Annotated in this window: 54 protein-coding genes and 1 pseudogene (2 of these 55 cut by a window edge); 18 read left to right on the top strand and 37 right to left on the bottom strand. The window is 72.6% G+C overall.

From position 1 onward, the window contains the following. Together KBX46_RS22225 and KBX46_RS22220 are read right to left on the bottom strand one after the other, a co-directional pair. On the bottom strand, nt 1–193 hold the 5' portion of the coding sequence (locus tag KBX46_RS22225) for a DUF6244 family protein (protein ID WP_088949318.1). Its footprint begins 71 nt before the window's first position; only the first 193 of its 264 coding nucleotides appear in the window; its start codon is at nt 191–193; its stop codon lies beyond the left edge, outside the window. 160 nt (nt 194–353) lie between these two features. Then, the gene (locus KBX46_RS22220; protein WP_141910489.1) at nt 354–572 is read right to left on the bottom strand and encodes a winged helix-turn-helix domain-containing protein; all 219 of its coding nucleotides are present in this window, start codon (nt 570–572) and stop codon (nt 354–356) included. 336 nt (nt 573–908) lie between these two features. Between KBX46_RS22220 and KBX46_RS22215 the strand changes: the two genes are divergently transcribed. The 4 genes from KBX46_RS22215 to KBX46_RS22200 all read left to right on the top strand — a co-directional run bounded on the left by KBX46_RS22215 (nt 909) and on the right by KBX46_RS22200 (nt 2,801). Then, nucleotides 909–1,064 carry a hypothetical protein gene (locus KBX46_RS22215; protein WP_157744051.1) on the top strand — a complete coding sequence of 52 codons (156 nt, stop codon included), beginning with the start codon at nt 909–911 and terminating at the stop codon, nt 1,062–1,064. Beyond that, nucleotides 1,061–1,678 carry a hypothetical protein gene (locus KBX46_RS22210; protein ID WP_141910490.1) on the top strand — a complete coding sequence of 206 codons (618 nt, stop codon included), beginning with the start codon at nt 1,061–1,063 and terminating at the stop codon, nt 1,676–1,678. The genes KBX46_RS22215 and KBX46_RS22210 overlap by 4 nt, the downstream gene beginning before the upstream one ends. After that, nucleotides 1,672–2,136, top strand: a complete 465-nt coding sequence (locus KBX46_RS22205) for a hypothetical protein (RefSeq protein ID WP_210793911.1) — start codon at nt 1,672–1,674, stop codon at nt 2,134–2,136. The genes KBX46_RS22210 and KBX46_RS22205 overlap by 7 nt, the downstream gene beginning before the upstream one ends. Nucleotides 2,137–2,243: 107 nt before the next feature. Then, entirely contained in the window at nt 2,244–2,801 is a 558-nt protein-coding gene (locus tag KBX46_RS22200; RefSeq protein ID WP_210793910.1) for a hypothetical protein, read from the top strand. Nucleotides 2,802–2,844: 43 nt separating this feature from the next. Here the strand turns inward: KBX46_RS22200 and KBX46_RS32655 are convergent, their stop codons facing one another. The 4 genes from KBX46_RS32655 to KBX46_RS22180 form a co-directional block, all read right to left on the bottom strand. Continuing rightward, a complete protein-coding gene (locus KBX46_RS32655) occupies nt 2,845–3,771 on the bottom strand; it encodes a hypothetical protein (RefSeq protein WP_308159661.1) in 927 nt (308 codons plus the stop codon). Between the two features lie 2 nt (nt 3,772–3,773). After that, entirely contained in the window at nt 3,774–6,305 is a 2,532-nt protein-coding gene (locus KBX46_RS22190; protein ID WP_210793909.1) for an FtsK/SpoIIIE domain-containing protein, read from the bottom strand. A gap of 98 nt (nt 6,306–6,403) precedes the next feature. Beyond that, entirely contained in the window at nt 6,404–9,100 is a 2,697-nt protein-coding gene (locus KBX46_RS22185; RefSeq protein ID WP_308159660.1) for a hypothetical protein, read from the bottom strand. A gap of 127 nt (nt 9,101–9,227) precedes the next feature. Then, complete coding sequence (locus KBX46_RS22180) at nt 9,228–10,025, bottom strand: SGNH/GDSL hydrolase family protein (protein ID WP_088949327.1); 798 nt, start codon at nt 10,023–10,025, stop codon at nt 9,228–9,230. Between the two features lie 183 nt (nt 10,026–10,208). Between KBX46_RS22180 and KBX46_RS22175 the strand changes: the two genes are divergently transcribed. Further along, nucleotides 10,209–11,759 carry a M1 family metallopeptidase gene (locus KBX46_RS22175; RefSeq protein ID WP_247667951.1) on the top strand — a complete coding sequence of 517 codons (1,551 nt, stop codon included), beginning with the start codon at nt 10,209–10,211 and terminating at the stop codon, nt 11,757–11,759. 288 nt (nt 11,760–12,047) lie between these two features. Here KBX46_RS22175 and KBX46_RS22170 read toward each other — a convergent pair whose 3' ends face one another. From KBX46_RS22170 to gltB, 3 genes are all read right to left on the bottom strand, one after another. Continuing rightward, nucleotides 12,048–12,563: a hypothetical protein gene (locus KBX46_RS22170; RefSeq protein WP_210793907.1), complete on the bottom strand. Its 516-nt coding sequence runs from the start codon at nt 12,561–12,563 to the stop codon at nt 12,048–12,050. 160 nt (nt 12,564–12,723) lie between these two features. Continuing rightward, nucleotides 12,724–14,259, bottom strand: coding sequence for a glutamate synthase subunit beta (locus KBX46_RS22165; protein ID WP_210793906.1), 1,536 nt, complete (start codon nt 14,257–14,259; stop codon nt 12,724–12,726). Then, nucleotides 14,252–18,898 (bottom strand): glutamate synthase large subunit, encoded by a 4,647-nt coding sequence (gene gltB, locus KBX46_RS22160; RefSeq protein ID WP_210793951.1) that lies wholly within the window; start codon nt 18,896–18,898, stop codon nt 14,252–14,254. Before gltB ends, KBX46_RS22165 begins: the two co-directional genes overlap by 8 nt. A 203-nt stretch (nt 18,899–19,101) precedes the next feature. Here gltB and KBX46_RS22155 point away from each other — a divergent pair, with 203 nt between their 5' ends. Next, complete coding sequence (locus KBX46_RS22155; protein WP_210793905.1) at nt 19,102–19,947, top strand: GNAT family N-acetyltransferase; 846 nt, start codon at nt 19,102–19,104, stop codon at nt 19,945–19,947. 10 nt (nt 19,948–19,957) lie between these two features. On the opposite strand, the gene KBX46_RS22150 is transcribed toward KBX46_RS22155, so the two are convergent. Next, nucleotides 19,958–21,145 carry an NAD(P)/FAD-dependent oxidoreductase gene (locus KBX46_RS22150; protein ID WP_210793904.1) on the bottom strand — a complete coding sequence of 396 codons (1,188 nt, stop codon included), beginning with the start codon at nt 21,143–21,145 and terminating at the stop codon, nt 19,958–19,960. A 15-nt stretch (nt 21,146–21,160) separates the two neighbouring features. Then, nucleotides 21,161–22,363: a prolipoprotein diacylglyceryl transferase gene (gene lgt / locus KBX46_RS22145; protein WP_210793903.1), complete on the bottom strand. Its 1,203-nt coding sequence runs from the start codon at nt 22,361–22,363 to the stop codon at nt 21,161–21,163. Between the two features lie 102 nt (nt 22,364–22,465). Between lgt and KBX46_RS22140 the strand changes: the two genes are divergently transcribed. Continuing rightward, nucleotides 22,466–23,044 (top strand): NUDIX hydrolase, encoded by a 579-nt coding sequence (locus KBX46_RS22140; RefSeq protein WP_210793902.1) that lies wholly within the window; start codon nt 22,466–22,468, stop codon nt 23,042–23,044. 110 nt (nt 23,045–23,154) lie between these two features. On the opposite strand, the gene trpA is transcribed toward KBX46_RS22140, so the two are convergent. The 3 genes from trpA to trpC are packed head-to-tail and all read right to left on the bottom strand — an operon-like array spanning nt 23,155 to nt 26,037. Next, a complete protein-coding gene (gene trpA / locus KBX46_RS22135; protein ID WP_088949334.1) occupies nt 23,155–23,958 on the bottom strand; it encodes a tryptophan synthase subunit alpha in 804 nt (267 codons plus the stop codon). 1 nt (nt 23,959) lies between these two features. Beyond that, nucleotides 23,960–25,198, bottom strand: a complete 1,239-nt coding sequence (gene trpB, locus KBX46_RS22130; RefSeq protein ID WP_210793901.1) for a tryptophan synthase subunit beta — start codon at nt 25,196–25,198, stop codon at nt 23,960–23,962. A 35-nt stretch (nt 25,199–25,233) separates the two neighbouring features. Next, nucleotides 25,234–26,037, bottom strand: coding sequence for an indole-3-glycerol phosphate synthase TrpC (gene trpC, locus KBX46_RS22125; protein WP_172862221.1), 804 nt, complete (start codon nt 26,035–26,037; stop codon nt 25,234–25,236). A 484-nt stretch (nt 26,038–26,521) separates the two neighbouring features. Between trpC and KBX46_RS22120 the strand changes: the two genes are divergently transcribed. Beyond that, a complete protein-coding gene (locus tag KBX46_RS22120) occupies nt 26,522–26,791 on the top strand; it encodes a hypothetical protein (RefSeq protein WP_088951908.1) in 270 nt (89 codons plus the stop codon). Nucleotides 26,792–26,819: 28 nt separating this feature from the next. Here KBX46_RS22120 and KBX46_RS22115 read toward each other — a convergent pair whose 3' ends face one another. From KBX46_RS22115 to KBX46_RS33195, 4 genes and pseudogenes are all read right to left on the bottom strand, one after another. Then, nucleotides 26,820–27,419 carry a Trp biosynthesis-associated membrane protein gene (locus KBX46_RS22115; protein ID WP_210793900.1) on the bottom strand — a complete coding sequence of 200 codons (600 nt, stop codon included), beginning with the start codon at nt 27,417–27,419 and terminating at the stop codon, nt 26,820–26,822. 46 nt (nt 27,420–27,465) lie between these two features. Beyond that, on the bottom strand, nt 27,466–29,019 hold the full coding sequence (locus tag KBX46_RS22110; RefSeq protein ID WP_210793899.1) for an anthranilate synthase component I: 1,554 nt from the start codon (nt 29,017–29,019) through the stop codon (nt 27,466–27,468). 49 nt (nt 29,020–29,068) lie between these two features. Then, the gene (gene hisI / locus KBX46_RS32650; protein WP_141912863.1) at nt 29,069–29,500 is read right to left on the bottom strand and encodes a phosphoribosyl-AMP cyclohydrolase; all 432 of its coding nucleotides are present in this window, start codon (nt 29,498–29,500) and stop codon (nt 29,069–29,071) included. A 180-nt stretch (nt 29,501–29,680) separates the two neighbouring features. Continuing rightward, nucleotides 29,681–30,004 (bottom strand): annotated as a pseudogene (locus tag KBX46_RS33195) (phosphoribosyl-AMP cyclohydrolase); the annotation flags it as partial. 558 nt (nt 30,005–30,562) lie between these two features. On the opposite strand from KBX46_RS33195, the gene KBX46_RS22100 reads away from it, so the two are divergent. From KBX46_RS22100 to KBX46_RS22085, 4 genes are all read left to right on the top strand, one after another. After that, nucleotides 30,563–31,318: an ABC transporter ATP-binding protein gene (locus tag KBX46_RS22100; protein WP_210793897.1), complete on the top strand. Its 756-nt coding sequence runs from the start codon at nt 30,563–30,565 to the stop codon at nt 31,316–31,318. Continuing rightward, nucleotides 31,315–32,070 (top strand): ABC transporter permease, encoded by a 756-nt coding sequence (locus KBX46_RS22095; RefSeq protein WP_088949340.1) that lies wholly within the window; start codon nt 31,315–31,317, stop codon nt 32,068–32,070. Before KBX46_RS22100 ends, KBX46_RS22095 begins: the two co-directional genes overlap by 4 nt. A gap of 62 nt (nt 32,071–32,132) precedes the next feature. Continuing rightward, nucleotides 32,133–32,729 carry a TetR family transcriptional regulator gene (locus KBX46_RS22090; RefSeq protein ID WP_210793896.1) on the top strand — a complete coding sequence of 199 codons (597 nt, stop codon included), beginning with the start codon at nt 32,133–32,135 and terminating at the stop codon, nt 32,727–32,729. Nucleotides 32,730–32,831: 102 nt separating this feature from the next. Next, nucleotides 32,832–33,239 (top strand): hypothetical protein, encoded by a 408-nt coding sequence (locus KBX46_RS22085; protein ID WP_088949342.1) that lies wholly within the window; start codon nt 32,832–32,834, stop codon nt 33,237–33,239. 45 nt (nt 33,240–33,284) lie between these two features. Here the strand turns inward: KBX46_RS22085 and KBX46_RS22080 are convergent, their stop codons facing one another. The 3 genes from KBX46_RS22080 to KBX46_RS22070 form a co-directional block, all read right to left on the bottom strand. Continuing rightward, nucleotides 33,285–34,034, bottom strand: a complete 750-nt coding sequence (locus KBX46_RS22080) for a DUF2470 domain-containing protein (protein WP_088949343.1) — start codon at nt 34,032–34,034, stop codon at nt 33,285–33,287. A gap of 87 nt (nt 34,035–34,121) precedes the next feature. Beyond that, nucleotides 34,122–35,891, bottom strand: coding sequence for an ABC transporter ATP-binding protein (locus KBX46_RS22075; RefSeq protein WP_210793950.1), 1,770 nt, complete (start codon nt 35,889–35,891; stop codon nt 34,122–34,124). A gap of 5 nt (nt 35,892–35,896) precedes the next feature. Further along, nucleotides 35,897–37,780, bottom strand: a complete 1,884-nt coding sequence (locus tag KBX46_RS22070; RefSeq protein ID WP_210793895.1) for an ABC transporter ATP-binding protein — start codon at nt 37,778–37,780, stop codon at nt 35,897–35,899. A gap of 174 nt (nt 37,781–37,954) precedes the next feature. On the opposite strand from KBX46_RS22070, the gene KBX46_RS22065 reads away from it, so the two are divergent. The 3 genes from KBX46_RS22065 to KBX46_RS22055 all read left to right on the top strand — a co-directional run bounded on the left by KBX46_RS22065 (nt 37,955) and on the right by KBX46_RS22055 (nt 41,627). Continuing rightward, entirely contained in the window at nt 37,955–38,584 is a 630-nt protein-coding gene (locus KBX46_RS22065; protein WP_099857801.1) for a TIGR03085 family metal-binding protein, read from the top strand. A 127-nt stretch (nt 38,585–38,711) separates the two neighbouring features. Continuing rightward, nucleotides 38,712–39,662, top strand: a complete 951-nt coding sequence (locus tag KBX46_RS22060) for a terpene synthase (RefSeq protein ID WP_210793894.1) — start codon at nt 38,712–38,714, stop codon at nt 39,660–39,662. A gap of 138 nt (nt 39,663–39,800) precedes the next feature. Further along, nucleotides 39,801–41,627: a long-chain fatty acid--CoA ligase gene (locus tag KBX46_RS22055; RefSeq protein WP_210793893.1), complete on the top strand. Its 1,827-nt coding sequence runs from the start codon at nt 39,801–39,803 to the stop codon at nt 41,625–41,627. A gap of 45 nt (nt 41,628–41,672) precedes the next feature. Here KBX46_RS22055 and KBX46_RS22050 read toward each other — a convergent pair whose 3' ends face one another. Together KBX46_RS22050 and KBX46_RS22045 are read right to left on the bottom strand one after the other, a co-directional pair. After that, nucleotides 41,673–42,977, bottom strand: coding sequence for a low temperature requirement protein A (locus tag KBX46_RS22050; RefSeq protein WP_210793892.1), 1,305 nt, complete (start codon nt 42,975–42,977; stop codon nt 41,673–41,675). A 108-nt stretch (nt 42,978–43,085) separates the two neighbouring features. Further along, the gene (locus tag KBX46_RS22045; RefSeq protein WP_099855988.1) at nt 43,086–44,537 is read right to left on the bottom strand and encodes a PLP-dependent aminotransferase family protein; all 1,452 of its coding nucleotides are present in this window, start codon (nt 44,535–44,537) and stop codon (nt 43,086–43,088) included. A gap of 59 nt (nt 44,538–44,596) precedes the next feature. Between KBX46_RS22045 and KBX46_RS22040 the strand changes: the two genes are divergently transcribed. Next, nucleotides 44,597–45,337, top strand: a complete 741-nt coding sequence (locus KBX46_RS22040) for a YitT family protein (protein ID WP_247667948.1) — start codon at nt 44,597–44,599, stop codon at nt 45,335–45,337. 101 nt (nt 45,338–45,438) lie between these two features. After that, nucleotides 45,439–45,900: a hypothetical protein gene (locus KBX46_RS22035; RefSeq protein ID WP_210793891.1), complete on the top strand. Its 462-nt coding sequence runs from the start codon at nt 45,439–45,441 to the stop codon at nt 45,898–45,900. Nucleotides 45,901–45,905: 5 nt separating this feature from the next. Here KBX46_RS22035 and hisF read toward each other — a convergent pair whose 3' ends face one another. The 12 genes from hisF to hisD all read right to left on the bottom strand — a co-directional run bounded on the left by hisF (nt 45,906) and on the right by hisD (nt 54,143). Next, on the bottom strand, nt 45,906–46,673 hold the full coding sequence (gene hisF, locus KBX46_RS22030) for an imidazole glycerol phosphate synthase subunit HisF (RefSeq protein ID WP_210793890.1): 768 nt from the start codon (nt 46,671–46,673) through the stop codon (nt 45,906–45,908). Nucleotides 46,674–46,746: 73 nt separating this feature from the next. Continuing rightward, on the bottom strand, nt 46,747–47,745 hold the full coding sequence (locus KBX46_RS22025) for an NADP-dependent oxidoreductase (protein ID WP_210793889.1): 999 nt from the start codon (nt 47,743–47,745) through the stop codon (nt 46,747–46,749). Nucleotides 47,746–47,791: 46 nt separating this feature from the next. Next, a complete protein-coding gene (locus KBX46_RS22020) occupies nt 47,792–48,223 on the bottom strand; it encodes an organic hydroperoxide resistance protein (protein WP_088949353.1) in 432 nt (143 codons plus the stop codon). A 5-nt stretch (nt 48,224–48,228) separates the two neighbouring features. Further along, nucleotides 48,229–48,675, bottom strand: a complete 447-nt coding sequence (locus KBX46_RS22015) for a MarR family winged helix-turn-helix transcriptional regulator (RefSeq protein ID WP_088951911.1) — start codon at nt 48,673–48,675, stop codon at nt 48,229–48,231. 79 nt (nt 48,676–48,754) lie between these two features. Next, the gene (locus tag KBX46_RS22010; protein WP_088949354.1) at nt 48,755–49,144 is read right to left on the bottom strand and encodes a RidA family protein; all 390 of its coding nucleotides are present in this window, start codon (nt 49,142–49,144) and stop codon (nt 48,755–48,757) included. After that, nucleotides 49,141–49,866, bottom strand: a complete 726-nt coding sequence (gene priA / locus KBX46_RS22005; RefSeq protein ID WP_088949355.1) for a bifunctional 1-(5-phosphoribosyl)-5-((5-phosphoribosylamino)methylideneamino)imidazole-4-carboxamide isomerase/phosphoribosylanthranilate isomerase PriA — start codon at nt 49,864–49,866, stop codon at nt 49,141–49,143. Before priA ends, KBX46_RS22010 begins: the two co-directional genes overlap by 4 nt. Before the next feature lie 14 nt (nt 49,867–49,880). After that, complete coding sequence (locus tag KBX46_RS22000) at nt 49,881–50,204, bottom strand: hypothetical protein (protein WP_088949356.1); 324 nt, start codon at nt 50,202–50,204, stop codon at nt 49,881–49,883. Nucleotides 50,205–50,240: 36 nt separating this feature from the next. Next, nucleotides 50,241–50,873 (bottom strand): imidazole glycerol phosphate synthase subunit HisH, encoded by a 633-nt coding sequence (gene hisH, locus KBX46_RS21995; RefSeq protein ID WP_088949357.1) that lies wholly within the window; start codon nt 50,871–50,873, stop codon nt 50,241–50,243. 13 nt (nt 50,874–50,886) lie between these two features. Continuing rightward, nucleotides 50,887–51,057, bottom strand: coding sequence for a hypothetical protein (locus KBX46_RS21990; RefSeq protein WP_165435803.1), 171 nt, complete (start codon nt 51,055–51,057; stop codon nt 50,887–50,889). A 58-nt stretch (nt 51,058–51,115) separates the two neighbouring features. After that, nucleotides 51,116–51,727 carry an imidazoleglycerol-phosphate dehydratase HisB gene (gene hisB / locus KBX46_RS21985; protein ID WP_210793888.1) on the bottom strand — a complete coding sequence of 204 codons (612 nt, stop codon included), beginning with the start codon at nt 51,725–51,727 and terminating at the stop codon, nt 51,116–51,118. Beyond that, entirely contained in the window at nt 51,727–52,824 is a 1,098-nt protein-coding gene (locus tag KBX46_RS21980; RefSeq protein WP_210793887.1) for a histidinol-phosphate transaminase, read from the bottom strand. The genes hisB and KBX46_RS21980 overlap by 1 nt, the downstream gene beginning before the upstream one ends. Then, nucleotides 52,821–54,143, bottom strand: coding sequence for a histidinol dehydrogenase (hisD, locus tag KBX46_RS21975; protein WP_210793886.1), 1,323 nt, complete (start codon nt 54,141–54,143; stop codon nt 52,821–52,823). Before hisD ends, KBX46_RS21980 begins: the two co-directional genes overlap by 4 nt. A 106-nt stretch (nt 54,144–54,249) precedes the next feature. On the opposite strand from hisD, the gene KBX46_RS21970 reads away from it, so the two are divergent. Next, on the top strand, nt 54,250–54,957 hold the full coding sequence (locus KBX46_RS21970; protein WP_088949361.1) for an LON peptidase substrate-binding domain-containing protein: 708 nt from the start codon (nt 54,250–54,252) through the stop codon (nt 54,955–54,957). Here the strand turns inward: KBX46_RS21970 and KBX46_RS21965 are convergent. Both KBX46_RS21965 and KBX46_RS21960 read right to left on the bottom strand, forming a co-directional pair. Beyond that, nucleotides 54,869–55,699, bottom strand: coding sequence for a DUF2567 domain-containing protein (locus tag KBX46_RS21965; protein WP_210793885.1), 831 nt, complete (start codon nt 55,697–55,699; stop codon nt 54,869–54,871). The two genes, KBX46_RS21970 and KBX46_RS21965, sit on opposite strands and share 89 nt — an antisense overlap. Before the next feature lie 56 nt (nt 55,700–55,755). Further along, nucleotides 55,756–56,900, bottom strand: partial view of an AAA family ATPase gene (locus tag KBX46_RS21960; RefSeq protein WP_247667947.1) — the 3' portion only. 583 nt of this gene lie beyond the right edge of the window; only the last 1,145 of its 1,728 coding nucleotides appear in the window; its start codon lies off the right edge, out of view; the stop codon is at nt 55,756–55,758.

Raw genomic sequence — 56,900 nt, 5'->3', positions numbered from 1 at the left:
AAGCCTGGGCCAGCGCCTGACGGTACGCATCGATCATGCCGACCAGTGGGCCGGCTGCCACGCCTTCCAGCGCACCGGCTACGAGTGCCCGCGCCTCGGCTGCGTCCTGGGCTGCCGCTGCGGTCTTGGCCTTCGCCTCGTCCAGCTTCTGCGACGCCGCCGCCAGCCTCGCGATGATCTGTGCTGCGCTCACGCGCGCCTCCCCCGTGGTCGACCATCGCCTCCACCACCGCACCGGCGGAGACCACATGGGAGCGTACGAGATCCGCGCACGCAGCGCGACCACTCACTTGCCCAGCTAGGAACTCGCCCGCGGCGGCTGCCCGAAAAGCGCTAAATCTGCCGTTGAGCGCTCAGCGGTCGGCGACGAACACGCCAAGCCCGTGGACGCCCTGCACCCAGCCCTGGGTCTGGAGGACCAGGATGGCCTGCCGCACGACGGTCGTCGAAACGCCATGCTGCGTCTTGAGCTGCACCGTGGACGGCAATTGGTCCCCCGGCGCAAGCTCTCCTGACTCGATCTGGCCCCGAATGTGATCCGCGAGCCGTTCCCACTTTGGTTTGACGGGCATATGGACTCCCAGGTCTGCCCCGCCATTTGATCACGCGTTACTACTCGTGACAAGCAACGTGTTGTCGTGCTTGCTATCCGTGACTAGTTGTGTAAAGTTCGAATCGACCGGCTCCCAGGTCTGCAAACCCGGAGCTGGTTCGTTCCCACCGCGCAGAGAGCGCCCGGCCGGTCGGTCCCCCCGTTCGGCCGGGCGTGCCGGGGCGTGCCCGCACGCCGTCCCGGCACACCAGCCATGACCAGCAAGGAGACAACCCGACGGGAGCCCCCGATGCCCGATCGACCCGACGAATCCCCCACTGACCCAGCATCCCCATCCAAGCAGCGCCGTCGCCTCGTGTCCGAACAGGACGTCGAGGATGCCGACGACGTCCTGTTCGCCCATCCACCACGCGTGGTGCGGCGCTGGCTGTGCGAGTGCGGCGTGGACTACCCCTGCGCCGATGTGCGCTTCGCCCTCCTGGTCAAGTCCAGCGCTGAGGCGGGCGAATGAGCACCGACACCGTGGACGACCTGCGTACCGCATGGTTGGCCACGATCTCCGCCGCCGACCGCGCCGGTGCGCACCTGCACGGGGCCGGGCCACGCGGCCGGCGGCTGCCCTGGCAGGACGCGGTCACGGAGTGCTGGCGTGCGCTGAGTTTGGTCTACGCCGGCTTGGCCGCGGACCGGAGTTCGCCGGGAGGCTCGGCCGGGGACCTGCTCGCCGGCCTGCGTGACGCTCGCGTCGACGCCGACCGGGCCGCCACGTTGGCCGCCCGTGTCCGGTGGCGGTTGGGGGCGGCTGAGGACCGGCTGCGGCGTACCCGAATCGTGGCGGACGAGGTCGCGGCCCGGCACGTCGCGGCGGCGATCAGCCGGTTGGACCTGGTCGGCGCCCGGCTCGCGGTCGGCGGTTGCCGGATCGACCGAACGGTCGCGGCACTGACCGGTGAACCGACGGCACCGCCCCGGCCTACCAGCCACCGCAACGCCGAGAGCGACACCGCCGAGTTGATTGCCCACGGCTGTCACGCGGCGAGCGTTCTGGTGACCAGGCGGTACCGATTGAGCAGGCCACGCCGCCACAGGAGCGCACTCACGATGATCAGGGAGCGACGATGGTGACCGATCCACACGCGGCGCTACGGGGTCTGCTGACTGGTCGGCTGCGTGGCCACGAACGGCGGCTGCGCCGGTTCACCGAGCCGGACTGGCGGCGGTACGCCGATCTGCTCGCTGGGGCGCTGCTGGTGGCGGTGCGGCGACGGTTCGTGGCTGGGCAGGATCGGGCGCCGGTGATCCGGTTCGTGGCGTCCGTCCGGGAACGCTACGACGCCACCGGGCGTGACGTCGATCCGGTGCTGGCCGAGGCGCTGGTCTGGGCGGCGCTCGGTGAACGTCCGCCGGTGCCCGACGACGCGGCGGCGGTCGTCGCGCGGACGGTGTTGCTGCTCGGTCTGCTCGAAGACGAGGGTCTCACCGACAGCGAGCGCGACGACATTCTCGCCGCTGCCGCGCACGCTGCGGACGACTCGGCATTGGGCGTGGATCGGCAGCAGGCAGGCGCGACCGACCAGCGGTAGACGCGGCACGGACCGCCTTTGCGGGACAGTGCCGGGGCGGGGAGCGCCATAGACTCTGCTGCCGGCAGGCAAGTGAACGGTCCGTGCCGCTGGAGGAGTGACGCGACGTGGCATCTCAAGGGAACCCCGCCGCCGCTACCGGCCGTCGTCGCCGGACCAGGGCCATCGCGCTGTCGGGCGGGCTCGCGGCAGTTCTGGCCCTTGTGCTCGTCGCTGCCCACGCCACCGGTGACAGGTGGGACATCCTCAACAGTTCCCGGTCGTCTTCCTCGACACCGCCCGCGCCCACGGTCACCGCAGAATCTGGGGCACAGCTCGCCCGGGCCTGCATCGCGCAGACCAAGGGCGAGGAAGCCGTGGCGTACTTCCACCGGGACATCCCGGCGGACCGGTGGGGCGACCCGGTGCGCGGCACCGCCTCGGCGAGCAGCGCGCCGTTCGTGCTGTGGCTCTTCGACGACGATTGCGAGCCACACAAGGCGCTCGACGTGCCGCCGCGGACCAGTCGCACGTTCAAGGCGCAGGTGGGTCAGGTCTGGTCCTACACCGAAGCGTCCGCGGGGCAACCCGCCGACGGCCGCACCTGTCGCGTCTTTGGCCTCTCCAACAGCGGCACCGAGCAGAGATTCAGCGACAGCGGGCTCCTCACCTATCACGGGGAGTAGACCGGCGACCTCAAGGTCGAGCCGGGTGGGATCGCGGCGGGGATCAGCGCAGGCCGCGGACCAGCAGCAGGTAGGCGCAGTAGGCCATCGGCACCAGCAGAAAACAGATCAGGAACCCGAGCGGCAGATAGCGCGGCGGGGTGCCGGTGACCATCGCGGGCCGCCCCCATCTGCCCAGCACCAGGTACCCACCGAAGAACGCCACCGCCGGCAGCCCCGCGCAGATCCACGCGCCGAGCGTGAACCCGTCGACCATGCCGACGCCGGACGCCAGCACCAGGGCCAGCACGAGCACTCCGGCGGCAGCACCGCACGCGGCGTAGACCGCGACCGCCCGCGCCAGCGGCGACCACGTCGGCAGGAGCGCCGGCCGCTGGGCCAGAAGCTCCGCCTGCTGCCCGTGCCGGTCGGCCTCGTCGGCCATCCGCCGGGCCAACTCCAGCTCCACCGCCGGGTCGACCGCCGCCGCGCGTTGCGCCGGCACCCCGACGCCCGCCGGGCTCACCGCAGTCGGCAGCGCCAGCCGCGCCTCCCCCGCCGGCAGCTCGGGGTACGCCCCGACCCCCGCCCGCCCCGGCACGCCGGCTGCGCCGTCGGGTCCCCCGTCCCCCGCTCCGGGTGCGGTGGAAGGGCCGGACCCGGCAGCGGACGGAAGGCCCGACCCGGCAACGGTGACCGGACCAGCGCCGAACCCGGAGCCGGGGGCCGACCCGGAGCCCGACGGGGGGCCCGGCCAGCCGGCGGCTTCGGCCGGACTCCCCGGGGCAGAGCCTGCGGGTGGCTGGTCGACTCGGATCGATCGGCCGAGTTGGTCGAGGCGGTGCCCCTGTGCGGTCAGTCTCTGCTGGAGGTAGTCGACGGCGGCGTGCAGGTCACGGCGGCGCGCGGACTCGGTGGCGGCGTGCTGCTCACCGGCCCGGCGCTGCTCGGCGAGTTGTCGGGCCAGCGCCGCGTACTCCTCGAAGGACACTGTCACCGCTCCCCGTCCGGGTCGTGCCCGTCGCCGACGAACGGGACGATCAGCCGGGTGCGCTGGTCGTGCCGGTCGATCAGCAGCGCCCGGTCGGCGCGGGGCGTGTAGGTCAGGTCGTGCGTCCCGAGGTGCAGGGCCAGCTCGGCCCCGGGCACGTTGAGGGCGACCAGACAGGCGACGTCGTCGCGGTTCTGTGTGCCGCCGAGGTCGTCGGCGAGCCGGCGCAGCCCCCGCCACCAACCGAGCAGGTGCACGCCCTGCCCGGGGCCTTGGCGCAGCAGTGTGCGCAGGTCGTCCAGGCCGGAGCGGAACGTGCCCGGGTCGGTCGCCCCGAACACCGGCGCGGCGGCGTCCATGCCGAAGACCACCAGGTATTCGCGGCCGGTGGGCTCGGCGGCCAACGTGGTGACCCGGTCGCGCAGCCCGACGGCGTCGAGGCGGTGCACCGGGTGGCCGGCGGCGCGCAGGACCGCTTCGGTGTCGTCGGCGACCGGGTCGGCGACGGTGACCAGGGAGACCAACTGGAACCGGGCGTCGCCGGGGGTGTGCTGGCGGGCCAGGCTCAGCGTCGCGGCGCGCAGCACGTCCGCGCCGGTCGGTGCGGTGCCCACCACGGCGAGGTGCCGGCCGGGGGTGGTGTCCATCAGGAACAGGGCGGTGGTGCCGTGCACGTCGACGGTCCGGCCGACCAGGGCCATCGGGCGCCGACCACCGGGGCGCAACCCGGCGAAGGTGGGGTCGTCCTCGACCCGTGCGACCTCGTACCCCTTGAAGACCGCCGGTGCCCGCGAGCCCGGCGGGCGGGCCTGCCACAGCTCGTGGCGCAACGCGGCGAGGTCCGCGGCGGCGGCGTGCGCGTCGGGGAAGCGCAGCACGGTGTCGGCGCCGACCGCACCGGCGGCGGTGTTGACCACGGCGGAGCCGACCGGCAGGGCCGCGGCGGCGTCGTTGAGCTGATCGAGCACCCCGCCGCCGCCGGGCAGCGCCACCCGCAACGCGAACTGCCCGAAGATCGCCTCGGCCCGCCCGTAGAGGGCCTCGATGCCAGTCATGCTCTGGCTCGCCAGCACCAGGTGGATGCCGTACGAGCGGCCCTTGCGGGCCAGCTCCTCCAGCAGGTCCACGGATTCGCGGGCCAGCGCGTCGTTGCCGGCGAGCAGGACGTGGAACTCGTCGATGACCGCCACGATGCGGGGCAGCGGGCTGTCCCGTGGCAGGTCGGCGAGCTTCGTGACGCCGTGGCGCTTCAGCGCGCCGGCCCGGCGTTGCGCCTCGCGGCGCAGCTCCCGCAGGACGGCGAGGCCGTACTCACGGTCGGATTCGATGCCGACGGCACGGGCGTGCGGCAGCCAGGACGGGTCCCGACCGGTGGGCACGAACTCGGTGAAGCTCACGCCCTCCTTGAAGTCGAGCAGGTAGAGCTGCAACTCGGCCGGGGAGTAGCGGGCGGCCAGCCCGTAGAGGACGTCGAGGAGGAAGACGGTCTTGCCCGCGCCGGTGCGCCCCCCGACCAGCCAGTGCGGGGTGGCGTCGTCGAAGGCGAGCGTCAGGGGTGCGGTGCCGGCCCGGCCGATCACCGTCCGCAGACCGTTGCCGGCCGACTCGGCCCAGCGTCGCTCGGGCAGCAGGTCGGTGAAGGGCAGCGCGTCGGCGCGGCGGGTGGCAGCGCCGAGGTGCTCGGCGAGCGCGCGTACCGAGGCTGCCGGCGGGTCACCGTCGAGCACCACGGGTGCGGCGAGCCCGCTGCCGTCGGCGCTGAACGGGATGCCGGGCGGGTCGCCGACCTGCGCGTACCCCTGGTGGAGCCGGATCGCGGTGGTGCCACCCAGCGGCGGCGCGGTTTCGCCGGGCACCCGGGACGGGTGGCCGGTGAGCAGCATGCAGACGGCGGCGGCCGGGCCGGCGTGGGTGAGCGCGGCGAGCCGGGCCAGCTCACGCGGCGGTGGCGCGGCGGTGGCGACCACCACCAGGAGGTGCCGGTCGGCGGGCTGACCGTGCTGGGCGGCGCGGGCATGCTGCTCGGCGGCATCGAGCAGCGCGGCGACCTCGGCCTCGCTGGTGGCTGGCGGGTCGAGCACCCCCGCGTCGAGCAGGGGACGCAACGGGCCGAAGGTGGCGCCGAGCGCCGCGGTGTCGATGCCGGCGACCCGGACCTGACCGGGCGGTGCGGTGGCGACCAGCCGCAGCACCAGTGCCCGCAGCAGCCCGGCGACCCGGGGATCGCGGGCGTCGGTGTCCAGGGCCAGGTGGTGCCCACCGCCGAGGGGAACCAGCACCGGGAAGCCAACGTCCGAGATGGACGCCTCGCCGATCCGGACGGCCGCCGGCTCGTCGGTCAACGGCGTGGCGCCCGGAGCGGGGGTGGCCAGGGCGCCGCCGAGGCGGGCGAGGCGGGTCACCAGCGCGTCGACGCCGACCGGGGCAACGGCGGCCGGTGCGGTGCCGAGCGCGTTCCGGGCGGCGTCGAGGTGCGCTCGGGCCGCCCGGTGGGAGTTGATCGCCTGCCCGTACGCCGACGCGAGCCTGCCCACCCTCTGCCCCCAACGCCGACGGCCGCCTGGTCCCAGGAACCCTAACGGACAGCGGTGGCACCCGGACAGTCCTGCGAGGACGTGTCACGCCGGACCCGTCAGGCAGGGCCGCACGGCACGGGGTCGGGCGCGTCGGCCAGCCCACAGCGGAACACCTCCACCGGCGCCGTCGCCACCTGCGGCACCTGCTCCACCCGCAGCAGGGCAAGCCGTTTGTCGACCGGCTCGCCCGAGTCGGGCGTGAACCGGATCAGCCCGGCCACCCCCGGGTAGCCCTGGCCGGCGTTCTGCCGGAGCACCTCCGCGTGCACGGCGACCGGGTTGACCGACGTCGGCTCCCACCGTTGTAGCTGGTCGGCGTGGAGCAGCCGGGCGGCGAGGCTCTCCACCGCCCGGATCATCATCATCGCCGCGTCGTAGGCGAGGCTGACCCGCTCGCCGACCTGATGCCCGGAGTCCGGCCGGCAACGCGGCGGGTCCAGCAGGTCGTCGGCCCGGATCATGGACAGGAATCTGGCCCGGGCGTCGTCGCGGCGCTCCTCGGCGGCCCGCAGCGCCGCGCAGGTGGCCAGGGATGCCTTGGAGACGTACGTGACCGGCAGGTTGCCGGGGGCCGCGGCGCGCAGCCCGGGGTTGGCCATGTAGCGGTTGACCGAGTCGTCGGCGACGAGGTGCCGGGGTGGGTTGCCCCCGCACTCGCGCAGCGCCCGCAGGAAACCGTCGAACTCCGTCCAGCGGCCCGCGTAGAAGAGCAGGCCGGGATAGCCGCACTCGTCGGTCAGCCGCTCACCGGTGCTCCACGCGTCGAGGCGCGTCATGCGGGCGCCGAACCGCTGCCGCAGCCCGTCGACGAGGGTGCCCACGTAGAGGTCCTCGGTGAGCGAGCTGCTCTCCAACGTCGTGTAGTAGACGTGCGCCTCGCCGACCTTCAGCACCTGTTGGGCGTACGCGTCGACCATCTCCACCTGATCCGTGTTGGGCGCGGAGATCTGCAGGTAGAGGCGGGAGTTGGCGTCCATCCGGTCGGCGGAGAGCGTGGGTGCCAGCACCGGCAGCCCGACCTTGTTCAGCTCGCGCAGCGCTCGGGCGGTGCTCGTCCGGCTCTCCACCAGGCCGACCACCCCGACCACCGTGGGGTCGCCCGAGGCCAGCTCGGCCAGCATCGACACGGCCCGGTCGGCGTAGATCATCTGCTTGCCGCCGTTGGCCACCACGATCCGCAGCAGCGCGGCGCCGTCGGCGCCGGCCGACTCCTTCAGCAACGCGTACTGGGCGGTGGCCATGCCTTCGAGCTCCTCGCGCTCGGAGACGTAGGACTCCTCGTCGGCGCGGGTCGGGTTGCCGGTCAGGGTGCCCAGGTAGACCAGGGTCAGGAAGGGCCGGCGCTGGTCGCTGCGCTGCCAGACCTCCTCGGCGGCGCGGTTCTGCGCGAAGATGCGCTGCTGGATCTTTCGCAGACCCTCCTGACCGGGGTCGTTGTTGAACACCTGGGCGGCGCTGTCGCTGTAGCCGACACACTCGCCGTTGGCGACCACCTCGACCGAGACCCGACCGCCGGTCAGCGACGGGTGGCAGCCCGGCGCCCACCGGCTGCCGGCCCACACTCCGAGCGCCGCCACCAGCACCAGGCACAGCGCTGCCGGCAGGAAGCGCCGCGACCACCAGGGCGGGTCGGGCGCGGAGAACGGTCGCATGCCGCCACGCGGCGGCGGGCCGGTGTCGGAGTCGTCGGGGCGCAACGCCACCAGCCAGGCGGCCTTGCGGCGCAGCCGCCGCATCTCCGGGAGCGCCTCGGCCCACTCGTCGTACGCCTCGTCGGCCTCGGTCAGCGGGTGCGGCTCGGGCAGTTCCGGCGGTGGTTGAACGCCGGACACGACGATGAGCAGCGGGTCGTTGCGGCCCGTCTCGGTGCGGACGTCGCCGATCAGGCGGACCAGTTCGCCACCGACGTTGCCGGGGGCGACGTGATCGATCAGCAGCGCCGGGTACGCGGTGCGCCGCCAGTCCGACGGGCGCCACGGTCGACGCCGGTACGCCTGCCGCAGGTCCTCCAGGAACGCGTGCAGCAGCAGCTTGTTGACCTGGTCGGGTTGCTCGCCGTCGCGCCACCCGGCGGTGAGGCGTTCGGCGAAGCCGAGGAAGGTGACCGACTGCCGGGGCGCCAGATACTGCTGGCGCATGAACCAGTTGTAGTGCCGCCCGAGCACCGGCACCCGGCCGGAGACGGCGGCCCGGAAGACCACCCCCGGCACGGCGCGGCGGACCACCCACAGCAGCACCTGCGAGACGATGCTGACCGCGTCACCGCCGCTGGGCAACGCCTCAGGCGTACGCGGGCCCCGGCGGTCGCGCAACCGGCGGACCAGGGCCGCGCGGCCGTCGTCGGCGTCGGTGCCGAAGCTGAGGCTCTGGTGCATCAGCCAGTCGGCGAGCGGGTAGTGCCGGAAGCGCAGCCGGGCGGCGCCGAACGCCTCCAGGGAGAGCTGCCGGTGCAGTTCGCGTAGCAGCGCCGGGACGTCCCCGGCGCCCGGTGGCGCGTCGGCGTCCAACACGGCGTGCGGCACCCGCCGCCGGGCGCCCTGACCGAGGAATCGGCGCAGCGGCACCATCAGATCCGCCGTGTCGGAGCGGACCAGCCAGAGCAGCGGCAGCCGACGGTCGCCGCGACGGGGTCGCCGCAGCAGCCGTGCGAGCAGCGCGAAGAACTCGAGCCCGCCAGCCGGCAGCCGGTCGCGCCCGGTGGCCGCCTGCCGCTGGCCGATCAACTCCTGCTTGGGCACCTCGGACCGTCGCACGCGTCACCTCCGATTCCACCCAGTGTGACGCATCGGGTACAGACGCGTGGCCGGCCGACGGCCGAGTGCCCACAGGGGACGCTCGGCCGCCGGCCGATGGGTTCTGGCGGTGCGGTGCCGTTTCGCTCTAGCCGGTGACAGCGTTCAGCGCGGGCAGGTATCCGTAGCGGTAGCCGTCGGCGTCCGGGTGGTACGCCTCGATGATCCCGGAGATGTCGTTGATCCACGGGTCGCCGGCGCAGACGCCGTGCCCGGCGAAGGTGCGTCGGGTGTCGGCAAAGGTGGCGCCGGCCGCGCTGGCCCGGCCAGCCGTGACCGAGGCGAGCACGTCGGCGGCCTCGTTGAGGATGGTGCGCTTGTAGGTGCTCATCGCCAACCATCCGCAGGAGGTCGTCTCGAACAGCCGCGGATAGCCGAGGACGATCAGCCGGGCGTTGGGTGCCCGGTTGCGGATGGCGGTGTAGGTGGCGTCCAGCCGGGCGGGCAGGGTCGTGGTGGCGAAGGTCTTCGCGGTGTTGACGGCGTTGGTGCAGGACGAGGTGCTGCCGAACCGGCAACTGGTGATGACGTTGACGAAGCCGGCGTCGTTGCCGCCGATGGTGATGGTGACCAGGGTGGTGCTGGCGCTGAGCGCGCTGACCTGGTCGTTGAGCACGTCGGCGGTGACCGCACCGCCACAGGCCCGGAAGTTGAAGCTGGTCACGCCGTGGGCGGCCGCCCAGAGCGGGGCGTACGACTTCTGGCTGCGCAGGCAGCCGGACGAGTCGTACGGGCCGGCGCCGACGCCGGAGGAGTACGAGTCGCCGAGCGCGACGTAGTTGACGGCGGCGGCCTGCGCGGTGCCGGGAACGAGCACGGCGCCGAGGGCGGCGGCGCAGAGGGCGACCAGTGCGGCCAGGGCGCGGGCGAGTGGACGGTGGGGCATGACGGACCTCCACAGAACAGGGGGTGGTGGGATCCTGCGACCGCGCGCGTGGCCAGGTTGGGTCTTTTGTTACTAGCCGGTAATGCTATCGAAACATCTCCATCAATGGAATAGGTGGACGACGCCGCGCGGCGGGTCTGCGACGTTCACTTCTGTCGATTAGGTTGACGTGGCGAACACCCGATGGAGGGAGTCCACCTCGTGCGACGTGCACTCACGGCGGCCACCGCCGCCCTGACCCTCACCACCGCCGGCACCATGCTCGCCGGCACCCCCGGCCAGGCCGCCCCGACGGGCTGGGGTCGGCCGATCGTCACCGCCGCGCCGCAACCCGGTGCGGCCGGCCTGGGCGACACCTACTTCCCCGACTACGGCAACGGCGGCTACGACGTCGAGCACTACGACGTCCGGCTGCGCTACGACCCGGCCACCGACCTGCTCACCGGCACCACCACCATCCTCGCCACCGCCACCCAGGACCTGTCGGCGTTCAATCTCGACTTCCTGCTCGACGTCGAGTCGGTGCGGGTCAACGGTTGGGCGGCGACCACCAGCACCGCGGGCGCACACGAGCTGGTGGTCACCCCGGCCCGCACGGTGACCCGGGGTCAGCAGCTCACCATCGTGGTGCGCTACAACGGCATCCCGTCGGAAACCCTGGTCGGCGGCTACACCGGCTGGACGCGCACCGACGACGGCGCCCTCGCCGTCAACGAGCCCGAGTCGGCCTGGTGGTGGTTCCCGAGCAACGACCACCCCCTGGACAAGGCCACCTTCGACATCTCGGTCTCGGTGCCCACCGGCGTCGAGGTGATCAGCAACGGCGTGCAGCCGAGACCACCGGTGGCCGAGGCCGGCAACCGCACCCGGTGGATCTGGCGGACCACCTCACCCACCGCCACCTACCTGGCCTTCATGGCCATCGGCCAGTACGACATCGTCACCGACACCACGCCGGGCGGCCAGCCGGTGGTCAACGCATACAGCACCTCGCTGGGCGCGCTCGGGCCGGCCGCGAGGGCCAGCATCGAGCGGACCGCCGAGATCGTCGACTGGGAGAGCGGGATCTTCGGGCCGTACCCGTTCGAGGCGCAGGGTGGCGTGGCCGGGCCGATCGACGGCATCGGCTTCGCACTGGAGACCCAGACCCGACCGGTGTACGGGCCGGGCTTCTGGCGGCGCGGCGCCAACACGTACGTGGTGGCGCACGAGAACGCCCACCAGTGGTTCGGTGACTCGGTCTCGGTGGCCGAGTGGCGCAACATCTGGCTCAACGAGGGCTTCGCCTCGTACGCCGAGTGGCTCTGGTCGGAGGAGCAGGGTGAGGGCACCGCGCAGGAGGTGTTCGACTTCACCTACGCCAGCTACCCGGCTGACGACGAGTTCTGGCAGGTGCTGCCCGGTGACCCCGGTGCCGCCCGGGTCTTCGACAACGCCGTCTACGACCGCGGCGCGATGACGTTGCACCAGTTGCGGCTGGCCGTCGGCGACGACGCGTTCTTCGAGATCCTGCCGGCCTGGACCAGCGAGCACCGATACGGCAACGGCACCATCGAGCAGTTCCAGGCACTGGCGGAACGGATCTCCGGGCTGGACCTGGACGACCTGTTCGCCACCTGGCTGTTCACCGCCGGCCGGCCCGACGTGGCCACCGCCGCACGCAAGGCGGCCCCACCGACGGAGCCGAAGTCCTGGGCCAAGATCCGCGAGTCGCACCACCTGCTGTCGCACTAGGCATCCGGTGTGGACTGGAAGGGCCCGCCGTCCTGCGGCGGGCCCTTCCGGCGTCTCGGTGTCTCGGTATCCCGGCGTCTCGGTGTCCCGGGGTTCCGGTGTCCTCACGGTGCACGGACCGACGGCCGGCCACTTCGGTGCTTGCCTGTCGAGCTGCCCCAGGAATGGGGCGATGACCGCGGCCCATATCTGGGGCAGCTCTACAGGGACCGTCAAGGATGCTGTTGCTCTCCCGCAGGTCGTCCCCGGCCGACTTCACCACCCGGCCGAGGGTCTGGAGAAGCCCGGTCACGCAGTCGCTGGCACGCCTGTCGCCGCGGCCGTGCTCGCTTCCACGGCACGGATGTGCCGGTAGGCGAACCAGAGCGGAGGGAACGCCCCAACCGCGAAGGACAGGTCGATGAGCGTCCAGAACCAGGGGATGTCCCGGACCGGCCCGCAGATCAGCGCCAGCGGCACGATTCCCGCGCAGGCGATCATGCCGACCTGCACGACCCACACGTTGCGCACCGGGTCCCGCAGCGGCCCCCAGAACGCCACCGCCAGCACCAGATGGGCGAACGCCAGCCAGTCGGTGCCGTAGAGCAGGAACGGGTAGTCCTCACCGGCCGTCACGAGGCCGGCGTGCACCCGCTCGATCCAGGCGACCAGGGCGGGCAGTTGGTCGGAGAGCGGGTCCAGTGCGCGCAGCAGCCAGCGCACCTCGATCTCCAGCGGAAATGCGGTGGCACCGCTCAGGAAGAGCCCGATCAGCACGACCCACAGCCACCGACGGGTCCGTCGTAGCCGCTCCTCGATGTCCATGATCGCAGCGTAACGATGATCTTCGTTTCGTCCTGTCCCGTGCGCGGGCCATCGGGGGGTGACCGCTGTCTCAGCGACGCGCCGCCCGACGGTGAGGTCCGGCCGGTGGGCAGGGACTGCCGCACCGACCGGACCTCCGTGGACCGCCGGTGACGCCCGGTCAGCGAGCGGCGAGGGCCTGCGCGGCCGGGCCGACCGGGGCCGGCAACGCACCGACACCACCGAGGTGCTCGTGGATGGCGGCAGCCGCCGCACGCCCCTCGGCGATGGCCCAGACGATCAGCGAGGCACCCCGGTGCATGTCACCGGCCACGAACACCCCGTCGGCGTCGGTCTGCCAGTCGTCGCGGGCGTCGACCGCGCCCCGGGGATTACGGGTCACACCGAACTGGGCCAGCAACGGCTGCTGCTCGGTGCCCTCGAAGCCGATCGCCAACAGCACCAGATCTGCCAGCAGCTCCCGCTCGGAACCCGGCACCACGGTCACGACCCGTCGACCGTCGCGCTTCTCCACTGTCACCTCAGCGATCCGCACCGCCCGCACCTGTCCGGTGCCGTCGTCCACGAACTCCTGCACCGCAACGGCGAAGACCCGCTCGCCACCCTCCTCGTGCGCCGGGTAGCTGCGCAGGATCCACGGCCACGTCGGCCACGGGTCCCGTGCCTCGTCGCGCTCCTGGGGCGGCTGCGGGTACAGGTCGAGCTGGTGCACGCCCGCGGCGCCCTGCCGGTGCGCGACGCCGAGGCAGTCAGCCGCGGTGTCACCACCACCGATGATCACCACGTGCTTGCCGGCCGCGTCGATCGGGCTGCCGTCCGGCAGCAGCGCACGCGCCGGCCGGGCCTCACCCGTGGCCGCGACGCCAGGCTGGTCGGTGGCCGCGGTGGCGACCGCGCGATTCGCCGCGACCAGGTGCGCCATCGCCTGGTGTACGCCCCGAAGCGCCCGCCCCGGGGTCTCCGGAGTGTCCCGCCCCTGCAACGCGCCGCAGGCAAGCAGCACCGCGTCGTGTTCGGCGCGCAACTGCTCGGCGGTGACGTCCACCCCGACGTTCACGCCGGTGCGGAAGCGCACCCCCTCGGCGACGAGCTGGGCCAGGCGGGCATCGATGTGCCGCTTCTCCAACTTGAAGTCGGGAATGCCGTACCGGAGCAGGCCGCCGATCGCGTCGTCACGCTCGTACACCGTCACCGCGTGACCGGCGCGGGCCAGTTGCTGGGCGGCGGCGAGGCCGGCGGGCCCGGAGCCGACGACGGCGACCGACCGACCGGACGGCGCCGGCACCGCGCGAGGGGTGAAACCGCGTGCCGCGGCGGCGTTGGCGATCTCCACCTCGACCTGCTTGATGGTCACCGGCTGGCCGCCGGAGATGCCGAGGACGCAGGCCGCCTCGCAGGGCGCCGGGCAGAGCCGGCCGGTGAACTCCGGGAAGTTGTTGGTGGCGTGCAGCGACTCGACTGCGGCGTCCCAGTTGCCGGTCCGCACCAGGTCGTTCCAGTCCGGGATGCGGTTGCCCAGCGGGCAGCCGTCGTGGCAGAACGGGATGCCGCAGTCCATGCATCGGGTGGCCTGCTCGCGGACCAGTTCCTCGCCGGCCGGTGGGTACACCTCGCGCCAGTCGCTGATCCGCACCGGCACCGGGCGGCGGGCCGGCAGTCGCCGGTCGTAGCGCAGGAAACCGTTCGGGTCAGGCACGAGCCACCTCCTGGGCAGCCACCCGCGGGGCGGGCGGCACCGGCGCGGCGGACGGCGCGCTGAGTGCGCTCATCACCGCGTCGTCGACGTTGCGGCCGGCGGCTTCGGCGGCCTTCATGATCTCCAGCACCCGGCGGTAGTCGCGGGGCACCACGGCGGTGAACTCGGCCACCGCCTCCGGCCAGCGCTTGAGCAGCTCCTCGGCGACCGCCGACCCGGTCTCGGCCACATGCCGCTGGACCAGCTCGTGCAGCAACGACTGCTCCTGCTCGCCCAGTTGCGCCAGGTCGACCAGCTCCGTGTTGACCCGTGCGCGGTCCAGGTGGTGCACGAACGCCGTGCCGCCGGACATGCCGGCCGCGAAGTTACGACCGGTCGCGCCGAGCACCACGACGGTGCCGCCGGTCATGTACTCGCAGCCGTGGTCGCCAACCCCCTCGACCACGGCGACCGCACCGGAGTTGCGCACCGCGAACCGCTCCCCCACCCGGCCACGCAGGAAGACCTCACCCGCCGTCGCCCCGTACAGGATGGTGTTGCCGGCGATGATCTGATCCTCGGCCCGCTGCCCCGGCTCGGCGTCCGGGTCGAGGAACGGCGCCGCGGCATCCGGACGGACGATGATCCGCCCACCGGAGAGGCCCTTGGCCACGTAGTCGTTGGCGTCGCCGTGCAGCCGCAGGGTCACCCCACGCGGCAGGAACGCGCCGAACGACTGCCCGGCCGTGCCGTGCAGCACGAACTCGATGGTGTCGTCCGGAAGGCCGGCACCGCCGAAGCGGCGCGTCACCTCACCGCCGAGCATCGCGCCGACGCTGCGGTGCTCGTTGCGGACCGCCACCTCGACACGTACCGGCGCACCGGCGGACAGGGCGGGCTGCGCGAGCGCGATCAGCTCGTTGTCCAGGGAGAGCTCCAGGCCGTGATCCTGTGCGCGAATCCCCCGTCGGGCCGCGCCGGCGGGCAGCTCCGGCAGGTGCAGGACGGGCGCCAGGTCCAACCCGTGCGCCTTCCAGTGCGTCAGCGCCGGGGCCACGTCGAGCAGCTCGGACTGCCCGATCGCCTCCTCGATGGACCGGAAACCCAGCTCGGCCAGGTATCCCCGGACCTCCTCGGCGAGGAAGAGGAAGAAGTTCTCCACGAACTCCGGCGTGCCGGTGAAGCGCTCGCGCAGCACCGGGTTCTGCGTGGCGATGCCGACCGGGCAGGTGTCCAGGTGGCAGACCCGCATCATCACGCAACCGGCGACGATCAGCGGCGCGGTCGCGAAGCCGAACTCCTCCGCGCCGAGCAGCGCCGCGATCAGCACGTCGCGGCCGGTCTTGAGCTGACCGTCGACCTGCACGGTGACCCGGTCGCGCAGCTTGTTGAGCAGGAGCGTCTGTTGGGCCTCGGCAAGGCCCAGCTCCCACGGGGTGCCCGCGTGCTTGAGCGAGTTCATCGGGGAGGCGCCAGTGCCCCCGTCGTGGCCGGAGATCAGGATGACGTCGGCCTTGAGCTTTGCCACCCCGGCGGCGACGGTGCCGACGCCGACCTCGCTGACCAGCTTGACGTGCACCCGCGCGGTCGGGTTGACGCACTTCAGGTCGTGCACGAGCTGGGCGAGGTCCTCAATGGAGTAGATGTCGTGGTGCGGCGGCGGGGAGATCAGACCGACGCCCGGAGTCGCGTGCCGGGTACGGGCGATCCACGGCCAGACCTTGTTGCCGGGCAGTTGACCGCCCTCGCCCGGCTTGGCGCCCTGGGCCATCTTGATCTGGAGGTCGTCCGCGTTGACCAGATATTCGCTGGTCACACCGAACCGGCCGCTGGCGATCTGCTTGACCGCCGAACGGCGGGCCGGGTCGTGCAGGCGATCGACGTCCTCGCCGCCCTCACCGGTGTTGGACTTGCCGCCGAGACGGTTCATCGCGATGGCGAGCGTCTCGTGCGCCTCCGCGGAGATCGACCCGTACGACATGGCGCCGGTGGCGAACCGCTTGACGATCTCGCTGGCCGGCTCGACCTCGTCGATCGGCACCGCCGGGCGGAGCCCGGTGCGCAGGGTGAACAGTCCACGCAGCGACCCGGCCTGCGCGGCGAGCGCGTCGACCTTCGCGGTGTACTCCCGGAAGACGTCGTACTGCCGGCTGCGGGTGGCGTGCTGCAACAGGAAGACCGTCTCCGGGTTGAACAGGTGCAGCTCACCCTCGCGGCGCCACTGGTATTCGCCACCGACCTCCAACCGGTCGGAGGCGGCGGAACCCGCCGGGGGCCAGGCCAGCGCGTGCCGGGCGGCCACCTCGGCATGCACGCCCGCGAGGTTCACCCCGCCGATCCGGCTGGGGGTGCCCCGGAAGTAGCGCTCGACCAGCCGGGTGTCCAGGCCGACCGCCTCGAAGACCTGCGCCCCGCAGTACGAGGAGACCGTCGAGATGCCCATCTTCGACATGATCTTCAGGACGCCCTTGCCGAGCGCCTTGGCGTAGTTGCGGACCGCAGCTGCCGGCTCGACGCCGGCCAGGGCGCCGGTGGTGATCATGTCCTCGACGGACTCGAACGCCAGGTACGGGTTGACCGCCGCGGCGCCGTAGCCGATCAGGACCGCCGCGTGGTGCACCTCCCGGCAGTCGCCGGACTCCACGATCAACGCCGCCTGGGTGCGGGTCTGCTCCCGCACCAGGTGCTGGTGCACGGCGGCGGTGAGCAGCAGCGACGGGATCGGCGCGAGGTCGGCGTTGGAGTCCCGGTCGGAGAGCACCAGGATGCGGACGCCGTCCTCGATGGCCTCGGAGACGTGCCGGCAGATCTCGGTCAGCCGCGCCTTGATCCCGGCCGCGCCCTCCCGGATGCGGTACAGCCCGGACACCCGGACCGCCTTGAAGCCGGGCAGGTCGCCGTCCTCGTCGATGGAGAGGATCTTCGCCAGCTCGTCGTTGTCGATGATCGGGTGCGGCAGCACGATCTGGCGGCAGCTCGCCGCGCCCGGGTCGAGCAGGTTGCCCTCCGGCCCGATCGTCGACGCCAGACTGGTCACCAGCTCCTCGCGGATGGCGTCCAGTGGCGGGTTGGTGACCTGGGCGAAGAGCTGGTGGAAGTAGTCGTAGAGCAGCCGCGGCCGGGTCGACAACGGCGAGATCGGGGTGTCCGTGCCCATCGAACCGAGCGGCTCGGCGCCGGTGCGGGCCATCGGCCCGAGCAGGATCTTCAGCTCCTCCTCGGTGTAACCGAAGGTCTGCTGCCGGCGGCGCACCGAGTCGTGGGTGTAGACGGTGTGCTCGCGGGGCGGCAGGTCGCCCAGCTCGATCAGCCCGGCGTGCAGCCACTCGCCGTACGGCTGGGCGGCGGCCAACTCGGACTTGATCTCCTCGTCGTGCACGATGCGACCCGCGACGGTGTCGACCAGGAACATCTTGCCCGGCTGGAGTCGCCCCTTCGCGACCACGTGGGCCGGGTCGAGGTCGAGCACGCCCGCCTCGGAACCGAGCACCACGAGCCCGTCGTCGGTCTGCCACCAGCGCCCCGGACGCAACCCGTTGCGGTCCAGGACCGCGCCGACGATCTCTCCATCGGTGAAGGCCACCGACGCGGGACCGTCCCACGGCTCCATCAGGCTCGCGTGGAAGCGGTAGAAGGCGCGCTTGGCCGGCTCCATGCCGGGGTCGTTCTCCCACGCCTCGGGGATCATCATGAGCACCGCGTGCGGCAGGCTCCGTCCGGCCAGGTGCAGCAGCTCAAGGACCTCGTCGAAGTTCGCCGAGTCGGAGGCGCCGGGCGTGCACACCGGGAAGACCCGCCGGATGTTGCCCGGCACGTTCGGCGAGCGCAGCAGCGCCTCGCGGGCCTGCATCCAGTTGCGGTTGCCACGGATCGTGTTGATCTCGCCGTTGTGGGCGATGAACCGGTACGGGTGCGCCAACGGCCAGGACGGGAAGGTGTTCGTGGAGAAGCGGGAGTGCACCAGCGCGATCGCGCTGTCGATCCGCTCGTCGCGCAGGTCCGGGTAGAAGGCCGGCAACTGGTCGGGCGTCAGCATTCCCTTGTAGACCATGGTGCGGCTGGACAGCGACGGGAAGTATGCCGGCACGCCCCGCTCGGCGGTCTCCCGCTCGGCCTGTTTGCGCAGGCTGAACGCCACCCGGTCCAGGTCGATGCCGCGCAGCGGTGAACCGGCGGGCCCCTCTGGCGAGTCGGTGAGCCGGCGTGCGGCCAGGAAGAGCTGCCGGACCCGGGGCATCGCCGCCAGGGCCGTCTCACCAAGCTCACTCGGGTCGATCGGCACGTCCCGCCAGCCGAGCAGGTCGGCTCCCTCGACCAGTGCGTACTTTTCGATCACCCGCCGGGCACGCGCCTCGGCGGCGTCGTCGTCGGGGAGGAAGACCAGCCCGGTGGCGTACTCGCCCGCCGGGGGAAGCGCGACGTCCGCCACCGCGCGCAGGAAGGTGTCGGGGACCTGGATCATGATGCCGGCGCCGTCGCCGGTGTTCGGCTCGGCACCGCGAGCGCCGCGATGGTCCAGTCGACAGAGGGCACCGAGCCCGTTGGCGACGACCGCGTGCGAACGCCGGCCGTGCAGGTCCGCCACGAAGGCCACCCCGCAGGCGTCGTGCTCCTGCGCCGGGTCGTAGAGGCCCTGCGCGGGCGGGCGGGAGCCGGGCATCGGGGACGCCTGCGGGCTGTGCGGATACGGCTGAATCTTGTCCGCGTACGGCTGAGCCACCGGGCCTCCTGTCGTCACTCAGGTTGGATCATGGTGGGGACGACGTCGGCCCGGGGTCTATTGAGTCTACGTTAGGGCCGGGGTCGCAGGGCCACCTGAGATTGATCACACCGTCCACAGGCTGGGACGTGTAGTCTCGCGCGGTGGATCAGCTACACAAGGGCGTCTTCGACCGGTTGGAACGCTTCTACGACGCGGTGCCCCGCGACGTCGCCGGTGCGGAGGAGCACGGCGGGTTGGTGCTGTTCGTCCGCGATGGCGCCGGCTGGCCGTTCTACGCCCGCCCCCGGATCGACGCCACCGAGCCGCCGTCGCTGGCCGACGTGACCTCGGTCCGCGAGCGGCAGCGGAAGCTGGGCCTGCCGGAAGCCTTCGAGTGGGTGCACGAGACGAGCCCCGAGCTGCTGGCGGTGGCCCGCTCGGCGGGGCTGCACGTGCTGGAGGCGCCGCTGATGGTGCTCGACCCCGCCGCGCTGCCCGACCCGGCGACGCTGTCCGACGTGGCGGTGCGGGTGCTGGCCGCCGACTCCCCCGGCTTCGCCGCCGATGTCGCGGCGCGGCGTGCGGTGGCAGCGGTGTCATTCGCCGCCGCCGGCACCGCGCCCGGCGAGGCCGGCCCGGCCGAGCGGGACGCCGCCGTCACCGAACTCGAACTGGCCGCGCTCGACGAGGAGCGTTCCCGGATCGCCGACGGTCGACGGATTTCCGCGCTGGCCGGCACGCCCACCGACGGTGCGCTGGCCAGCGGCATGGCCATGCGCGTCGGCGACGTCGCCGAGATCGCCGGGGTGGCCACCCTGCCCGCCGCCCGCCGCCGCGGGCTGGGCGCCGCGCTCACCGCGACCCTGGCCCGGGAGCTCGTCGCCGCCGGCACCGACCTGGTCTTCCTCTCCGCTGGCAGCAACGAGATCGCCCGGGTCTACCTGCGGGTCGGCTTCCGCCGCATCGGCACCGCCTGCATCGCCGAACCGGTCGCCCTGATCCCCTGACCGGGGTGGGTCAGGTTGGAGGGCGCCACTGGGCCGCGGAGGCAGCGGCGCTGGAGAGCAGTCGCGAGTTGATCGTGCCCAGCGCGGCGTCCCGGGCTCGCAACGCCAACCGGCCCCGAGCCTGGAGCACCGCCGACATCCGTCGGGTCTGCCGGACCACTGTCGCGGCCCGCGGGCGGCGAATCCGGTCGTACGCCTGAACGGCGTCGGGCAGCCGGGCTTCCCGCAGCAGAGAGGCCAGGGTGGCGGCGTCCTCGAACGCGAGGCAGGCGCCCTGCCCGAGGTGCGGCGGCATGGCGTGCGCCGCGTCGCCGAGCAGCACGACGCCGCCCGGCCCGGACGGAAAGCCGTACGCGCGGGGCAGCGGTCGCAGCTCGCGGACCTCCTGCTGGACCAGGTCGGCCGGGTCGGTGGCGTCGAGCAGTGCCCCGATCGGGTCGGGCCAGCCCGCGTACCAGCGGCGCAACAGGGCGAGCTGGGTCTCCGGTGGTTCCGGGCGGGGTGCGCCGGCGGCGGTGGCCACCCAGTAGATGCCGCCCCGGGTGGACCCGCCGGACGAGCCGCGCTCGCCCAGCGACGCGGCCACGAACCGGTAGCCGGCGCCCAGGATCTCGCCGGCGAGTGGCTGGTCGTCGGGTAGCCGAGGGGCCTGGTACCAGGGAATGACGGCCCGCCAGGCGGCGCAGCCCGAGCTGACCACCCGGGATTCGGGGGCGAGTTGGCGGCGGATGCCGCTGTCCGTGCCGTCGGCGGCGACCACCAGGTCGACCTCGATGGTCTGCCGTCCGTCGCTGACCGCCGGTCGCTCACCGGGCTCGACCCGGACGTGGCGCACTGTCACACCGGTCCGCAGCTCGACCCGCTCACCGAGGCCGGCGATCAGCGCGTCGTGCAGGTCCTCGCGGTGCACCACCACCGGCATCCGGTCGGCGGGAATGGGCCGGGGCTGCACGAGCCAGTGCCCGTCGGGGCGACGGACCCCACCGTCGGGCAGCGGCGTGGCGATGGCAGCCAGGCCCGCGCCGAGACCGAGGGCCTGCAGCGCGCGGACGCCGTTGGGCCAGAGCACCACGGCGGTCGGCTCGGGACGGACCCGTTCGGCGCGCTCCAGCAGGGTCACCTGCCAGCCGGAGCGGGCCAGCGCGCCGGCCACCGCGAGGCCACCGACCCCTGCGCCGACCACCACCGCGCTTCGCATCGGTGCCGCCCCCGCTCAGCTGTCCCGGTCGGCGGGCCGTGCGCCAGTGGCGTCGGCCCGGTCGGTACGGGTGGCCGACGGGTCGTCCGCCGGGTCCTCGTCGGCCGACGTGGTGTCGACGGTTGCCTCGTCGACACGCGACTCGTCACCCAGCGGCTCGGCGCCACCGGGCCGGACGTCCTCGTCGGCGGTCGGCTCGGGCGGCACGACGCCGGTGTCCTGCCAGGCGGCGTACTGCTCCTCGCTGACCACCCGGTAGCCCTCCGGGGCCGCGGCCTGCGCGGGGGTCTCCCGCTCGGAGAGGTCCACCTGGGACAGGTCGGACGTGGGGGGCGTGGTCGGCGTCGCCGCCGCGCCGAGCGGGATCAGGAATTCCTGGGGGCCGCGCACCCGGACGAAGTAGATCAACCCGCCGAGGAAGACCAGCGCGGCGGTCCAGACGTTGAGCCGTACGCCGAGGATCTGGTTGGCCTCGTCGGTGCGCATCAGCTCGATCCAGAAGCGGCCGGCGGTGTAGCCCATCACGTAGAGCGCGAACGCCCGGCCCCGGCCCAGCTTGAGCCGGCGGTCGAGGAGGAGGACCAACGCGACCACGCCGAGGTTCCACAGCGCCTCATAGAGGAAGGTCGGCTGGTAGAGGCCCGGTTCGAGGATCGGCTGCCCGGCGTCGTCGCGCAGCGCGTGCCCCGGATTGTCCGGGTCCATCCGGTGGATCTCCAGACCCCACGGCAGGGTGGTCCGGCCACCGAACAGCTCGTTGTTGAACCAGTTGCCGAGCCGGCCGACCGCCTGGGCCAGCGGCAGCCCGGGTGCCAACGCGTCGGCCACCACCCCGAACGGGATGCCGAGCTGTCGGGCCGCGATGAAGGCGCCGAGCGCGCCACCGGCGACGGCGCCCCAGATGCCGAGACCGCCCTCCCAGATGGCGAATGCCTTCATCGGCTCACCACCGGCGCCGAAGTATTTCTCCGGTGAGGTGATCACGTGGTAGATGCGGGCGCCGATGATGCCCGCCGGCACCGCCCAGACGGCGATGTCGAGCACGGCACCGGGCGCGACGCCGCGCTGCCGCAGCCGGCGCTCCGTCACCCAGCAGGCCAGCACGATGCCGGCGATGATGCAGAGCGCGTAGGCCCGGATCGGCACCGGCCCGAGCTGCCAGACCGCGGTGCTGGGGCTGGGCAGGGCCGCCTGGGGGGACAGCGAGGCGAGGGTCACGGGTGCACACGCTACCGCTGCACACCCCCGCAGCGGCACCCCGGGCCGCTGGAGTGCGCATCCCGGTGACTTCTGGTTTGCACCCCCGTACGCTCTTTGTCCATGAGCGCGCTCACCTGGGCGGTCGCCGCGGTCGTCAGTGACGACACCGGCCGGGTGCTGCTCTGCCGGCAGGGCCGGGGGGAGCGCCGATACGCGCTGCCCGGCGGGCGGCTACGCCCGGCCGAGAGCCCGGTGCAGGCAGCCCTGCGGGACATCCGCGCGGAGACCGGCTGGGAGATCGAGCTGGTCGACCTGGTCGGCGTCTACCACCTAGGCGGCCCCACCGGGCGGACGTCCCCCGGGCGCGCCGGGCCACTGCCGGACGTCCTCGTGCACGTGTTCCGGGCCCGCGCCGCCAGGGTCCAACCCGCCGCCGACCCGCCGCCGGGCTGCCGGTTGTCCTGGCACTCCCCCGACGCGCTGCCCGAGTCGGTCACGCCGCTCACCCACGCCGCCGTCACCGATGCTCGCGCCGGCCGCTCCGGCGTGCTCCGCGACGCTTCGTGGGCACCGCCCGAGCCCATTGGAGAGCCGGTGAACGGGTCTGACGGGCACGGGGTCGTGGCGCAGCCGCCGGAACAACGTGGTGAGACGGCGGCGGACGGCCCACTTCGCCCCGGACCGCGCCGACACGACTGAGCGGCCCGACGCCGACCGGACGGGCAACACCCGTTCGAGCGTGATGCCGGTGAGTCATCACGATGACTCACCGGCATCACACGCCAAAGACAGACAGGCCCGCCGCGCCGTCAGCGGGTGGGGTTGCGGACGCCTTCCGCGAGTTCGGCACTGAGGGTACGCAGGGCGGCCAGCCCCTCCGCCTCGCTGGGCGCGTCGAGCACGCACCGGACCAGGGCACTGCCGACGATCACCCCGTCGGCGTACCCGGCGACGGTGCCGGCCTGCACACCGGTGCCCACGCCCAGACCGACACCGACCGGCAGGTCGGTGACCGCCCGGACCCGGGAGACCAGCGTCGGCGCGGCGTCGGACGTGCTCGCCCGGGCACCGGTCACCCCCATCACCGCTGTCGCGTAGACGAAACCGCGGCAGTGCTCCACCGTCATCGCCAGCCGGGCGTCGGTGGACGACGGCGACACCAGGAACGTGCGGTCCAGCCCGTGCGCGTCCGAGGCGGCCAGCCACTCGTCGGCCTCGTCGGGAATGAGGTCAGGGGTGATCAGCCCGGTGCCACCGGCGGAGGCGAGATCACGGGCGAACACGTCCACGCCGTACCGCTCGACCGGGTTCCAGTAGGTCATGGTGACCACCGGAGCGCCGGTGGCCGCCACCGCCTCGATGATGCGCATGGTGTCCGCGGTGCGTACGCCACCGGCCAGGGCGATGTCACTGGCCTTCTGGATCACCGGCCCGTCCATCACCGGGTCGGAGTAGGGGATCTCCACCTCGATGACGTCGACGCCGGCCTCGACCATGGCGGTCATCGCGGCGATGCTGCCCTCGACGGTCGGGAAACCAGCCGGCATGCAGCCGACCAGCAGTGCCCGCCCGTCGGCGCGGGCCTTGTCGAAGGCCACCCCGATCCGGCTCATCTCACCGCTCCTTGTCGAGGATGCCGAAGTAGTCACCGGCGGTGTGCACGTCCTTGTCGCCCCGCCCGGAGAGGTTCACCACGATGGTGGGCTCGCGGCCCAGCTCGGCGGCGAGCTTCGGGGCCAGCGTGAGGGTGCCGGCGAGCGCGTGCGCGCTCTCGATCGCCGGGATGATCCCCTCGGTGCGGCAGAGCAGCTCGAACGCGGCCATCGCCTCGTCGTCGGTGACCGGCAGGTAGGTCGCCCGGCCGGTGTCGTGCAACCAGGCGTGCTCGGGCCCGACGCCCGGGTAGTCCAGGCCGGCGGAGATCGAGTGCGACTCCAGCGTCTGCCCGTCGGCGTCCTGCAACACGTAGGTGCGGGCACCGTGCAGCACGCCGGCCGACCCGCCGGTGATGCTGGCCGCGTGCCGACTGGTGGCCACGCCGTCACCGCCGGCCTCGAAGCCGTACAGCCGCACGTCCGTGTCACCGACGAAGGCGTGGAAGATGCCCAACGCGTTGGACCCGCCACCGACGCAGGCGGTGACCGCGTCCGGCAGCGCGCCGGTGAGGTCGAGGCACTGCTGGCGGGCCTCGTCGCCGATGCCCCGGACGAAGTCGCGGACCATCGCCGGGAACGGGTGCGGGCCGGCGGCGGTGCCGATCAGGTAGTGCGTCTCGTCGACGTTGGCCACCCAGTCGCGCATCGCCTCGTTCATCGCGTCCTTGAGCGTGCGCGAGCCGTTGGTGACCGGGACGACGGTGGCGCCGAGCATCCGCATCCGGGCCACGTTGAGGGCCTGCCGCTCGGTGTCGACCTCGCCCATGTAGACCACGCACTCGAGGTCGAACAGGGCGGCGGCGGTCGCGGTGGCCACGCCGTGCTGCCCGGCACCGGTCTCGGCGATCACCCGCGTCTTGCCCATCCGCTTGGTGAGCAGCGCCTGGCCGAGCACGTTGCGCACCTTGTGCGCGCCGGTGTGGTTGAGGTCCTCCCGCTTGAGCAGCACCCGTGCGCCGACCTTCGCGGAAAACCGCCGGGCCTCGTAGAGCAGCGACGGGGTGCCGGCATAATCACGCAGCAACGCGGCGAACTCGGCCCGGAAGGACTCGTCCGCCATCGCCGTGCGCCACGCCCCGTCGAGCTCGTCCAGCGCGGCCACCAGGGCCTCGGGAACGAACCGACCGCCGAAGCGGCCGAAGTGGCCGGCGGAGTCGGGCTGCGAGCCGGCCACCGGGGCCAGCGCGTCGGCGCTCATCGGAAAATCCTCTCGGTGGGGCGTCCGGTGCGAGGTCAGCGCACCGGCCTGGGCGTTGCCGGGTGGTTGCCCGCGTTGACCAGTTCGGCGACGGCCTCGCGAGGGCTCTTCTGGGTGACCAGGCCCTCGCCCACGAGCACCGCGTCGGCGCCCGCCGAGGCGTACCGGATCAGGTCGTGCGGGCCACGGACGCCGGACTCGGCGATCTTGACGACACTGCTGGGCAGGCCGGGCGCGATCCGCTCGAACACGGACCGGTCGACCTCCAGGGTACGCAGGTCACGGGCGTTGACCCCGATCACCTGCGCGCCGGCCTCCAGAGCGCGGTCGGCCTCTTCCTCGTCGTGCACCTCGACCAGCGCGGTCATGCCCAGCGACTCGATGCGCTCCAGCAGACCCATCAGCACGTTCTGTTCGAGCGCAGCGACGATCAGCAGAACCAGGTCGGCGCCGTGCGCGCGCGCCTCGTGCACCTGATAACTGGAGACCACGAAGTCCTTACGAAGCACCGGAACCGTGACCGCGGCCCGGACGGCCGCCAGGTCGTCCAGTGAGCCACCGAACCAGCGCCCCTCGGTCAGCACGCTGATCGCCCGAGCCCCACCGGCCGCGTAGTCGACGGCGAGGTCGGCCGGATCGGCGATCTCGGCCAGCCGGCCCTTGGACGGCGACGAACGCTTCACCTCGGCGATCACGGCGACGCCGGGCTTGCGCAGCGCCGCGTACGCGTCCAGCGGCGGCGGCGCAGCCGCTGCCAGTTCACGGATCCGCTCCAGCGGAACCTGCTCCTGGCGTCGGGCGACGTCCTCACGTACGCCAGCCAGAATCTCGTCGAGCACGCTTACGGACGCTGCCTGACCGGCGTCGTCCCCCTCCGCGTGCGCATGCTCAGCAGTCACCAACGGACTCCCCTCTCCGGGCGTCATGGGCCGATGCTAGGGGCAGCCGACCTACGCCGGACGCCGGGGGTATGGCGCTGCTCACGAAAAGGGCTGCGGCATAATGGCCGACTTGCCGTGAACGGTGTGTCACGCAGCGCCACCTCCGGTATCGACCGCCGTCACGGGTACGGGGCCTGGCGGCCACGGTCGAACCGAGCCGATCCATCGATCATGCCACCAGTTGGCGGACGGCGCTCGGCGACAGCGACGCCGGTCGATGTTGTGAGCAAGCTCAAGGTTTGACAGGGGGCCCTGGTCAGGGCCAGGGCGGGACAGTTGACCGGGCGTTCACGGCGGCGAAACGTCAACCGGCGAGCATCGACCTCGGGCAGACTCAATGGCGCGCCTGCCCCGACCGTCGCAACTCCTGTGCGAGGTGACCATGAGCATTTCCGAGCCGCAGCCGACCATCGGCCTGACCACCATCTCGCGCACTGTGGCGTCGCTCGCCGTCGGCGTGGTGCACAGCGTGGAGCGGGCCGTGGTGGGCGAAGGACGGATGCGGACCGCCCGCGGCAACGCCTGGGAGGCCGTCTGCGCCGACCGGGCCCGCGCCGATCAGCGTGCCGAGCTGAACCGCCTGGTAGCCGAACTGACCGCCGCCCGCGCCGCCGGTCGCCGAGCCCAGCGGGAGCACCAGCCGGTCGGCTGACCCCCGCCGACCGAACCCGGCCGTCGGGTCAGTCGGCCGTCGGGTCCTCGCCCCGGTCCAGGGCGTCCCACGCCTCGGTGGTCCGCCGCCCCGCCAGCGGAGCCGGCGGACCCTCCGAACCAGCCGGCACCGACGTGGTCGCAGGGGCCGAACGCACCGGCCGCTCATACCGGGCGCCCATCGCCGGCCAACCGCCACCACGCCACGCCGTCCACCACCCGCCGACGGCAACCAGCAGACCGCCGAGCAGGCAGAGCGCCGGCCACTGCCGGCTCACCGAACCGCCGATGTCGGCGACCAGCCCGTACCCGCCGCCAGCCGCCACGGCCAGCCCCAGCGCGCCGAGCAGCCCACCGAGCACCTGCCGCAGTCGACCCCGGGTGGCCAGCACCGCTCCACCACCCGCCAACGCCACCAGCGCCAACGCCGGCAGCCAGGGCAGCAGCCCGCCGCCGCTGCGGGTGTCCCGCACCGGCGGCAGCGGCGCCGGGCGCACCGTCAGCTCCACCGACCAGCTCCGCGTCGCCGCCCACAACGCCAGGCCCGCGCCGGCCAGACAGAGCAACACCGCGTACGTCAACTCGCGCCGACCCACGGCGGACCGCTCCTCGGCACTCACCGACCCCACCTTCCGTTCGCGACTGCGGGGCTCCGCTGCGCTGCACTCCTCGCGCTCACCGAGCAGGCCGCAAGGTTTCGGCGGCCGCGATCGCCGCCAGCACGGCGGCGGCCTTGTTCCGCGTCTCCCGGTCCTCGGCGGCCGGGTCCGAGTCGGCGACCACCCCCGCCCCCGCCTGCACGTAGGCGCGGCCGTCGCGGATGAGCGCGGTCCGGATGGCGATCGCCATGTCCAGGTCGCCGCCGAAGCCGAAGTAACCGACAGTGCCCCCGTAGACGCCCCGGCGGACGGGCTCCAACTCTTCGATGATCTCCATGGCCCGCACCTTGGGCGCGCCGGAGAGCGTGCCGGCCGGGAAGGTCGCGGCGAGCGCGTCGAAGGCGGTCTGGTCGTCCCGCAACGTGCCGGTGACGGTGGAGACGATGTGCATGACGTGGCTGTACCGCTCGATGGTGGCGAACTCGGGCACCTCCACGCTGCCCGGCTGACAGACCCGACCCAGGTCGTTGCGGCCCAGGTCGACCAGCATCACGTGCTCGGCTCGCTCCTTCGGGTCGGCGAGCAACTCCTGTGCGAGCGCTGCGTCGGCGGCGGGGGTGCCGCCGCGCGGCCGGGTGCCGGCGATCGGATGCAGCAACGCCCGCCGTCGCCCGTCCACGCCACCGGTGACCTTCAGGTGTGCCTCCGGCGACGAGCCGACGATGTCGAACCCGTCGAAGCGCAGCAGGTACATGTACGGGCTGGGGTTGCTGGTGCGCAGCACCCGGTAGACGTCCAGCGGGTCGGCGTGGATCGACCGCTCGAAGCGCTGGGAGAGCACGATCTGGAAGCACTCACCGGCCCGGATCGCCTCCTTGGCCGCCTCCACCGCCTTCGGGTAACCGTCGTCGGGCGTACGACAGAGCACCTCCCCGGCCGGCGGACGCTCGACGGTGGAGATCATCGGCGGGATGGGCCGCGACAGGGCGGTGGTCATCGCGTCGAGTCGGCCGACCGCGTGGTGGTACGCGGCGGTCACCTGCGGGGCGCGGTCCGGGGCGTCCGGCGGTGGCAGCACCGCGTTGGCGACCAGGATCGCCGAGCCGTCGTAGTGGTCGAGCACCACCAGGTCGGTGGCGAGCATCATGCCCAGCTCCGGCACGCCCAGGTCGTTCTCGGTCAGCTCCGGCAACCGCTCGAAACGGCGGACCAGGTCGTAACCCAGGTAGCCGACCATGCCCCCGGTCAACGGCGGCAGACCGTCGGACGGGTCCCCCACCGGGCCGGCCAGCGCCGCCACCGTCTCCCGCAGCACCCGCATCGGGTCACCCTCGGTGGGCAGCCCGGCCGGCGGCTGGCCGAGCCAGGTCGCGACGCCGTCCCGCTCGACGAGGGTGGCGCTGCTGCGTACGCCGATGAACGAATACCGTGACCAGGCCATGCCGGCGGACCCGACGCCCTGCTCGGCCGATTCCAACAGGAACGTGCCCGGCCCGCCGGCCAGCTTCCGGTAGACCCCGACCGGGGTCTCCGCGTCGGCCAGCAACCGCCGGGTGACCGGCACCACCCGCCAGCCGGTGGCCAGCTCGGTGAAGGCGGCCAGGTCGGGGCTGACGATGCCGTCGGTCATGGCTGGGTCTGCCTTTCGTTCACGGCCGTGGGGCTCGTCCGCGGCGCGCTCACCGTGCCTCCGGCGTGGTGACGGGCAGCTCGGTGAAGAAGCAGGTCCGGTGCCCGGTGTGGCAGGCCGCTCCGACCTGGTCCACGCTCACCAGCAGCGCGTCCCCGTCGCAGTCCAGCGCGACCGAACGGACGTACTGGTGGTGCCCGGAGGTGGCGCCCTTGACCCAGTATTCGCGTCGGCTGCGTGACCAGTAGGTGGCGCGGCCGGTGGTGAGGGTGCGGTGCAGCGCCTCGTCGTCCATCCAGGCGACCATCAGCACCTCACCGGAGTCGTGCGCGCGGACCACGGCGGCCACCAGGCCGTCGGCGGAGCGGCGCAGCTGGGCCGCGATGGCCGGGTCGAGCCGGGACGGGCGAGCCGGCTCGGACACAACCGGGTCGCTCGGATCGCTGGGAACGCCGGTCACCGGCGAGTCAGGTACGGGCACAGTGATGAATTGTCCCGCACGCGGTGCGGGTACCGGCGACCGCTCCCGCTCGGGCTCCGGCGCAGACCCGGCGGGCCGGGCCAGCTGGGCCACGTAGCGGTCCAGCCGACCGTCGACCAGGGCGGCGGCCAGGTCCGCGCCGGCCGTGTCGGCGATCTCCTCGGCGTACGGCCGGATGAGCGGCAGTGTGCCGGCGACCAGCCGTACGGCGGCGGCCCACAGCTGGCTGGTGGCGCCCGGACGCAGCCCTAGGCAGAGCAGCATGTCCGACCGGTAGCCGGGTGGGGCGACCGGCAGTTCCAGGGCCGCCGCGAAGGCCGCCCGACGGGAGTGGACCCGCACCGACGGGTTGGCCGGGCGCAGCACCGACGGGCAGAGGCGGGCCAGGTCGGCGACGGCGAGCCGGACCCCCACGCGGTCGTTGGCGACGCGGGCGGCGGCGGCCTTACCGAGCGTGGCGATCAGCTCCTCCAGCCGGGGTGGCTCGGCGGGCTGACAGAGCACCGGCAGATCGATCCGGGGCCGCCAGTGCGGGTCGGCCCAGAGCAGTCGCGCCGGTGTGGTGACCGGCAGCCCGAACGCCCAGTCGGCCGGTTCGCCGAGTCGGTGCACCCAGGAGCGGACGTCACGGGCGGCCACCGAGACGTGGGTGACCCGGCCTGCGGACTCGGCCAGGTACGCCTGTCGGGCGGCGTACGGGGCACCGCCGACCAGCACGTCGAGGTCGACGTCGCTGTGTGCGGTGGCGGCGCGGCGGGCGTGACTGCCGCGCAGCAGGATGCCGACGACCGGCCGCTCGGCGCCCTGTCGCAACCGCGCGGCCCAGTCCTCAAGAAAACCGCTGTCCGGTAACGGAGCGTGACCCACCGCGCCATCGTGCCGTACGTCCGATCAGCGCGCAATGCCCGTTGGCGGACTCGGTGTCCGGTCCGGAGCCTACTGCCCGTTCTCACGCTGTACGCGACGGCGGGCAGTCGGACACCGGCCTCGACCGTTGCGCCCTGATCGGTATTTCATCTAGCGTTGAGTTCAACAGATGATGAGTTTCTTTGGAGGTGCGCGATGGACGACGCGATAGCCGTCCGCGACCTGGTCGTCGACCGAGGCGGGCGGCGGGTGCTGGACGGCATCAGTTGCCGCGTCCCGCGCGGGGCGGTCACCGGCCTGCTCGGCCCCAGCGGCAGCGGCAAGACCACGTTCATGCGAGCGGTGGTCGGTGTGCAGGTGGTCGGCGGCGGGGAGATCACCGTCCTGGGCCAACCGGCGGGCACCCCGGCGCTGCGCCACCGGGTGGGCTACCTGACCCAGGCGCCGAGCGTCTACGCCGACCTGACCGTTCGGGAGAACGCCCGCTACTTCGCCGCCCTGTATGGACGGGGGCGGGTCGAGGCCGACCGCGCGGTCAGCGATGTCGGGCTGGCCGACGCGGCGGGCCAACTGGTCGCCACCCTCTCCGGCGGCCAACGCAGCCGGGCCTCCCTGGCCTGTGCGCTGGTCGGCGAGCCGGAACTGGTCATCCTCGACGAGCCGACCGTCGGTCAGGACCCGGTGCTGCGGGCCGACCTCTGGGCCCGGTTCCACGCGATGGCCGCCGCCGGCACCACCCTGCTGGTGTCCAGTCACGTCATGGACGAGGCGGCCCGCTGCGACCGGCTCCTGCTGATCCGCCAGGGGCGGCTTATCGCCGACGACAGCCCCGCCGCCATCCGCACCGCCGCCGGTGTCGACGACCTCGACGAGGCGTTCCTGCGCCTGATCCGGGCCGGCGAGGCGGGCCCGACCACCACCGCCACGACAGCCGGACAGGAGCAGTCATGAACCCGCGGATCCTGGCGGCCACCACCGGCCGCATCCTGCGCCAGCTCCGGCACGACCGGCGGACCATCGCGCTGCTCGTGGTGGTGCCGGCCGTCCTGCTCACCCTGGTCTACTTCATGTACGCCGACCAGCCCACCCCGCCCGGCCAGCCGACGACGTTCGACCGGGTCGCGTTGGTGATGCTGGGCATCTTCCCCTTCGTGATCATGTTCCTGGTGACCAGCATCGCCATGCTGCGCGAACGCACCTCCGGCACCCTGGAGCGGCTGCTCACCACACCGCTGGGCAAGCTCGACCTGCTCTTCGGGTACGGCATCGCGTTCGGGCTGGCCGCCGCCGTGCAGGCCGCGGTCGCCGCCGGTGTGGCGTACTGGATCTTCGGCCTGGAGACCGCCGGCAGCATCGGTCTGGTGATCGGGATCGCCGTCGTCGACGCCGTGCTCGGTGTCGCCCTCGGGCTGCTGTGCAGCGCCTTCGCGCGCACCGAGTTCCAGGCAGTACAGTTCCTGCCAGTCGTGGTGATCCCCCAGCTGCTGCTCTGCGGGCTGTTCGTGGCCCGCGACCAGATGGCCGGCTGGCTCCAGGCGCTCAGTGACGCCTTCCCCCTGTCGTACGCCATCGAGGCGTTGCAGGAGGTCGGTGCCCACGCCGAGCCGACCGGCAGAATGTGGCGGGACGTGGCGGTGGTGCTCGGGGCGGTGGTGCTCGCGCTCGTGCTCGCGGCGGCCACCCTGCGTCGACGCAGCGGGTGAGGCTGCGGCAGCCGTGGGCGCACCGGCCCACGGCTGCCCAGGTGGACGAACGAAGGGCGGCGATGACGCGGCGGACCGGCCGGCGACCCGGCAACCCGGACACCCGGGAGGCGATCCTCGACGCGGCGCGCACGGCGTTCGCCGAGCGTGGCTTCGACTCCGCCTCGATCCGCGCCATCGCCGGCACGGCAGGCGTCGACCCGGCGTTGGTGCACCACTACTTCGGCAGCAAGGACCAGCTCTTCCTCACCGCGATGAACTTCCCGGTCGACCCTGGTGAGCTGGTGCCGAAGGTGATCGCCGGCGACCCGGACGGCGCCGGTGAGCGACTGGTGCGCACCTTCCTCGGCGTCTGGGACTCACCGGCCGGCAGCGCGGCCCAGGCACTGCTGCGCTCCGCTGTGAGCAACGAGTGGACCGCTCGACTGCTGCGGGAGTTCGTCACCACCCAGGTCCTGCGGCGGGTGCTCGAACAGCTCGACGTCGATCCGGCCCAACTGCCGCTGCGCGGTTCCCTGGTGGCCACCCAGATGATCGGCCTGGCCATGATGCGGCACGTGGTGCGTCTGGAGCCGGTCGCCTCGGCGGACCCGGAAACCCTGGTTGCCGCGATCGGCCCGACGATCCAGCGCTACCTCACCGGCCCCCTGCCGACCTAGGGCGGTCGCGGCGGGCCGGCTCTCGAGTTCGCAGGGTTGAACGGTGCGGAATCGGAGATGGTAGGGGAAGTCCGTCTTCGACAGAGCCCCAGGAACAGGATCATGAGCCAACCGACGAAACCCGTTCTGCAGGCCATCGGTCAGGCCTCCCTCGGCGCTGTCCTGCTGAGCACCGGCGTTGGTCACCTGACGACGAAGCGGCAGGAGTTCCGGGCACAGGTGCCGTCCTGGCTGCCGGTCGACGTCGACAAGGTCGTGGTCGTGTCCGGTCTCGCTGAGGTCGCGCTGGGATCGGCGTTGCTCGCGACGTGGCGCCAGCCCGCCCGCCGGTTGCTCGGCCGGGCCGTCGCCGGCTTCTTCGTCGGGGTCTTCCCCGGCAACATCGCCCAGTTCGTCGAACGCCGAAACGGCTTCGGGCTGGACACCGACCGCAAGCGGGCGCTACGCCTGCTCGGTCAGCCTGCGCTGGTGGCGTGGGCGCTGGCCGCGACCCGCGATCGGTCCCGCTGACGGCGTGCAGCCGGGCAGGTGGTGCCAGCGGCGTGCCTACCGGGCTCAGTACGGCGGATGGGCCTCGGCCGGGCGGCGCAACGTCGGGAGCAACCAGCCCAGTTCGTCGGCGTCGGCCAGCGGATCCGGGAAGGCCAGCCGGATCCGACGCCGCGCGCCCGGTCGACCGAGGGCGACCACCAGCCCGTAACGATCGATGCGCACCACCCGGGGTGGCCCGTCCGGGGTCTGCTCGGTCAACCCGAGCTGCCGGCGCAGATACTCGGTGACCTGCGCGCCGTCGCACTCCGCGAGGTCGGCCAGCAGACGCGCCTCGACCGGGTGCACCGGGTCCGGCTCGGCCTCGGCGTACTCCACCGGGTCGACCCGGTGCACGGCGCCGGCCCGCTCCCAGCGGACCTCGACCACCTCGAAGCGGAACAGTCGGAACCGCGTGCCCAGGTCGAGCAGGTCGCCGGTCGGCTCCACCGCGGCGAAGTCGACAGCCGCGTGGCGGGCCTCGTCGCCGTGCAGCTCGGCAGCCCACCCGGAGACCCAGGCGCGACCCAGACCGGGCGCACCGGCGGCGGGCGGCAGGTCGAGCACGTCGAGCACCACCGCCACGTCGCTGCCCCCGGCCACCGGTTGCAGCGCGGCGGCCAGGTGGCTGGCCACCGGCACCAGCAGCAGCACCCGCCCGTCCGGGTCGGTCACGTGCCGGGCGTGGTGCGGGCCGGGCCGGTGGGCCAGGTGCACGAGACCGGGCAGGCGCCCGGCGACGAGGGTACGAACGATCTCGGCGGGGTTGGGCCGCATGGGCGCGACCTCCTTCGAAGGTTAGGCTTACCTAAGCCGGAGCCTAGAGCACCTGACCTTCGACGTCCACCACACCGGCGCATCGCGTCACCGGGTCTGCTCCAGCCAGGACGCGTAGAGCAGGCCGTAGACCGAGTCCGCGTCGCGGACCAGCTCGTCGTGCGGACCCCGCTGCACCACCCGACCCCGGTCCACCACGATCACCTCGTCGGCCGCCTGCGCCGTGGAGAGCCGGTGGGCGATCGCGAGGGTCGTCCGGCCCCTGGTGACCGCGTCCAGGGTGCGTTGCAACCGCACCTCGGTCGCCGGGTCCACCGCGCTGGTCGCTTCGTCCAGCACCAGCAGGTCCGGATCCGCCACGTACGCGCGGGCCAACGCGACAAGCTGCCGCTCACCGACGCTGAGCGCCTCGCCGCGCTCGCCGACCGGAGTGTCCAGCCCCGCCGGCAGGCCATCCAACCAGTCCGACAGACCCAGCTCGGTGAAGGCGGCGCTCAACTGCTCGTCGGTCAGCTCCGGCCGGGCGAACCGGACGTTGTCCCCCACCGTCGCGTCGAAGAGGAACCCGTCCTGCGGCACCATCACCACCCGGGAGCGCAGCGAGTCGAACCGGACGTCCGCCAACGGCACCCCGGACAGCAGCACCGCCCCCGCCGACGGGTCCATCAGACGGGTCAGCAGCTTCGCGAAGGTCGTCTTGCCACTGCCGGTCTCGCCGACCACCGCCACCCGGCTCTTCGCCGGAATCTCCAGGTCGATGTCGTGCAACACCGGCGGACCGCCCGGGTACGCGAACCGCACCCCCGCGAACCGGATGTCCAACGGCCCGCTCGGCAGGTCCCGTCCCTGCTCCCCCGGGTCAGCCACGTCCGGGGCGACGTCCAGCACGTCCAGCACCCGACGCCAGCCCGCGATCGCGTTCTGCGCCTCGTTGAGCACCTCGGTGGCGATCTGCACCGGCTGGATGAAGAGCGTCACCAGGAACAGGAACGCGGTCAGCTGGCCGATCGACAGCGTGCCGTCCACGCCCAGCGTCACCCCCAGCACCACCACGCCGGCCAGCGCCAGCCCCGCGGCCAACTCACCGACCGAGCTGCCCACGATGCTGATCCGGATCGCCCGCTGCTGCGCCAGCCGCTGCCCGTCGATGGCCTCGTCCAGCCGCCGCTCGGTGCGCCCCGCGATGCCGTACGCCCGGATCACCGGCGCACCCACCACGCTCTCGCCGATCGCGCCGAGCAGCGTGCCGGTGCGCTGCCGCACCGTCGCGTACGCCGAACCCAGGCGCTGCTGCAACTGCCGGATGACGAACACGGCCGGCAGGAACGCGGCCAGCACCACCAGGGTCAACTGCCAGGAGTACGCCAGCATGACGGCGGTGGTGACCACCAGCTGACCGAGGTTGACCAGCAGGATCACCCCGCCCCACTGGAGGAACTGGGTGATCTGGTCGACGTCGCTGGTCACCCGCGAGACCAGCGAGCCGCGCCGCTCCGACTGCTGGTGCAACATCGACAGGTCGTGCACGTGCCGGAACGCCCGCGTCCGCACGTTGGCCAACGCCGTCTCGCTGACCGTGAACAGCCGGCGCATCATCAGATAACCGCAGGCCGTCGTGATCACCAGGATCGCCGTGGTGATCGCCACCACCGTCCAGACCACGTCGAGGTTCAGACCACCGACGAGGCCGCGGTCGATGCCCTGCTGCACGGCGACCGGCACGGCCACCCGACCGACCATGTAGACCAACGCCAGGGCCAACGTGCCGGCCAGACCGGTCCGCAGCTCCGGCGACAGCGCCAGACCCCGGCGCAGTGTCTGCCAGGTCGTCTCCTCCCGCTTGTCACCCATGCCCATCGTGCTCACCGGTCCACCTCGATTTCCAGGCCCGAGGGCAGCGGCGCGACATCGTCGCCGTACGAACTTTCCTGCGCACGGTCGACCTCGGCCTGCTCGTAGGCGGTGACGAGGTCGACGTAGCCGGGCACGGTGGCCAGCAGCTCGGTGTGGGTGCCCCGGGCAATCACCCGCCCCTGCTCCACATAGATGACCTCGTCGGCGAGCGCGATGGTGGCCCGCCGGTATGCCACCACCAGGATCGACGCGACCGGCACCCCCGGCTCGGCCGTCGACGACCGCAGCCCGGCCAGGATGGCCGCCTCCACGCGGGGGTCCACCGCGCTGGTCGCGTCGTCGAGCACCAGCAGGCGCGGCCGGCCGGCCAACGCGCGGGCCAGGGTGAGCCGCTGCCGCTGCCCGCCGGAGAGCGAGGTGCCCCGCTCACCGACCATGGTGTCCAGGCCGTCGGGGAGCGCGGCGACGAACCCGTCCGCCTCGGCGAGCCGAAGCGCCGCCCAGACGGCCTCGTCGTCGATGCCCTGCCGGTCGAGGGCGATGTTGGCGCGAACCGTGTCGTCGAAGACGAACGGCACCTGCGCGACCAGCGCCACAGTGCCGGCCAGCGACGCGGCGGTCAGCTCGCGCACGTCCACCCCGTCCAGGCTGACGGTGCCGGAGTCCGGGTCGACGAGGCGCACCGCCAGCGAGGCGATGGTGGACTTACCGGCGCCGGTCGGCCCGACCAGGGCCACCGTCCGACCGGCCGGCACGGTGAAGCCGACCTCACCGAGGACCTGCGCCCCGGTCTGGTGCGCCTCGGCCGGTGGGTAGGAGAAGTGCACGTCACTGAAGGTGAGGGTGGCCGGGCCGGCGCCGGCCGCGTCGAGCACGCGCTGCCCGTACGGCATCTCGCCGGTGGCGTCGAGCACCCGGCGGACCCGGTCCCAGCCGGCGACGCTGCGCGGCAGCTCGGCCAGGACCCAACCGATGGCCCGCACCGGGAAGGCCAGCACGGTGAAGAGGAAGGCCACGCTGACCAGCTCGGTCACGCTGATCGCGCCCTGGCGCAGCCGGAACGCCCCGACCACCAGCACGGCCAGGGTGCCGAGACTGGGCAGGGTCTCCAACAGCGGGTCGAAGATGCCGCGAAGCCGACCGACCGCGATCAACGAATCGCGCAGCTCACCGGCGCGGCCCGCGAACCGGGCGGTCTCCTGGGCCTCGCGGCCCATCGTCTTGACCACCAGAGCGCCGTCGAAGCTCTCGTGGGCGATGCCGCTGACCTCGGCGCGCAGCCGCTGCGCCCGAGCCTGCCGGGGCGCCATCCGGCGGGAGTAGACGACGTTGAGCGCGAACAGCGCGGGGAAGACCGCCAGGCCGACCAGGGCGAGCGCCCAGTCGGTGGCGAAGAGCGACACGATCGCGCCGACCAGCATCACCAGCGTGCCGACGGCGAAGGGCAGCGGCGCGATCGGGTACCAGGCCGCCTCCACGTCGGAGTTGGCGTTGGACAGCAGGGTGCCGGTGGAGTTGCGGTGGTGCCAGGACAGCGGCAGCTCCAGGTACCGGCGGGTGACCCGGCGGCGGTAGGAGGCCTGGAGGCGGTACTGCATGTAGCCGGCACCGAGCCGACGGCCGAAGATGCCCGCCACCCGCAGCACGCTGATCCCGAACAACGCGGCCGCCGCCAGCGCCAGGGTGCCCGCGCCCACCTCGCCGCGTTCGATCGCCGGAAGCGCCACCTCGCCGATGACCGACCCGACGACCCGCGCGCTGACGATGATCATCCCGCCGAAGAGCACGCTGCCCACGACCGCGACGGTGAAGATCCGTGGCTGCTCGCGGATCGCCTGCCGCAGGACCCCCAGCCCTCGGCTGAGCACGTCCCGACTTGTCCTGCTCGCCACACTCTCCCCCGCCGTAAGCCGCAATTATCTCCCTCATCCTTACCGGTCCAGGCCAGCACCGCCGACCCCGACGGGATATGTCGACCATCACGTACCGGACGGGGGCGAACCCCGGACATCGAACCGGCGGACGGTAGCCGCGCGCCAACGGGCCACCGGGCCTACGATCAGGCCATGCCGCGGTACGCCCGAGCCGAGCGCGATGCGCTGGCCGATCTCTTCCTGGCCCTCGGGCCGGACGCCCCGACGATCAACGAGGGGTGGGCGACCCGTGACCTCGCCGCGCACCTGGTGCTGCGGGAACGCCGCCCGGACGCGGCCGGGGGCATCATGCTGCCGCCGCTGCGCGGCTACGCCGAGCGGGTCCGTCTCCGACTCGCCGCACAGCCCTACCCGGACCTGGTCGACCAGGTGCGCAACCCGCCGTTCTGGAGCCCGGTCAGCAACCGGGTGACCGACGAGCTGGCCAACATGATGGAGTTCTTCATCCATCACGAGGACGTGCGGCGGGCCGGCTCCGGGTGGCAGCCGCGGGACCTGCCGGTCGGCTTCCAGGCTGCGCTGTGGAAGCGTGCCTCCCCGATGGCCCGGTTGACGCTTCGCCGTTTTCCGGCGGACCTCTACGTGCAGGCGCCCGGCCACGGCGAACTCTCCGTCGGCCGGGGCGGCGAGCCGCTCCGGGTGGTCGGCGCCCCGGCCGAACTGGTCTTGTTCCTTTCCGGTCGGCAACGGGTGGCCCGGGTCCAACTGGACGGTCCACCGGAGGCCATCCGACGCCTTCGGACCGCCAGCCTGGGAATGTGACGCTATGTCTGGAAACGGTCACAGGTCCACTGTGGAATGCCCCACACCCAGCGACGAAGGCTGATACCTCCTCACGTACGCTTTACCGCGTCACTCTTCGCCGAGCGGCAACGAGTGGGGGCGGACTGTGCGAAGTTTCGCGATTTCGGCGCTGCGGGAGCCCCCGTTTCCCGTAGGTCGCCACGAGGCCACCGAACGGGTGGCGGACGAGAGCATCGAGTGGGCGCAGACCTTCGGGCTGATCGATTCCAGCCAGCGGGTTCGTCGGCTGCAACGGGCCGACGCCGCCGGCCTGGCCGGCCGCGCCTGCCCGGCGGGTTCGGTGGACGGGTTGCGACTGCTCACCGACCTGATCAGCTGGCTCTTCGTGATGGACGACGCCTGCGACGAGGACGGCCTCGGCGCCGACCCGGTCCGGCTGGGACCGGCCATCAGCACCCTGCTCGACGTGCTGGACCGGTACGGCAACCCGGACGTCCCGCCGCCCGCCGTCGGGCCCCTGGGTGACGCGTTGCACGACCTGTGCCGCCGGACCCGGCTGCACGACGACCATGCGGCGCTGCTGCTGCGGTTCGTCAGCCAGATGCGGGAGTACCTGCTGGCACTGCTCTGGGAGGCGACCAACCGGGAGCGTCGGCGCGTGCCGAAGGTGGCGGAGTACGTCCAACTGCGCCGGCACATCGGCGGCGTGCACCCCTGCCTCACCCTGACCGACCTGGCATCGGCGCGGCCCCTCGGCGCGATCCAGCGCGCCAACCCGGCGCTGCTCGCACTGGATCTGCTGGCGGTGGACCTGGTCTGCTGGTGCAACGACCTCTTCTCCTACGGCAAGGAGAGCCAGGCTGATCCGGAGGCGCACAACCTGGTCACGGTGATCGCCCAGGGCGCCGCCGGGGACGAGGCGACAGCGCTGCGGACCGTGGCGAACCGGTTCAATCAGAGCCTGGCGGCATACCTGGAAGCGGAGGAGGCGCTGCTGTCCAGTGGGAACGACGAGATGACCCACGCGGCGGCCACCCGGCGCAACTGGGTCCGGGCCACCTACGACTGGTCAGTCGTGGCTGCCCGATACGCCTGATTCCGCCGGACCGGTTGGTGGGTTGGGCCGGCCGGACGATCACCAGGGCTAGCCGATGCACGGTGCCACGCAATACTCTTCGGTAACCATCATGACGTGACGACGGTCACGCCACCACCCCCGAAGGCGGCTCCAGCGATGGCTCTCGATGTACCGTACCGTTCCATCCCGGACATGTTCCTCAAGCGCGTGGCGGCCACCCCCGACCGGAACGCGTTCGCCTCCCCCGCCCCCGACGACTCGGGGCCCGTCTGGCTGACCTGGGAGCAGGTCGGCCAGCGTGCCAAGGCGGTCGCCGCCGGCCTGCACGGCCTGGGCGTCGGCCAGGAGGACCCGGTCGCGATCCTCGCCAACACCCGACTGGACTGGGTGATCGCCGATCTCGGCATCATGTGCGCCGGCGGGGCGACCACCACCGTCTACCCGACCACCGAGCCGGCGGACGCGACCTTCATCATCGCCGACTCCGGCTCGAAGGTGCTCTTCGCGGAAAATCCGGCCCAGGCGGCGAAGATCGCTGGCGCCAATCTGCCCGCGCTGACCCACGTGGTGCTCCTCGACGGCGACACCGACCAGGCCGCGGCGATCCCCCAGTTGACCCTCGCCGAGCTGGAGGAGCGGGGCACCCGCACGCTGGCCGCCGAGCCGGATCTGATCGACATGCTGGTGGCCGGCATCGGCCCGGACCACCTGGCCACCCTGATCTACACCTCCGGCACCACCGGTCGACCCAAGGGCGTCGAGCTGCTGCACGGCGGCTGGTGCTGGGAGGCCGTGGCGCAGGCGGAGGTCGGGCTGCTGCGCGACGACGACCTGCAGTACCTGTGGCTGCCGCTGGCCCACTCGTTCGGCAAGACGCTGCTCTGCGGTGCCATCCACGTCGGCCTGCCCACCTATGTCGACGGGCGGGTGGAGAAGCTGGTCGACCTGCTGTCGGTGATCCGCCCGACGCTGATGTGCGGCGCTCCCCGGGTGTTCGAGAAGGTCTACAACCGGGCGGTGACCACCGCGCAGGACGGCGGCGGCGCGAAGGCGAAGATCTTCGCGTGGGCCGTCGGCGTCGGCAAGCAGAAGGTGACACTGGAGCAGGCCGGCAAGCCGGTGCCGGCCGGGCTGAAGCTGCGCTACGGCCTGGCCGAGAAGCTGGTGTTCAGCAAGCTCCAGGCCCGCCTCGGCGGCCGGATGCGGGTGCTGGTGTCCGGTGCGGCTCCGCTCAGCCCGGAGATCGCCACCTTCTTCGCCGCGGCGAACCTGCCGATCTCGGAGGGCTACGGCCTGACCGAGACCAGCGCCGGCAACTTCGTCAACCCGCCGTCCGGGCTCCAGATCGGCACTGTGGGCCGGGCGATGGGTGACCTGGAGTGCCGGATCGACACCGACGGGGAGATCCTGGTGCGTGGCCGGCCGGTGATGCGCGGCTACCACAACCTGCCGGAGGAGACCGCCGCCGCGTTCACCGAGGACGGCTTCTTCCGCACCGGAGACATCGGCACCCTGGACGAGCAGGGCTACCTGCGGATCACGGACCGCAAGAAGGACCTGGTCAAGACCTCGGGCGGCAAGTACATCGCGCCGTCGCACATCGAGGGGATGTTCAAGGCGATCTGCCCGTACACCTCGCAGGCGGTCGTCGTCGGTCAGGCCCGCAACTTCTGCACGATGCTGGTCACGCTGGACCCGGACGCGATCCGGGGCTGGGTCGCCGGTGGTCCGCTGGAGGGGCGCAGCTACACCGAGATCGTCGCCTCGCCGGAGGCCCAGACGATGGTCGAGGAGTACGTCGCCCAGCTCAACGCGAAGCTCAACCGCTGGGAGACGATCAAGAAGGTGGCCATCCTGCCGCGCGACCTGACGATCGAGGACGGCGAGATCACCCCGTCGTTGAAGATCAAGCGGCGCGGTGTGGAGAGCAACTTCGCGGCCCAGATCGACAAGATGTACGCGGGCACGCTCGCCGAGCTGTGAGCCGACCGAGGGTCCCGTGTCGGCGAGAGAGCCGGCACGGGGCTCTCACAGGTGGTGGCCCCGCCACCTCGTGTGTTCCTCCTCCGCGGCGAGCTGCTCCTCGAACGCCTTCTGCCGGACCCCGGCCCGGCGCCGCGAGTCGACGACCGTCTGTGCGGCCACGGCCAGCGCTGCGGCCAGGGCCAACATGCCCAACGCGATCAGCTCGGGCAGCGACCCGGCAACCGGCACCAGCGCGACCAGCAGCAGGATCCCGCCGATCGTGGGCCAGCGGGGGGCACCGAGCATCAGCCGGCCGAGCACGATGAGCGCGAGCAGGTAGAGCGCGACCCCACCGTAGAGCGCCAGCAGGTCGAAGCTCGGCAGCGGGATGCCCCAGCTCGGTGTGTTGGGGTCGGCGCCCTCGTGGATCAGCCCCTTGAGCCCGAGCGCGAACAGGATGATGCCGGCGATGACCGGCAGGTGCAGGTAGCTGTAGGCGTTCCGGGCCAGGATGGCACGGGCGTCCGGGTCGCGGGTGCGGTGCAGGGTCTGTTCCATGCCGAGCGCCAGGGTGTCGAAGTACGCCCACCACATCGCGGCGACCACCGCGACGCCGAGGAGCGCGGCGAACAGCACCGGCCAGGTCAGCGGCAGAACGGCGATCCCGCTGGGGCTGAGTCCGAGCGCGATGATGGTCTCGCCGAGGGCGACCAGGACGATCTGACCGTGCCGCTCCGCCCAGTGCCCGGCCGAGAGCACCGTCCACCCGCTGCCCCGCAGCGTGAGGCCGGCTCCGTACTCCACGCCGAGGGCCGCGAGCCAGCACAGCAGGCGGGCCACCGACTCGGCTGTTCCGTCGAAGAGCCGCTGCGGCAGCAGCCCGGCGACCACGATGAGGGCCGTGGCCAGCAGCAGCGGCAGAACGAGCAGCCGCCAGCGTCGACGCACGTCGCGGTTCCGGCGGCCGATCCACAGGAAGATCACCGTCTCGCTCACCCGCACCAGGAAGTAGCAGGTCGCGAAGACCAACGGACCGAACAGCCCACCGGGCCGGTCGACGAACGCCTTCGGCAGACTCAGCGCCAGCACGAAGGCGGCGGCGATGGTGACGAAGCCGATCGCCGGGACGATGCCCTGGTCGGTGCGGATCAGGTTGCCCAGCACGGCGAACCCGGACCAGCACCACCAGAGCAGGGCCAGCAGCACCAGGCACTGCACCAGGCCCCGGGCGGTCGGATTGCCGGCGGTGGCCGTGGTGACGTGCAGGAACGCGAAGACGAAGACCAGGTCGTAGAAGAGTTCGAGCGGGGTCGCCCGTGAGCCCGGCGCGCTCCGGCGGACCCCGCGCATCCCCCCGCCCTCGCCCATCAGGAGATTGTGGCAGCCAGGATGGGGCGAAAGGTACATTCCCGCATACCGTGGAGAGATCTGGCGCTGGCCCGACGATCGTGGGCCGGTGGTCGGTTCGGCGATGGCTCAGGCGATGACGGCGGGCTCCCGCCATCGCTGCCGGCCGGTGCGGTCCAGGTCGTAACGCACCGCCGCGATCCGCCCCACGGCCTCCACCAGGTCCGCGGCCGGCAGGGTGAACGGCAACCGCAGGAACCGCTCCATGGTGCCGTCCAGGCCGAACCGGGGGCCGGGAGCCAGCCGTACGCCGACCTCCTCGGCGGCCCGGGCCAGCGCGCTGGAGACCGGGCCGTCCAACTCGGCCCACAGCGTCACGCCACCCCGGGGAACTGTGACCCGCCAGTCCGGCAACCGCTGCGCCAGCGCGCCGAGCAGAGCGTCGCGCTGGACGGCCAACTGGACCCGGCGCTCGGCCACGATGGCGTCGGCGTCGGCGAGCAGGTGCACAGCGACCAGCTGGTCCAGCACCGGGCTGGCCATGTCCACCCCGACCCGGACGGCGGCCAGCCGCTGCACCTGCGGCGCGGAGGCGCGCACCCAGCCGATCCGCAGGCCGCCCCAGTAGGGCTTGCTCATCCCGCCGATGCTGATGACCCGGCTGTGCCGGTCGTAGACGCCGACCGGGGGCGGCAGCTCGGTGCCGTCCAGCGGAAGGTCCACGAAGGACTCGTCGATGACCAGATCGGTGCCGACCGCGTGAGCGGCGGCCACCACCCGCTCGCGCAGCGAGGCGGGCATCAGGTGCCCGGTCGGGTTCTGGAACTCCGGAATCAGGTAGGCCAGCTTGGGCCGGGTCTGCCGGAGGCTGCCCAGCAGCAGGTCCGGCTCCCACCCGTCGGCAGCCAGGCCGTGGGTGGTGATCCGGGCCCGTCGCCCGGCCAGCGCGGCGAGCGCGTTGGGGTAGGTCGGTGACTCGACCAGCACACTGCCGCCAGGGGCCAGGGCGAGTCGCAACACGAGGTCCAGTGCGTGCTGAGTGCCGCTGGTGACCATGATCTGGTCGGCCGAGGTGGGCAGGCCCCGGGCGGCGTACGCGTCGGCCACCGCCTCGCGCAGCTCGATGATGCCGGTCGGGTGGTAGCCGGCGCCGCCCAGATAGCGGGGCAGGTCCTCGGTGGCGGCACGGGCGGCCGTCAGGAGCTGCGGTGGGGCCGCCAGCGCGGCGACACCGAGGTCGAGCATCTCCCGGTCGTCCAGCGGGGTCCACAGGCCGGTGCTGGCCACCCGGTGGTTGCCGGGCAGCATCGTCCAGCTGCCGGCGCCGCGGCGGCTTGCCAGGTGCCCGGTCTCGCGCAGTTGCCGGTACGCGGCGGTGACAGTGGTCCGGCTGATCCGCAACGCCTCGGCCAGCTCCCGTTCGGCGGGAAGGCGGACGCCCAGCGGCAGCCGGCCGTCGGCGAGCAGACCGCGCACCGTGCCGGCCAGCGCGGCGTAGTCGGGGCTGCGTCGGCGGCCCGGCAGGGCGTGCCACTGACCAAGCAGACGCGCCAATTGGACGCCGCGCACCTGACCCGTCATGGCCACTCCCCGGATATTGGCTTCTTCCTCGACGTGGATTGGCACCTAGGGTGGCATGCATGGCATTGCTTGGCAATCTGCGGCACCGGCCGGTTCGACGGTTGGTCCAGCTCTACCTCGGGCTCGTCCTCTACGGCGTCAGCATGGCCCTGATGGTCCGCTCCGACCTGGGCCTCGACCCATGGGACGTGTTCCACCAGGGCCTCTCCAAGTTGACCGGGCTCTCGTTCGGCACCGTCACCATCGGCGTCGGCGCGCTGGTGCTGCTGCTCTGGATCCCGCTGCGACAGCGGCCGGGTCTCGGCACGATCAGCAACGTCGTGGTGATCGGTCTGGTCGTGGACGCCACACTGGCTCTAATGCCCGCCGGTGGCCCCCTCGGCGTCCGGATCGCGCTGCTCGTCACCGGGATCGTCGCCAACGGCGCCGCCACCGGCATGTATCTCGGTGCCCGGCTGGGCCCGGGCCCACGTGACGGGCTGATGACCGGTTTCGTGGCCCGCCGGCCGGGCTGGTCGGTCCGGCTGGTGCGCACCGTCATCGAGGTCACCGTCCTGGCGCTGGGCTGGCTGCTCGGCGGCACTGTCGGCCTGGGCACTGTCGCGTACGCGCTGGCCATCGGTCCGTTGGCCCAGCTCTTCATCCCGCCGTTCGCCGTACCCGAGGAAAGTGTGTCCGACGCCACCGCGCACGAGGCCACCGTCCCCGACGGCGCCGTGTCCGACGGCGCCGACACTCCCCCGGCGGAGGCCGACGTGCCGCGACCAGGCAGCACCGCCCCGGCCGCTCCCACCGGCTGAGACCTCACCGACCGTTCGCGAACCGGTACACGGTGGTGGTCCGGTGTGCCGGATGGAGGGTGGGTGTTCCCTTCCGCGACGCGCGCCGTCATCATCTCTGCATGGGGGAGAACGGTTGGCGCTGGACGGACGCCTGGATCTTCGTGTCGCTGGTCATCGCGAGCGGAGCCGGACGGCACCACCGGTCGGCCACGAGTCGACGGCCGGAGGGCGTCCGCCTGACCGACGTGCTCTCCACCGCCGACCACCTCAACCACACGATCCCGCAAAGGCACGAGGTGGAGGCCGCGATCCGGCGGCTGGTCGGCGCCGGGCTGGTGAGCGTCGCCGACGGCTGGTTCCGGATCACCGCCGAGGGTGAGCAGCTCTGGCGCACCCGCCCTCGGGCGGGGGTGGCGACCATGGTGGACACCGTGCAGGGGGTGCTGACCCGCCGGCACGCACCCGGCAGCGCGGACTGGATCCTGGAAGAGGCCGACCACGCGGCGGCCGTCCAGGAATACGCAGTCCGTTCGATCCCGACGCCCCGGCGGTCACCGGAGGGGCAATCCGGCGTGCACTGACCGGCTCAGCGCACCGGGTGGCCGCTGCGGCGCAGCGCGTCCTTCACCTCGGCCACGGTCAGCTCACCGAAGTGGAAGACGCTGGCGGCGAGCACCGCGTCCGCTCCGGCACCGATCGCGGGCGGGAAGTGAGCCACCTCACCGGCGCCGCCACTGGCGACCACCGGCACGTCCACGACCGCCCGCACCGCGGCGATCAGCTCCAGATCGAAGCCGGCCTTGGTGCCGTCGGCGTCCATCGAGTTGAGCAGGATCTCCCCCGCGCCCAGCTCGGCGCTCCGCTGCGCCCACCGCACCGCGTCCATTCCGGTGCCGCGCCGACCGCCGTGGGTGGTGACCTCGAAGCCGCTGGGCGTGCCGCCGTCGGGCGACCGACGCACGTCGAGGGAGAGCACGAGCACCTGCCGGCCGAACCGGTCGGCGATCTCGGCGATCAGCTCGGGGCGGGCGATGGCGGCGGTGTTCACGCCGACCTTGTCCGCCCCGGCGCGCAACAGTGTGTCGACGTCGGCGACCTGCCGGACCCCGCCACCGACGGTGAGGGGGATGAACACCGACTCGGCGGTGCGGCGCACCACGTCGAGCATGGTGCCCCGGTCACTCGAGGACGCCGTGACGTCGAGGAAGGTCAGCTCGTCCGCGCCCGCCCGGTCGTACGCGGCGGCCAACTCCACCGGGTCGCCGGCGTCGCGAAGGTCGAGGAAGTTGACCCCCTTGACCACCCGCCCGGCGTCCACGTCCAGGCAGGGGATCACGCGCACCGCCACCGTCATGCCGCGAGCCTATCCTCCGTCAACGACACGGCGGTCGACCCGATCGGGTCGACCGCCGTGAACGAGGCCTGGGTCACACCTTGACGAGCATCTTGCCGAGGTTGTCGCCACGCAGCAGGCCGATGAACGCGTCCGGAGCGTTCTCGATGCCGTCCACGATCGTCTCGTCGTAGGACAGCGTGCCCTCGCGCAGCCAACCGGCGACGTCGCGGACGAACGCCGCCCGCATGTCGTTGTGGTCGTTGACCAGGAAGCCGCGCAGGGTGAGCCGCTTGCCGATGACCAACGCCAGGTTGCGCGGCGCGGCCGACGGCTCGGTCTCGTTGTACTGCGAGATCATGCCGCAGATCGCGGCCCGGCCGTGCAGGTTCATGGCCGAGATGGCGGCCTCCAGGTGATCGCCGCCGACGTTGTCGAAGTAGACGTCGACGCCGTTTGGCGCGGCTGCCCGCAGCGACTCGCGGACCGGCCCGTCGTGGTAGTCGAACGCGGCGTCGAAGCCCAGCGCCCGCAGCCGCTCGACCTTGGCCGGTGAGCCGGCGCTGCCGACCACCCGGCCGGCACCCTTGAGCTTGGCGATCTGGCCGACCAGGCTGCCGACCGCGCCGGCCGCGGCGGAGACGAAGACCGTCTCGCCGGGCTTCATCGCGGCGACCTCCAACAGCCCGGCGTACGCGGTCAGCCCGGTCATGCCCAGCACGCTGAGGTACGCGCTGACCGGCGCCACGCTCGGGTCGACCGGCCGGGCTGCGGTGGCGTCGAGCAGCGCGTACTCCCGCCAGCCCAGCCCGTGCAGGACGGTGGTCCCGACGGCGACGTCCGGTGCCTCGCTGGCCACCACCTCGCCGATCGAGGCACCGTCGAGCGGCGCGTCGAGGGCGAACGGCGGCACGTACGACTTGACGTCGTTCATCCGTCCGCGCATGTACGGGTCGACCGACATGTACTGGTTGCGGACCACGATCTGGCCCGGGCCCGGCGTCGGGACGTCGGTCTCGACGAGCCGGAAGGTGTCCTCGGTGGGCCAGCCCTGAGGGCGGCTGGCCAGGTGGATCTCGCGGTTTCTGGTCACGGGGTGGTCGTCCTCTCGTCCGCGGTGGGGGTCTCGGTCCGCGAGGTCACGCGGCCAAGGTCTCCCGGACGGTCAGCGTGACGTCGATGTTGCCGCGGGTCGCGTTCGAGTACGGGCAGACCTGGTGGGCCTGCTCGACGATCTGCTCGGCGGTCTCGCGGGAGACGGCGGGCAGGTCGACGACGAGCTCGACGGTGAGCCCGAAACCGCCGCTGCCGTTCGGGCCGATGCCCACCTCGGCCGCGACGACGGAGTCGCTCACGTCGGCCTTGGCCCGGCGGCCCACCAGTCGCAGCGCGCTGTGGAAGCAGGCCGCGTAGCCGGCGGCGAAGAGCTGCTCGGGGTTGGCGGCGCCGCCGGCGCCACCCATCTCCTTCGGCACGGCCAGGTCGAGCGCGAGGGTGCCGTCGGAGGTCTCGACGTGGCCGTCGCGGCCATCACCCTTGGCGGTCGCGGATGCGGTGTAGATGACCTGCATGAGAGTCACTGCTCCTTCTGTCGATGGATGGTGTCGGTGACCCGGGTGAGCGTGTCGCGCAATGCGACAAGCTCATCGATGCCCAGCCCGGTGGCCAGGGCGATCCGCAGCGGGACGTCGCAGAGCTGCTCCCGCAGCGCCCGCCCCTGCTCGGTGAGGCCCACCTCGACCCGCCGCTCGTCGCGCGCCGACCGCCGCCGAACCACCAGGCCCGCTCCTTCCAGCCGCTTGAGCAGCGGGGAGAGCGTGCCGGAGTCCAGTCGCAGCTCGGCGCCGAGCTCGGACACCGTGGGGGCGTCGTCGGGGCGTTCCCAGAGCACCAGCAGCACCAGGTACTGCGGGTAGGTCAGCCCGAACTCGTCGAGGATCGGCCGGTAGACGTCGGTGAGGGCGCGCGACGCGGCGTAGAGCGCGAAGCACACCTGTCGGCGCAACAGCAGATCATCGGTCACCGCTGAACCGTAGCCCACAATTAAGTTGTGCACAACTTATCTGGCCGGGAAGCGGCCGGCACCACGCCGACCGCCGACCTCAGCGACCGCCGAGGTACGCCTCCAACTCCACCTCGACCAGGTGCTCCGGATCCAGCAGACCGGCCACCACCACCAGGGTCGCCGCCGGCCGGACCGCGCCGAAGACCGCGTTGTGCGCCCGGCCCACCTCGTCGGCGTGCAACCGGTCGATCACGTACATCCGGGTCCGGACCACATCGCCGGGCTCCGCACCCACCTCGGCCAGCGCGTCCAGCCCGATCCGCAACGCCTGCGCGGTCTGGGCGGCGGCGTCACCGACGTGCACCACCCGACCGTCCACCGTTGCCGTGCAACCGGCCGTGAACGCCAGGTCACCGGCCCGGACCACCCGGGAATAGCCGTACCGCTGCTCCCACGGGCCACCCGAGGAGAGCCGGGTGACCGTCACGCCTCGGCCAGAGTCCGCAGCGCCTCGGCCACCGTGAAGGCACCCGCGTAGAGCGCCTTACCGGCGATCACACCCTCCACCCCGAGCGGCTCCAGGGTCGCCAACGCCCGCAGGTCGTCCAACGTGGACACCCCACCGGAGGCGATCACCGGCCGGTCGGTGCGGGCGCACACCTCGCGCAGCAGGTCCAGGTTCGGCCCGCGCATCGTGCCGTCCTTGGTGATGTCGGTGACCACGTACCGGCTCGCGCCCGCCTTGTCCAGCCGCTCCAGCACCTCGTACAGGTCACCACCGTCGCGGGTCCAACCGCGCGCGGAGAGGGTGTGGCCGCGCACGTCCAGCCCGATGGCCACCCGGTCGCCGTACTCCCCCACCACCCGGTCACACCAGACCGGGTCCTCCAGGGCGGCGGTGCCGATGTTCACCCGGGTCGCCCCGGTGCCCAGCGCCGCCCGCAGCGACTCGTCGTCCCGGATGCCGCCGGAGAGCTCCACCTTCACGTCCAACTGACGCACCACCTCGGCGAGCAGGTGCGCGTTGGTGCCCCGACCGAACGCCGCGTCCAGGTCGACCAGGTGGATCCACTCGGCGCCGTCCTGCTGCCAGGCCAGCGCCGCGTCCAACGGCTCGCCATAGATGCTCTCGCTTCCGACGGCGCCCTGCACGAGCCGGACGGCCCGGCCGTCAGCGACATCCACAGCAGGTAACAGGGTGAGGCTCAACGTCTTCTCCTCGATCAGGTACGACGGTCCAGGGCGATCACGACGATCGCCGGCAGTACGAGCAGCAAGAGCACCATCAGCGCGACACGCAGCGCCAGGTTGTCGACGAACGTCCAGATCAGAATCAGCGCGGCACCGGTCAGCAGCACGATCGCGGCCCGCTCACCCCGGCTGTGCCGGGGCAACCGTCCGGAGCGGCCCCGCCGCACCTGCGGCGTCAACCGGCGGACCACCGCGCGACGGCGCTGACGGCGCGCCACCTGCCGCTGCCGGACGGCCCGCTCCCGGGCCTGCTCGGCCTCACGCACCGCCCGACGACGGGCCCGTTCCCGGCTCACCGCGACACCCTCGCGCCGGGCACCGGGCGACGACGGTCAGTCACCGCTGGGCAGCGTGACGAGCCAGTTGCGCAGCAGCGCGGCACCGGTGTCGGCGGACTTCTCCGGGTGGAACTGGGCCGCCGACAGCGGACCACGCTCCACTGCGGCGACGAAATCAGTGTCGTGATGGGCGGTGGTCACCGTGGCACCGGCAGCAGCCAGCGCCGCCGGGTCCCCCATCGCGTACGAGTGGACGAAGTAGAACCGGCTCTGCTCCGACAACCCGGCGAAGAGCACCGACCCTTCGGGCGCCCGGACCGTGTTCCAACCCATGTGCGGCAACCGGGTGGCGGCCAACCGGGTCACCCCGCCGGGCAGCAACCCGAGCCCCTTGGTCACCACACCGTGCTCCTCGCCGTACTCGAAGAGCACCTGCATGCCCACACAGATGCCGAGCACCGGCCGACCCGCCGCCACCCGCTCGGCGATCACCGGGCCGGCACCGAGGGCCTCGATCCCGGCCATGCACGCCGCGTACGCGCCCACCCCCGGGACCACCAGGCCGTCGGCGGCGGCCGCGGCGGCCAGGTCGTCGGTCACCCGCACGTCAGCGCCAGCGGCGGCCAGCGCCCGCTCCGCCGAGCGCAGGTTGCCCGAGCCGTAGTCGAGCACCACCACATCACTCATGTCGTCACCCCGATCACCCGTTCTCCGGCAGCAGCCGCAGAACCCCGGCGACAGTGGCGAGCACCGCGAGCGCCGCGGTGACCAGGACGGCCGCCTTCGGCGCACCCTGCCGGTAGAGCGACCAGGTGCCACCCACCAGCACCCCGGCCAGGATCAGCAACAACGTCGGCAACGCGGCACCCATCAGAGCCACCCTCGAATCGCGACTGCGGGGCTCCGCTGCGCTGCACTCCTCGCGCTCATCAGAGAGCACCCTTCGTGCTGGGAATCGCGCCCGCCGAGCGTGGGTCGATCGCTGTCGCCTCCCGCAGCGCCCGGGAGACCGCCTTGAACTGCGCCTCCACCACGTGGTGCGAGTCCGGGTGACCGCCCGGCCGGGCCGCCCGCAGCACGTCGACGTGCAGCGTGACCCGGGCCGCCTGACCGAAGGACTCCCAGATGTGCCGGGTCATGCTCGTCGCGTACACCGGCCCGATGTACGGGGCCAGCGCCGGCTCGTCGTGCACCACGTACGGCCGACCCGAGAGGTCCACCGCGGCCCGGACCAGCACCTCGTCCATCGGCACGGTCGCCGAGCCGTACCGCCGGATGCCGGCCTTGTCGCCCAGCGCCTGGTCGAACGCGGCACCCAGGGCGAGCGCCGTGTCCTCGATCGTGTGGTGCGCGTCGATCTCCAGGTCACCCACGGTGCGCACGGTCAGGTCGAAGCCGCCGTGCCGGGCGATCTGGTGCAGCATGTGGTCGTAGAAGCCGACGCCGGTGCTGATCTCGGCGGCGCCGGTGCCGTCGAGGTCGATCTCGACGAGGACCTTGGTCTCCTTGGTGATCCGCTCCACCCGGGCGGTCCGGCTCATCACACAGTCTCCATTGCAGAAAGGAAGGCGTCGGTCTCGGTCGGGGTGCCCGCGGTCACCCGCAGCCAGCCGGACAGGCCGACGTCACGGACCAGCACCCCCTGTGCCAGCAGCGCCTTCCAGACGGTGGTCTGGTCCCCGCCCACCTCGAAGAGCACGAAGTTGGCGTCGCTGTCGGCGACCCGCAACCCACGCTCGCGCAGCGTCGCCACGATCCGGTCCCGCTGCGCCATGATCGCGCTGACCGTGCCGAGGAGTGCGTCGCGGTGGGTCACCGCCGCCCGTGCGGCGGCCTGGGTCAGTGCGGAGAGATGGTACGGCAAACGGACGAGCTGCACCGCCTGCACCACCGCCGGGTCGGCGGCCAGGTAGCCCAACCGCCCGCCGGCGAAGCCGAACGCCTTGCTCATCGTGCGGCTCACCACCAGCCGCGGGTGGCCGGGCAGCACCGCGAGGGCGCTGACCGTGCCCGGTCGGGCGAACTCGGCGTACGCCTCGTCCACGACCACCATGCCCGGCGCGACGTCGAGCACCGCGGCGATCACCGCCGGGTCCAGTGCCGTGCCGGTGGGGTTGTTCGGCGAGCAGAGGAAGACCACGTCGGGCCGGTGCTCACGGACCTGGGCGACCGCCTCCTCGGCGGTCAACCCGAAGTCGACGCCGCGCTCGGCGGGCACCCACCGGGTGCCGGTGCCGAGGGCCAGCAGCGGATGCATCGAGTACGCCGGAACGAAGCCGAGCGCGCTGCGCCCCGGCCCACCGAACGCCTGCAAAAGCTGCTGCTGGATCTCGTTGGAGCCGTTGGCGGCCCACACCTGCTCGACGGTGAGCCCGTGCCCGAGATATTCGGCCAGGTCGGCCCGGAGCGCCAGCGCGTCCCGGTCCGGGTAGCGGTTCAACTCGCGCAGCTCGGCAGCGAGCGCCTTGCCGATCGCCTCGACCACCGGCTCCGGCACCGCGTACGAGTTCTCGTTGGTGTTGAGCCGCACCGGCACGTCGAGCTGCGGCGCCCCGTACGGCGAGAGCCCGCGCAGGTCGTCGCGGATCGGCAACTCATCCAGGCTGCGCCAGCTGGTTCGCTCGCTGCGCTCGCTCATGCCGCTCCACCCGGGAAACGGGCCTGGACCGCCTGGCCGTGCGCCGGCAGGTCCTCCACGTTGGCCAGGGTCACCACGTGCGGGGCCACCTCACGCAGAGCGGTCTCGGTGTATTCGATCAGGTGCACGCCGCGCAGGAACGACTGCACCGACAGGCCCGAGGAGTGCCGGGCGCAGCCGCCGGTGGGCAGCACGTGGTTGGACCCGGCGCAGTAGTCGCCGAGCGACACCGGCGACCAGGCGCCCACGAAGATCGCCCCAGCGTTGCGGACCCGCAGCGCCCACTGCCGGGCGTCGACCGTCTGGATCTCCAGGTGCTCGGCCGCGTACGCGTCGACCACCCGCAACCCCGCCTCAAGATCGTCGACCAGGACGACGCCGCTCTGCTCACCGGTCAGCGCCGTGGTCACCCGCTCGGTGTGCTTGGTCGCCGGCACCTGCCGGGCCAACTCCCGCTCGACCGACTCGACCAGCGCCAGCGACGGGGTCACCAGCACGCTCGCGGCGAGCGGGTCGTGCTCGGCCTGACTGATCAGGTCGGCGGCCACGTGCGCCGGATCGGCCGTGTCGTCGGCGAGGATGGCGATCTCGGTCGGCCCGGCCTCGGCGTCGATGCCGACCACGCCGCGCAGCAGCCGCTTGGCGGCGGTCACCCAGATGTTGCCGGGGCCGGTGATCAGGTCGACAGGGTCGCACCGCAACTCACCCAACGGGTCGACCGCGGCGCCGTACGCCAGCATCGCCACCGCCTGGGCCCCGCCCACGGCGTACACCTCGTCGACACCGAGCAGCGCGCACGCGGCGAGCACCCGGGGGTCGGGCAGACCGCCGTTGTCCTTCTGCGGCGGGCTGACCACCACCAGCGACCGCACGCCGGCCGCCTGCGCGGGCACGACGTTCATCACCACTGTCGACGGGTACATCGCCAGGCCACCGGGCACGTAGAGGCCGACCCGGTCGACCGGCAGCCAGCGCTCGGTGACTGTGCCGCCGGGCACCACCTGCGTGGTGTGGTCGGTGCGCCGCTGGTCGTCGTGGACCCGACGGGCCCGGCTGATCGACTCCAGCAGCGCGGCGCGCACAGCCGGGTCGAGCACCCCCTCGGCCTCGGTGATCGCCTCGACCGGCACCCGCAGCACCTCCGGGGAGATGCCGTCGAATCGCTCGCTGGCCTCTCGGATCGCCGGGTAGCCATGCTCGCGAACCGCCTCCACCAGCGGGCGGATCCGCTCGACGGCAACCGACACGTCGAGCTGGGCACGGGGCAGCAGGCGGCGCGGGTCTTCGAGACCCTTGCGCAGGTCGATCCGATTCAGCACCCTTGCGAGTCTAGGCGGCCGGCCCGGTGTACACCCGAGCCGCCCGTCCGCCGGGACGGTGAGCCGGGCCACGCCCACGCCGGCGGGATTGGTTAGGCTCGACCATGTGACCGCACGGCTGCCGGTGTTTCCGCTCGCAACGGTGCTCTTTCCCGGGTTGGTGCTGCCGCTGCACATCTTCGAGGAGCGCTACCGGGCGCTGGTCCGACACCTCGTCGACCTGCCCGAGGGCGCTCCCCGCGAGTTCGGTGTGGTGGCCATCCAGGCTGGCTGGGAGGTCGCGCCCGCCGGTCCCGGCGCCCGTGCGACGCCCGGCGTCGGCGACGTCACCCTGCACGAGGTGGGCTGCACCGCCGAGCTGCGTCAGGTGACCGAGCTGACCGATGGCGGCTTCGACATCGTCACGGTCGGCCGACGCCGTTTCCGGATCGCCGAGGTCGACGACAGCGCGGCCCCCTATCTGACCGCCGACGTCGAGTGGCTGCCCGACCCGGCCGGGTCGGACGAGGTGGCCGATCTGCTGGCCGCCCGGGTGATCGCGGTGTTCCGGCAGTACCTCGGCCTGATCCGCTCCGACCCGGAGGAGATCTCCGAGCAACTGCCGGAGGATCCGACGGTGCTCTCCCACCTGGTGGCGGCGACCGCGGCGCTCACCGTCGACGACCGGCAGCGCCTGCTGGCCATCGACGACACCGCTGCGCGGCTGCGCGCCGAACTGCGGCTGCTCAACCGCGAGGCGGCTCTGCTGCGCCAGGTGCGGGCGGTTCCGGTGCCGCTGGCGGAGCTGGCGTCGTCCCCACCGACACCCAACTGAGGTCGGCCGGCTCGGGTTCCGGGCGCAGGCCCGGCCACCGCGACCAGCCGGCCAGCAGGGTGTACGTGATCGCGGCCCCGAAGGCCGGCAGCAGCAGGTTGCCGTGCGGCACCGGAAGGACGCCGAGCAGCCAGTCGACCCCGCCGGCCCGCAGGTCCGGGGGCTTGGTGAAGGACTGCCCCGCCGGGGCGGTGTCCAGCAGCCGGTCGAAGGTGGCCAGACCGACCCGCCGCCCCACCTGCCAGGCCACCGGCGCGGCGGCCAACGCGCCGAGAACCGCGGCGAGCAACCCGACCGGGCCGCGCCGCCGGCGCAGCACGAACCACAGGGCGAGCGCCACCAGCAGCCCGAAGCCGAGCCCGAGCAGACTGAACCACCCGTCCGCCGCGATGGGCTGCTCCGGTTGCGGGTCGGCGTAGATCGCCCCCTCGGCGGTCTTGAGCACCGGCGTGGCCGGCGCGAGCACGGCCCACAGCAGCCCGAACGGCACACCCAGCACGGCCAGTGCGAGCACGGCGCCCAGCACCGTCGCCGCGGTGCGCAGCGGACGACGCGGCTCGTCGGAGGTCAACTCGAACCAACTCCGGGACGCGGTCGAGGATGCGGCGCCCGGCGGTTCGGCGTACGCCGGCGGTTGGGCAGCGGGCTGTGTCTGCGACGTGGTCGTCCCCGACGGGTCGGGCGAAGCGGCCCGGTCGGGATCGTCGACGGGCCGCTCGGGTTCGGGGTTGTCCGGGCTCACCCGATGATCCTCTCAGGCCCGGTGCGGGGCCGGGGCTCCGGTGGCGGCAGACCAGCTCACCGGGCGAACGGCTCCACCATCATCGCCGCCGCCTGCAACCAGGCCTGCCGGGTCTCCGGCTGGAGTTGGTGGTACTCGATCGACGACCCGGTCTCCAGCGCCGGGTCGTAGGGCACCACGGCCACCCCACGCGTACGGGTGGCGAAGTGCCGCTCCAGGTCGTCCTGCAACGACGAGCGGCCCGGGGTCGGGCAGGAGATGAGGGTGATGGCGTTGTCCGCCAACTCGCCCATGCCCTCCTCGTGCAGCAGGTCGAGCATCCAGTCGGCGCTGAACGCCGCGTCCTCCCGGGGCACGGTGGTCACCACGAGCTGGTCGGCGGCCTGCATCACGGTGCGCCAGTTGGGGCTCTCCACGTTGTTGCCGGTGTCGACGCAGACCACGTCGTGGGTGCGCCGCAGCAGCTCCAGCACACGTCGGACGGTGAACTGGTCCAGTCGTTGGGCGAAGCGCGGGCTCTCCTCGCCGGCCAGCACGTCGTACGAGCCGTCGGATGCGTGCCGCAGGTAGTCGTCCAGCCGACCCAGCAGGGTCTCGCCCTCGAGGATCTCGATCTGCGCCAGGTCGGTGATCAGGTGACGGATCGTCCGGGCGTGCCGGGCACTGCCGGCGCGCAGCCCGAGGGTGCCGCGCAGCTCGTTGTCGTCCCAGGCCAGCACGCCCTGCCCGCGCACACTGCCGACAGTGGCTGCGGCGAGCACGGTGGCGGTGGTCTTGTGCACCCCGCCCTTGGGGTTGGCGAAGGCGAACACCCGGGGCGTGCCCAGGTCACGCCGGAGCACCCCGTTGGCGCGTTCCTGCTCCTGGTCGACGCCCTGCGGGCGCCACTCGATCCGGGGCGGGTAGGCGCGCTCGGCGACCGCCGAGCCGACCGCCGGGGCGGGTGGCGGTGCCACCGGCGCGACGGGTGGCGGGGCCACCGGCGGTGCGACCGGTGCGGCGAGTGGCGGTGCGACCGACGGGGTCGCGGGCGCCGGGTAACCGGTCTCGGGTTGGTAGCCGGTCTCCAGCAGGGCGTACCGGGACTGCACCGGCGGGTCGCCCGGCCGGTAGCCGTTGTCCAGCAACGCGTACCGCGACTGGGCCGGGTCGGGGACGGCCGGCGGTGGCTCGGGCTCGGCCCGGTACGTCGGTTCGGCCC

The organism is Micromonospora sp. C81 (assembly GCF_018070425.1).
Classification (GTDB): domain Bacteria; phylum Actinomycetota; class Actinomycetes; order Mycobacteriales; family Micromonosporaceae; genus Micromonospora; species Micromonospora zamorensis.
This window is presented reverse-complemented; position numbering and strand designations above follow the sequence as displayed.

Coding starts and splice junctions, on each gene's coding strand:
- KBX46_RS22220 (WP_141910489.1), bottom strand. CDS start 572: ATGCCCGTCAAACCAAAGTGGGAACGGCTCGCGGATCACATTCGGGGC.
- KBX46_RS22210 (WP_141910490.1), top strand. CDS start 1,061: ATGAGCACCGACACCGTGGACGACCTGCGTACCGCATGGTTGGCCACG.
- KBX46_RS22205 (WP_210793911.1), top strand. CDS start 1,672: ATGGTGACCGATCCACACGCGGCGCTACGGGGTCTGCTGACTGGTCGG.
- KBX46_RS22180 (WP_088949327.1), bottom strand. CDS start 10,025: ATGCCCCACCGTCCACTCGCCCGCGCCCTGGCCGCACTGGTCGCCCTC.
- KBX46_RS22175 (WP_247667951.1), top strand. CDS start 10,209: ATGGAGGGAGTCCACCTCGTGCGACGTGCACTCACGGCGGCCACCGCC.
- KBX46_RS22170 (WP_210793907.1), bottom strand. CDS start 12,563: ATGGACATCGAGGAGCGGCTACGACGGACCCGTCGGTGGCTGTGGGTC.
- gltB (WP_210793951.1), bottom strand. CDS start 18,898: ATGCCCGGCTCCCGCCCGCCCGCGCAGGGCCTCTACGACCCGGCGCAG.
- KBX46_RS22150 (WP_210793904.1), bottom strand. CDS start 21,145: ATGCGAAGCGCGGTGGTGGTCGGCGCAGGGGTCGGTGGCCTCGCGGTG.
- KBX46_RS22140 (WP_210793902.1), top strand. CDS start 22,466: ATGAGCGCGCTCACCTGGGCGGTCGCCGCGGTCGTCAGTGACGACACC.
- trpA (WP_088949334.1), bottom strand. CDS start 23,958: ATGAGCCGGATCGGGGTGGCCTTCGACAAGGCCCGCGCCGACGGGCGG.
- trpB (WP_210793901.1), bottom strand. CDS start 25,198: ATGAGCGCCGACGCGCTGGCCCCGGTGGCCGGCTCGCAGCCCGACTCC.
- KBX46_RS22120 (WP_088951908.1), top strand. CDS start 26,522: ATGAGCATTTCCGAGCCGCAGCCGACCATCGGCCTGACCACCATCTCG.
- KBX46_RS22110 (WP_210793899.1), bottom strand. CDS start 29,019: ATGACCGACGGCATCGTCAGCCCCGACCTGGCCGCCTTCACCGAGCTG.
- KBX46_RS22100 (WP_210793897.1), top strand. CDS start 30,563: ATGGACGACGCGATAGCCGTCCGCGACCTGGTCGTCGACCGAGGCGGG.
- KBX46_RS22095 (WP_088949340.1), top strand. CDS start 31,315: ATGAACCCGCGGATCCTGGCGGCCACCACCGGCCGCATCCTGCGCCAG.
- KBX46_RS22090 (WP_210793896.1), top strand. CDS start 32,133: ATGACGCGGCGGACCGGCCGGCGACCCGGCAACCCGGACACCCGGGAG.
- KBX46_RS22085 (WP_088949342.1), top strand. CDS start 32,832: ATGAGCCAACCGACGAAACCCGTTCTGCAGGCCATCGGTCAGGCCTCC.
- KBX46_RS22080 (WP_088949343.1), bottom strand. CDS start 34,034: ATGCGGCCCAACCCCGCCGAGATCGTTCGTACCCTCGTCGCCGGGCGC.
- KBX46_RS22075 (WP_210793950.1), bottom strand. CDS start 35,891: ATGGGCATGGGTGACAAGCGGGAGGAGACGACCTGGCAGACACTGCGC.
- KBX46_RS22065 (WP_099857801.1), top strand. CDS start 37,955: ATGCCGCGGTACGCCCGAGCCGAGCGCGATGCGCTGGCCGATCTCTTC.
- KBX46_RS22055 (WP_210793893.1), top strand. CDS start 39,801: ATGGCTCTCGATGTACCGTACCGTTCCATCCCGGACATGTTCCTCAAG.
- KBX46_RS22050 (WP_210793892.1), bottom strand. CDS start 42,977: ATGGGCGAGGGCGGGGGGATGCGCGGGGTCCGCCGGAGCGCGCCGGGC.
- KBX46_RS22045 (WP_099855988.1), bottom strand. CDS start 44,537: ATGACGGGTCAGGTGCGCGGCGTCCAATTGGCGCGTCTGCTTGGTCAG.
- KBX46_RS22040 (WP_247667948.1), top strand. CDS start 44,597: ATGGCATTGCTTGGCAATCTGCGGCACCGGCCGGTTCGACGGTTGGTC.
- KBX46_RS22035 (WP_210793891.1), top strand. CDS start 45,439: ATGGGGGAGAACGGTTGGCGCTGGACGGACGCCTGGATCTTCGTGTCG.
- hisF (WP_210793890.1), bottom strand. CDS start 46,673: ATGACGGTGGCGGTGCGCGTGATCCCCTGCCTGGACGTGGACGCCGGG.
- KBX46_RS22020 (WP_088949353.1), bottom strand. CDS start 48,223: ATGCAGGTCATCTACACCGCATCCGCGACCGCCAAGGGTGATGGCCGC.
- hisH (WP_088949357.1), bottom strand. CDS start 50,873: ATGAGTGATGTGGTGGTGCTCGACTACGGCTCGGGCAACCTGCGCTCG.
- KBX46_RS21990 (WP_165435803.1), bottom strand. CDS start 51,057: ATGGGTGCCGCGTTGCCGACGTTGTTGCTGATCCTGGCCGGGGTGCTG.
- hisB (WP_210793888.1), bottom strand. CDS start 51,727: ATGAGCCGGACCGCCCGGGTGGAGCGGATCACCAAGGAGACCAAGGTC.
- KBX46_RS21980 (WP_210793887.1), bottom strand. CDS start 52,824: ATGAGCGAGCGCAGCGAGCGAACCAGCTGGCGCAGCCTGGATGAGTTG.